Annotated in this window: 51 protein-coding genes and 1 tRNA gene; 21 read left to right on the top strand and 31 right to left on the bottom strand. The window is 63.0% G+C overall.

Annotation, left to right across the window (positions count from 1 at the left end; translation table 11 throughout):
- The first annotated feature begins 23 nt into the window (after positions 1–23).
- Both VLE48_09370 and VLE48_09365 read left to right on the top strand, forming a co-directional pair.
- Complete coding sequence (locus VLE48_09370; protein ID HSA93206.1) at positions 24–1259, top strand: beta-propeller fold lactonase family protein; 1236 nt, start codon at positions 24–26, stop codon at positions 1257–1259.
- Positions 1260–1274: 15 nt separating this feature from the next.
- On the top strand, positions 1275–1559 hold the full coding sequence (locus VLE48_09365; GenBank protein HSA93205.1) for a hypothetical protein: 285 nt from the start codon (positions 1275–1277) through the stop codon (positions 1557–1559).
- An 8-nt stretch (positions 1560–1567) separates the two neighbouring features.
- On the opposite strand, the gene VLE48_09360 is transcribed toward VLE48_09365, so the two are convergent.
- The 9 genes from VLE48_09360 to uvrA form a co-directional block, all read right to left on the bottom strand.
- Positions 1568–2749 (bottom strand): ATP-binding cassette domain-containing protein, encoded by a 1182-nt coding sequence (locus VLE48_09360; GenBank protein HSA93204.1) that lies wholly within the window; start codon positions 2747–2749, stop codon positions 1568–1570.
- Entirely contained in the window at positions 2749–3849 is a 1101-nt protein-coding gene (locus VLE48_09355; protein HSA93203.1) for an FtsX-like permease family protein, read from the bottom strand. The genes VLE48_09360 and VLE48_09355 overlap by 1 nt, the downstream gene beginning before the upstream one ends.
- Positions 3846–5111, bottom strand: a complete 1266-nt coding sequence (locus VLE48_09350) for an ABC transporter permease (GenBank protein ID HSA93202.1) — start codon at positions 5109–5111, stop codon at positions 3846–3848. Before VLE48_09350 ends, VLE48_09355 begins: the two co-directional genes overlap by 4 nt.
- A 2-nt stretch (positions 5112–5113) precedes the next feature.
- Positions 5114–6364 (bottom strand): Fe-S-containing protein, encoded by a 1251-nt coding sequence (locus VLE48_09345; protein ID HSA93201.1) that lies wholly within the window; start codon positions 6362–6364, stop codon positions 5114–5116.
- A gap of 99 nt (positions 6365–6463) precedes the next feature.
- Entirely contained in the window at positions 6464–7087 is a 624-nt protein-coding gene (locus VLE48_09340) for a hypothetical protein (GenBank protein HSA93200.1), read from the bottom strand.
- Between the two features lie 101 nt (positions 7088–7188).
- The gene (locus VLE48_09335; GenBank protein HSA93199.1) at positions 7189–7731 is read right to left on the bottom strand and encodes a hypothetical protein; all 543 of its coding nucleotides are present in this window, start codon (positions 7729–7731) and stop codon (positions 7189–7191) included.
- Positions 7728–8174, bottom strand: a complete 447-nt coding sequence (locus tag VLE48_09330; protein ID HSA93198.1) for a hypothetical protein — start codon at positions 8172–8174, stop codon at positions 7728–7730. Before VLE48_09330 ends, VLE48_09335 begins: the two co-directional genes overlap by 4 nt.
- A 5-nt stretch (positions 8175–8179) precedes the next feature.
- Complete coding sequence (locus VLE48_09325; protein ID HSA93197.1) at positions 8180–9505, bottom strand: tetratricopeptide repeat protein; 1326 nt, start codon at positions 9503–9505, stop codon at positions 8180–8182.
- 2 nt (positions 9506–9507) lie between these two features.
- A complete protein-coding gene (gene uvrA / locus VLE48_09320; protein ID HSA93196.1) occupies positions 9508–12444 on the bottom strand; it encodes an excinuclease ABC subunit UvrA in 2937 nt (978 codons plus the stop codon).
- Positions 12445–12612: 168 nt separating this feature from the next.
- On the opposite strand from uvrA, the gene ada reads away from it, so the two are divergent.
- A complete protein-coding gene (ada, locus tag VLE48_09315) occupies positions 12613–13722 on the top strand; it encodes a bifunctional DNA-binding transcriptional regulator/O6-methylguanine-DNA methyltransferase Ada (protein HSA93195.1) in 1110 nt (369 codons plus the stop codon).
- Here ada and VLE48_09310 read toward each other — a convergent pair.
- The 9 genes from VLE48_09310 to VLE48_09270 form a co-directional block, all read right to left on the bottom strand.
- On the bottom strand, positions 13719–13940 hold the full coding sequence (locus tag VLE48_09310; protein ID HSA93194.1) for a hypothetical protein: 222 nt from the start codon (positions 13938–13940) through the stop codon (positions 13719–13721). The two genes, ada and VLE48_09310, sit on opposite strands and share 4 nt — an antisense overlap.
- Positions 13937–14251, bottom strand: a complete 315-nt coding sequence (locus VLE48_09305) for a cytochrome C oxidase subunit IV family protein (protein HSA93193.1) — start codon at positions 14249–14251, stop codon at positions 13937–13939. Before VLE48_09305 ends, VLE48_09310 begins: the two co-directional genes overlap by 4 nt.
- An 18-nt stretch (positions 14252–14269) precedes the next feature.
- Positions 14270–15025 carry a cytochrome c oxidase subunit 3 gene (locus VLE48_09300; protein HSA93192.1) on the bottom strand — a complete coding sequence of 252 codons (756 nt, stop codon included), beginning with the start codon at positions 15023–15025 and terminating at the stop codon, positions 14270–14272.
- A gap of 21 nt (positions 15026–15046) precedes the next feature.
- Positions 15047–15712: a cytochrome c oxidase subunit 3 gene (locus VLE48_09295; protein ID HSA93191.1), complete on the bottom strand. Its 666-nt coding sequence runs from the start codon at positions 15710–15712 to the stop codon at positions 15047–15049.
- A complete protein-coding gene (locus tag VLE48_09290; protein HSA93190.1) occupies positions 15712–17460 on the bottom strand; it encodes a cbb3-type cytochrome c oxidase subunit I in 1749 nt (582 codons plus the stop codon). Before VLE48_09290 ends, VLE48_09295 begins: the two co-directional genes overlap by 1 nt.
- A gap of 40 nt (positions 17461–17500) precedes the next feature.
- Positions 17501–18313, bottom strand: coding sequence for a cytochrome c oxidase subunit II (coxB, locus tag VLE48_09285; GenBank protein ID HSA93189.1), 813 nt, complete (start codon positions 18311–18313; stop codon positions 17501–17503).
- 144 nt (positions 18314–18457) lie between these two features.
- Entirely contained in the window at positions 18458–19030 is a 573-nt protein-coding gene (gene pdxT / locus VLE48_09280; protein HSA93188.1) for a pyridoxal 5'-phosphate synthase glutaminase subunit PdxT, read from the bottom strand.
- A gap of 12 nt (positions 19031–19042) precedes the next feature.
- Positions 19043–19960 (bottom strand): pyridoxal 5'-phosphate synthase lyase subunit PdxS, encoded by a 918-nt coding sequence (gene pdxS / locus VLE48_09275; protein ID HSA93187.1) that lies wholly within the window; start codon positions 19958–19960, stop codon positions 19043–19045.
- A 96-nt stretch (positions 19961–20056) separates the two neighbouring features.
- Complete coding sequence (locus VLE48_09270) at positions 20057–21544, bottom strand: PLP-dependent aminotransferase family protein (GenBank protein ID HSA93186.1); 1488 nt, start codon at positions 21542–21544, stop codon at positions 20057–20059.
- Positions 21545–21677: 133 nt separating this feature from the next.
- On the opposite strand from VLE48_09270, the gene VLE48_09265 reads away from it, so the two are divergent.
- Positions 21678–23165 carry an aminotransferase class V-fold PLP-dependent enzyme gene (locus VLE48_09265; protein ID HSA93185.1) on the top strand — a complete coding sequence of 496 codons (1488 nt, stop codon included), beginning with the start codon at positions 21678–21680 and terminating at the stop codon, positions 23163–23165.
- A 7-nt stretch (positions 23166–23172) separates the two neighbouring features.
- Here the strand turns inward: VLE48_09265 and VLE48_09260 are convergent, their stop codons facing one another.
- The gene (locus tag VLE48_09260) at positions 23173–23655 is read right to left on the bottom strand and encodes a PaaI family thioesterase (protein HSA93184.1); all 483 of its coding nucleotides are present in this window, start codon (positions 23653–23655) and stop codon (positions 23173–23175) included.
- A 167-nt stretch (positions 23656–23822) separates the two neighbouring features.
- Between VLE48_09260 and VLE48_09255 the strand changes: the two genes are divergently transcribed.
- The 3 genes from VLE48_09255 to VLE48_09245 all read left to right on the top strand — a co-directional run bounded on the left by VLE48_09255 (position 23823) and on the right by VLE48_09245 (position 26430).
- Entirely contained in the window at positions 23823–24710 is an 888-nt protein-coding gene (locus VLE48_09255) for an AraC family transcriptional regulator (GenBank protein HSA93183.1), read from the top strand.
- A 126-nt stretch (positions 24711–24836) separates the two neighbouring features.
- Entirely contained in the window at positions 24837–25604 is a 768-nt protein-coding gene (locus VLE48_09250; protein ID HSA93182.1) for a hypothetical protein, read from the top strand.
- A gap of 259 nt (positions 25605–25863) precedes the next feature.
- On the top strand, positions 25864–26430 hold the full coding sequence (locus VLE48_09245) for a hypothetical protein (GenBank protein ID HSA93181.1): 567 nt from the start codon (positions 25864–25866) through the stop codon (positions 26428–26430).
- A gap of 101 nt (positions 26431–26531) precedes the next feature.
- Here VLE48_09245 and VLE48_09240 read toward each other — a convergent pair whose 3' ends face one another.
- The gene (locus VLE48_09240; protein HSA93180.1) at positions 26532–27104 is read right to left on the bottom strand and encodes a class I SAM-dependent methyltransferase; all 573 of its coding nucleotides are present in this window, start codon (positions 27102–27104) and stop codon (positions 26532–26534) included.
- Positions 27105–27297: 193 nt separating this feature from the next.
- Here VLE48_09240 and VLE48_09235 point away from each other — a divergent pair, with 193 nt between their 5' ends.
- The 3 genes from VLE48_09235 to VLE48_09225 all read left to right on the top strand — a co-directional run bounded on the left by VLE48_09235 (position 27298) and on the right by VLE48_09225 (position 30376).
- Positions 27298–28398, top strand: coding sequence for a radical SAM protein (locus tag VLE48_09235; protein HSA93179.1), 1101 nt, complete (start codon positions 27298–27300; stop codon positions 28396–28398).
- A gap of 130 nt (positions 28399–28528) precedes the next feature.
- Positions 28529–29923, top strand: coding sequence for a sigma-54 dependent transcriptional regulator (locus tag VLE48_09230; GenBank protein HSA93178.1), 1395 nt, complete (start codon positions 28529–28531; stop codon positions 29921–29923).
- Between the two features lie 201 nt (positions 29924–30124).
- Positions 30125–30376, top strand: a complete 252-nt coding sequence (locus VLE48_09225; GenBank protein HSA93177.1) for a hypothetical protein — start codon at positions 30125–30127, stop codon at positions 30374–30376.
- A 72-nt stretch (positions 30377–30448) separates the two neighbouring features.
- On the opposite strand, the gene VLE48_09220 is transcribed toward VLE48_09225, so the two are convergent.
- Genes VLE48_09220 through VLE48_09210 form a run of 3 tightly spaced genes read right to left on the bottom strand, consistent with a single transcriptional unit; the run spans position 30449 to position 35920 of the window.
- Entirely contained in the window at positions 30449–32596 is a 2148-nt protein-coding gene (locus VLE48_09220; protein ID HSA93176.1) for an HlyD family efflux transporter periplasmic adaptor subunit, read from the bottom strand.
- Entirely contained in the window at positions 32593–33492 is a 900-nt protein-coding gene (locus VLE48_09215; GenBank protein ID HSA93175.1) for an efflux RND transporter periplasmic adaptor subunit, read from the bottom strand. Before VLE48_09215 ends, VLE48_09220 begins: the two co-directional genes overlap by 4 nt.
- Positions 33493–33514: 22 nt before the next feature.
- A complete protein-coding gene (locus tag VLE48_09210) occupies positions 33515–35920 on the bottom strand; it encodes an efflux RND transporter periplasmic adaptor subunit (GenBank protein ID HSA93174.1) in 2406 nt (801 codons plus the stop codon).
- A gap of 215 nt (positions 35921–36135) precedes the next feature.
- On the opposite strand from VLE48_09210, the gene VLE48_09205 reads away from it, so the two are divergent.
- From VLE48_09205 to VLE48_09185, 5 genes are read left to right on the top strand one after another with little or no spacing between them, the layout of a single operon-like run.
- Positions 36136–36474, top strand: coding sequence for an STAS domain-containing protein (locus VLE48_09205; protein ID HSA93173.1), 339 nt, complete (start codon positions 36136–36138; stop codon positions 36472–36474).
- Positions 36440–37240, top strand: a complete 801-nt coding sequence (locus tag VLE48_09200; GenBank protein ID HSA93172.1) for an HAD family hydrolase — start codon at positions 36440–36442, stop codon at positions 37238–37240. Before VLE48_09205 ends, VLE48_09200 begins: the two co-directional genes overlap by 35 nt.
- Positions 37241–37295: 55 nt before the next feature.
- On the top strand, positions 37296–38624 hold the full coding sequence (miaB, locus tag VLE48_09195) for a tRNA (N6-isopentenyl adenosine(37)-C2)-methylthiotransferase MiaB (GenBank protein HSA93171.1): 1329 nt from the start codon (positions 37296–37298) through the stop codon (positions 38622–38624).
- A gap of 37 nt (positions 38625–38661) precedes the next feature.
- Positions 38662–39147 carry a bifunctional nuclease family protein gene (locus VLE48_09190; GenBank protein ID HSA93170.1) on the top strand — a complete coding sequence of 162 codons (486 nt, stop codon included), beginning with the start codon at positions 38662–38664 and terminating at the stop codon, positions 39145–39147.
- An 18-nt stretch (positions 39148–39165) separates the two neighbouring features.
- Positions 39166–39480: a hypothetical protein gene (locus tag VLE48_09185; protein ID HSA93169.1), complete on the top strand. Its 315-nt coding sequence runs from the start codon at positions 39166–39168 to the stop codon at positions 39478–39480.
- A 76-nt stretch (positions 39481–39556) separates the two neighbouring features.
- Here VLE48_09185 and truB read toward each other — a convergent pair whose 3' ends face one another.
- On the bottom strand, positions 39557–40447 hold the full coding sequence (truB, locus tag VLE48_09180) for a tRNA pseudouridine(55) synthase TruB (GenBank protein HSA93168.1): 891 nt from the start codon (positions 40445–40447) through the stop codon (positions 39557–39559).
- A 77-nt stretch (positions 40448–40524) separates the two neighbouring features.
- Here truB and VLE48_09175 point away from each other — a divergent pair, with 77 nt between their 5' ends.
- Positions 40525–41220, top strand: coding sequence for a rhomboid family intramembrane serine protease (locus VLE48_09175; protein HSA93167.1), 696 nt, complete (start codon positions 40525–40527; stop codon positions 41218–41220).
- Here VLE48_09175 and VLE48_09170 read toward each other — a convergent pair whose 3' ends face one another.
- The 6 genes from VLE48_09170 to VLE48_09145 are packed head-to-tail and all read right to left on the bottom strand — an operon-like array spanning position 41221 to position 45076.
- On the bottom strand, positions 41221–41763 hold the full coding sequence (locus VLE48_09170) for a hypothetical protein (protein ID HSA93166.1): 543 nt from the start codon (positions 41761–41763) through the stop codon (positions 41221–41223).
- A gap of 52 nt (positions 41764–41815) precedes the next feature.
- Positions 41816–42550, bottom strand: coding sequence for an SDR family oxidoreductase (locus VLE48_09165; protein HSA93165.1), 735 nt, complete (start codon positions 42548–42550; stop codon positions 41816–41818).
- Between the two features lie 2 nt (positions 42551–42552).
- Positions 42553–43155: a GTP cyclohydrolase I FolE gene (gene folE, locus VLE48_09160; protein HSA93164.1), complete on the bottom strand. Its 603-nt coding sequence runs from the start codon at positions 43153–43155 to the stop codon at positions 42553–42555.
- A gap of 22 nt (positions 43156–43177) precedes the next feature.
- Entirely contained in the window at positions 43178–43600 is a 423-nt protein-coding gene (locus VLE48_09155) for a 6-carboxytetrahydropterin synthase (GenBank protein ID HSA93163.1), read from the bottom strand.
- A complete protein-coding gene (locus VLE48_09150) occupies positions 43597–44007 on the bottom strand; it encodes a 6-carboxytetrahydropterin synthase (GenBank protein ID HSA93162.1) in 411 nt (136 codons plus the stop codon). Before VLE48_09150 ends, VLE48_09155 begins: the two co-directional genes overlap by 4 nt.
- Entirely contained in the window at positions 43988–45076 is a 1089-nt protein-coding gene (locus tag VLE48_09145; protein HSA93161.1) for a glycosyltransferase family 2 protein, read from the bottom strand. Before VLE48_09145 ends, VLE48_09150 begins: the two co-directional genes overlap by 20 nt.
- 34 nt (positions 45077–45110) lie before the next feature.
- On the opposite strand from VLE48_09145, the gene VLE48_09140 reads away from it, so the two are divergent.
- The gene (locus VLE48_09140) at positions 45111–45707 is read left to right on the top strand and encodes a TlpA disulfide reductase family protein (protein HSA93160.1); all 597 of its coding nucleotides are present in this window, start codon (positions 45111–45113) and stop codon (positions 45705–45707) included.
- On the opposite strand, the gene VLE48_09135 is transcribed toward VLE48_09140, so the two are convergent.
- Entirely contained in the window at positions 45667–48198 is a 2532-nt protein-coding gene (locus VLE48_09135; GenBank protein HSA93159.1) for a heavy metal translocating P-type ATPase, read from the bottom strand. The genes VLE48_09140 and VLE48_09135 overlap by 41 nt on opposite strands.
- A 149-nt stretch (positions 48199–48347) precedes the next feature.
- Here VLE48_09135 and VLE48_09130 point away from each other — a divergent pair, with 149 nt between their 5' ends.
- From VLE48_09130 to VLE48_09115, 4 genes are all read left to right on the top strand, one after another.
- Positions 48348–48575, top strand: a complete 228-nt coding sequence (locus VLE48_09130; GenBank protein HSA93158.1) for a hypothetical protein — start codon at positions 48348–48350, stop codon at positions 48573–48575.
- A gap of 51 nt (positions 48576–48626) precedes the next feature.
- On the top strand, positions 48627–49316 hold the full coding sequence (locus tag VLE48_09125; protein ID HSA93157.1) for an amino acid racemase: 690 nt from the start codon (positions 48627–48629) through the stop codon (positions 49314–49316).
- A gap of 42 nt (positions 49317–49358) precedes the next feature.
- Positions 49359–49435 (top strand) — tRNA-Arg (locus tag VLE48_09120).
- A gap of 52 nt (positions 49436–49487) precedes the next feature.
- Positions 49488–49763: a hypothetical protein gene (locus tag VLE48_09115; protein ID HSA93156.1), complete on the top strand. Its 276-nt coding sequence runs from the start codon at positions 49488–49490 to the stop codon at positions 49761–49763.
- Positions 49764–49986: the final 223 nt, after the last annotated feature.

Genomic DNA, 49986 nt, shown 5'->3' with positions numbered 1-49986 from the left:
CTCCTCGGTAAGGAAAATCAGTTATGCGGAATGGAACGGTAGCAGCATCGTTATCAGGAGAGTCAGCGCCACGTAGCTGCTCCCGGATGGACAGGGGCCGGACAACTCGACTGAAACGGCTTGCTGCCGTGACCTTGGCTTCTCTCGCTGCCGCAGGTTTCTTCGTTGGCGGCTGCAGCAGCGAACCGAAACCAAGTACAAGCCCGGATGGGTTCCTCTACGCGACCAACTTTGCAAGCGATAGCATCACAGGATACTCAGTCAATAGCGTGACCGGCGCACTATCTCAACTCCCGCAATTCCCGCTGCCAACTGGGCCCGGTTCTGAGCCCAGTTCGGTCGTGGCAGCTCCCAGCGGGAACTTCCTCTACACCTGGACCAACGATGGGTGCAGGGCTTACCGAGTGAATCGGCAATCCGGCGTGCTTACCGAGATTAGTGGATCCCCATTTCAGACCCTGGGCGCACCCGTTGTGACGGATCCTGCGGGAAAGTTCCTGCTGACAATGCGAGCAGACCGTCCGAACGACGTCTCCGTATACGCGATTGACCCAGGAACCGGCGCCATTACCGCAGCAGGTCCGCCTGTAACCGTTGGGCGCTTCCCGCACATTCCAGCTTTCACTCCAGACTCGAGCTTCCTTTACGTGAGCAGCCCCGGCCGCATTCAGATTTTCAGTTTCGATGGCACCACCGGCCAAATGGCGGAAACGGCTGCTTCACCTTTCTTTCCGGCTGAGTCTCCAGGAGCGCTGGCTGTCATCGGAGACTTTCTACTTGTTGCGGCTTTTCCAGATGCTATAGCGGCGTATTCCATCAACTCATCAACTGGTGAACTCACATTGGCAAGCGGTTCCCCCGTCTCGATTAGTAGGTTACCCGTGGGGCCGATGACGGTCCATCCAAGCGGCAAGTTCCTCTATGTTGTTGACCTCCCACACTGCTGTTCGGACGATGACTTCCGGGACTCTGGGTTCTCCGTCCTGAGCGTTAATCCCGCTACCGGCGCCCTCGAGGTAGTGCCGGGTTCCCCGTTCAAGGTGGGCACCGAGCCTTCCTTCTTATCGGGTGTCGGCGTTGCCGGCTCCATAGATCCTGCTGGCAACTTTCTCTATGCAACCAATCATGGGAATGGCGTTCTTGGTTATCGCATCGAGGCAACAACCGGTTCGCTCACTCCGCTTGCTGGTTCACCGTTCCCGGCGGGCTTATTAACTCTACGGACTGCTATCCTTTCGCAGCAAGAAGTATCCCAATGACTAAGGAGCCTCGCCATGCCGAAACCCGACGGTCCTGAAGTCGCAACTACGCCGCCCCTCACCCGCCTCGAAGAGCCCTACTTGTCGCAGCTTGCTGCGGCCGCCTATCGCCGCCAGGCCGCCGAAGCCGAGGAGCGCGCCGCCGAACTCCAGCTCCTCATCGCCCGCAAGAATCGCGAGGAGGCTGCCGCGCGCTGCCAGGAGATGGTCGCCCGCCTGCGCCAAGACCTCGGCCTCGACCTCAGCCTGCACCGCATCCACCTCGACTCCGGTGAACTCCTCCCCGCGCAGGCAGCTTGAGCGAAGAGCTAGCGCGGACAACACGTGCCGTAGGGAATAGGGCTGCCGTGCGGACAGGTGCGCGGGTGACCCAGAAAGCTGCAGATCTTGTCCGTGGCTTGCGGCGAGAGGATGTGCTCGAACTTGCAGGCCTGCTGCTCGATCTGCGCCTCGTCGTCCAGGTGCAAGGTCTCGGTGAACAAACGCTCGGCGAGGCGGTGGCGGCGGATGATATCTTCCGCACGCCGCCGGCCGCGCTCGGTGAACTGAATCACGGCGCTGCCGTGCTCCGGGACGGATTCGGCGGGATGAATCGCTTCGTGGCAGCGGTCCAAGGAGGGCCGGTGCGTGTGGGGTTCGGAGGGATGCGCGCGCTCGGCCAGCAATCCTGATTGCGCCATGCGTTCGACAGCGAGGCCGATGGGCATGGGACCGGAGAGTTGCATGCGGCCCAGCTCTGCGCGGTCCCCGTTCTCCTCCAAGATCCACATCTCCTCCAGGATCTCGTCGAACAGCTCTTCATCGGGCATGGAGTAGATCTCGTGGGTGGTGACGCGGCCGTGGTGCAGCTCCAGCCGCCGGTCGGCCATGCGCGCCACTACCGGGTCGTGAGTGACCATGACCAGGGTCCGGCCCTGGCGGTGCAGGTCGCGCAGCAGGCCCATAACGATTTCTTCGTTCACGGCGTCCAGATTCCCGGTGGGTTCGTCGGCCAGGATCACCTTGGGATCGTTGATGAGGGCGCGGGCGATGCACACGCGCTGCTGCTCGCCGCCGGAAAGCTGGGCGGGTAGATGGCGTGCACGTTCCGCCAGACCGACACGCTCCAGCGCCTCCAGAGCTTCCTGCTCATCGGTCATGCTGTGGAAGTACTGCGCCAGCATGACGTTCTCCAGCGCGGTGAGATAGGGAATCAGGTGGTACTGCTGGAAGACAAAGCCGATGGTCTCCGCCCGAAAACGGTCCAGCGCGGGACCGGAAAGATCGGCAACACTCTGGCCCTCCACCTCGACTGTGCCGCTGTCGGGGCGGTCGAGGCAGCCGATCAGGTTCACCAGGGTGGATTTCCCCGAGCCGGAAGGGCCCATGACCGCCAGCCACTCGCCCGAACCCACCGAAAACGTGACGTCGTCGAGAGCACGAACTTCGCCGGCGTTGGAGTCGCTGCGCGCGGGATAGGCGCGGCTGACATGCTTGAGCTCGATTCCCATCACTCGCCTTTCAGCATCACGGCAGGTTGCACGCGGCGCAGCAGAAATAAGGGCAGAACCACCGCCCAGAGCGCCATAGCCAGCGAGCCGGCGACAATGACCGGCAGAACGCCAAGGCGCGGCTCTACGGCGGCGTGGAAGCTGGCGCGTCCGATCCAGGCGGCCAAGCCGACACCAATCGCGTAGCCGGCCAGGGCGCCCAACAGGCCCAACAGCAGGGACTCGGCGGCGAAAATCGCGTTCACCATGGCTTGCGACGCGCCCAGCGCTTTCATCAGCGCGAAGTCCTTGCGGCGGTCGAACACGGACGCGGTCAGTGTAGCGAGCACGCACAGCGCTGCGGTGAGAATAATCAGCGCCACGCAGGCGAGCAGGGCGGCCTGGGTCTTACCCAGAACCTGCGCTTCCGCCTGCACGATGCGGCGGATGGGGCGCACGTCTGCGTCCGGGAGCGCCACCTCCAGACGAGCCGCAGCGTCGGAGACCTGCTGGGCGGATCCCAGCGCCGCCACCTCGACCACCGAAGGCGCAACGCCGGTCCAGGCGGTGAATTCCGCCAGTGAAACGTACACCCGACTGTCTTCCGCCGACCCGGTGCGCAGGGTGCCGGCCGGCTGCAAACGCAGGACCCGACCCTCGAAAGAAAGCTCGAGATTGCCGCTCGTGCCCAGGACTTCGGACGCGCGAGCTCCGAGCAGAGCCTGGTCCGCGGACGAGGGCCAGGCGGTCACCTGCCACCACGTATTCATCCGGCGCGCGCGCTCGAGATCGGTTCCGGCCACAACGATCGGAATTCCCTCCGAGGTTTTGGCGACCGCGTAGGCAAAAGGGACCACCAGGCCGTCTGCACCGAGAATAGTTTCCGCTCGTTGCAACGCGTCCGCCGGAAGGGCTGCACCGGCGCGCGGTGCGATCACGATGTTGGCCCCGTAGTTGCGGAATTCACGCCGCAGCTTGGCGTCCGCATCGGAGTAGAGATTGAGCATGGCGGTGGAAGACGCGGCAGCGACGGTAAAGGCAGCCAGGGCGGTCAAAGCGCGTTCGCGGCGTACCCAGGCGGCCCGCAGCAGCAGGCGCAGCAGCATGCGCCAGCGCGTCACAGGCCACCTCGCAGGACCACGGCGGGATGGAAACGCAACGCCCGGCGGATGGCGGCGGCGCTGCCGGCGAGCGTCACCAGTACGGCCAGCAGGAGCACGGCGGGGAAGAGCATAGGTTGCACCGCGATCTGCGACCCGAACACTGCCATGCCGATCTGCCGGGCCAGCAAAACGCCAATCAGGAAACCCGCGGTCCCTCCAAGAAGAGCTAGCAGGCAGGCCTCCGCGACGAAGATCAAGGCGACCGCGGCGCTTCTTGCACCCAGCGCCTTCATCAGTCCAACTTCGCGGCGGCGCTCCAGAAGGGCCGTTGCCATGGCGGCGGAAACGGCAAGGGCGGAGGCCAGAAGAGCGGCAAGCGCAACCAGCAGCATCAGACTTCGGATGCGCTCGAGAACCTTGCCTTCATTCTGTGCCACCTGCCGAATAGGCTCGGCATCGGACTGCGCGATCACTTCCCGAAGCTGGTAGGCGATGGAGAGGGCATAAGGCGTGCAATACCAGCGGTCGCGATCGGCGGGCGTCATGGTGGCGGGATCGCGGCGGGCAAACATGTCCTCCGGACTGGTCAGCGCGCTCACGAAGACCCGCCGCACGACCCCGGGACGGCCGGCAATCTCCTGCGCGAAGGACAGCGGAGCAACTACGCTCTCCTCCTGCTGGTCGCCAGTGGAGAGGATTCCGGTCACACGGACATCGCGCCCGTCGAGGCGAACGGTCGAGCCGGCACCAACGCCGAGCGTGGCAGCCAGGCGCTCACCGATCAGCACGTCCTGCGAATCATCTCCCGGCCAGGCACCACGCACCTTCCACCAGGGATGCGTAGTGCGCACCCCGGTGGTGAACGGGTCTTTGCCAAAGCTCAGAGTCTTTGCAAAATACGTTCCCAGCAGCTCGACTTCCCGCGCGCCGTGGACGGTTTCCACACGGACCGCGACAGGCAGAAAGGGAGCGAACCCGAGGACGTTGTTGCGCCAGAAAATGCCCTTGATCTTTGGAAGCTCCGCTTCGTTCAGGTAGGCGCCTTCGCTGGCGGGCTTGAGGTTGACGCCACCAATGTCCACGTCCAGCGTGTCCTCGTGGGGGTAGACGATGAGGTTGGCGCCGTACTGGCGCAGTTCGCGGTTGATCTTGTCGCCCACCGCGGTGGCGACGCCGATCATGGCGGTGATCACGGCAATGCCCAGAGTCACGGAGACGCCTGCCAACAGCTTCCGTCTGCGCTGCCGGCGGAACGATTCGTACAGGAGGCGGGCGAACATGGCTAGTGGTGGAAGTGGCTCGCTCCGGAGGACAGATCGGCCCGGGAGATGATGACATCCGTTTCGGTAACGCTGGCTTGCAAGGGAATCGGGTTGCAGCCGCCGGGCATGCCCATCGATTGAGGATCGATAGGAGCGGCGCAGTTCTTGCACTCGATGCCTTGCGGTCCGCGAGTGAATCCTACCGGACCGCAAATCTCGCAGGCATCCAACACCGTGGCAATCTTTCCGTCCGGCTTCTGATACAGCAGGAAGCGGACGGTGACGCCGTCGATTTCCGCGGAATAGCGGTGCAGGTCGCCGTCGTAAACCTCGGCCAGCGGAACGCGCAGCTCGCCATTCACGAATTCCATGGGTTTTGCCGGAGAAAGGGAAGTGGTGCTGCGCGCGTAAATGAATTGCGCCGTCACCAGCATGATAAAGACAAAGGCGCTGGCATAGACCGAACTCATCCACAAGCGTTCCCGGCGAGCGCTCCAGGCCGCCTTGCGCTGGGCGGCACGGGACTCGGCCGGCGCGGCTTCGGGAGCCCGACGCCGGGCTTCGAACAGCACCATCATCGCCGCCAGAGCCAGGATGGTGACGAAGAAGAACAGGTCGTTGCGCACAATGGGCCCGATCAGCGCCATGGACTCCCGCGTAGCGGGGATCACGCCGCTCTCAGAAAGCTCGTGCAGGCCGGAAACGAACAACTGCGCGGCAACGAATCCCAGGATGACGGTAGTGACGCGGAAGAATTTCGGCAGGTTGATGCGCACGCTGCCCTTGACGAACATCACGCCAAAAACCACGGCCAGTGCGACTCCCGCCAGAGTGCCCAGCAGGTTGCTGAGTTCGTCGGTATTGAGGTACATGGCACCCAGGATGAGCACGGTTTCCACGCCCTCCCGCAGCACCATGAGAAACACGAACAAAAATAGGCCGACCTGGGAACCGCGCCCGGCGAACGCGCCGACCTTGGCCTCGATGTCCTTGCGCAGGCCGCGGGCAGCGCGGGCCATGAACACGACCACCGTGATGACAAAGAATCCCGCGGCCAGCATGACCCAGCCTTCAAAGGCCTCCTGGCTGAGGCGAAGCCGGGATATCAGCACGGCGCCGACCACGCTGCCCAGGAGGGCCGCACCCAGGGCGGCGTACACAATGCGGCGCAAGTCCAGGCGGCCTACCTTGGCCAGATAGGCGAGGATGATGCCGACGATGAGCGCGGCTTCCACACCCTCGCGCAAGGTGACGATGAAGGATTGGAGCATGCGCCGGCTAGTCTATGTTGAAAATGAATTTCAATTTCAATTGCCATGATACCCGGCCGGGACCGAGACCGTCAATCGCCGGCGTCACAGGACCCTGTGTCAAAGCGAGCGGAGAAAACGCTTGGCCTGCGCCAAGTGCGGAAAACACTTTTCCTCCGCCTGGAAGGCCGGCGGATGGACACAGCGACGGCTGCCACGCAGCCGCACGGGATGGCGAAGGTGCAGCATTTCATGGAATAGCAGGTACTCGACGGCGTAGCGGGGAACGCCTGGCGAGTCGAAGACGCGGCTGACGACGATGGTATTGTGGGCCGGGTCGTAGTGGCCCAGGCTGTTGCGGGCTTGGCCCTGGCTCCAGGTGAGGCGCGGCTGGGCCAGCAAGCCGTGAAAGAAACGCCGGTTCAGATCCGCGAAGACGGCCTCGAGGTCGTAATGGCGTCCTCGGGCGCCGGCGATCCGTTTGCGGCCGCGGGCCTGCCGGGTGCGGTGCACTTGCTCGCTTACGTCCCGCCGGCCGACGTACCTGCGGTAACAGGAGGCATGCGCAGGATCCACCGGGCAGCGGTAAAGCTTGGCCAGCAAGATGTGGGCGATGGCCTGCAGCACGCGCCGGGGCGCCGATCCCAGCAGGTCGGAGATGCGCACGCGCACGCATTCTCCGCGCAAGCGGATGGTGTTATTGAGGCCGGAAAAAGGGAAGAACTCGACGTGAAAATCAGGCATCGGGAACCGGGGACAAAGCTCGTCGAATGCCTGCTCGAAAATCTCCGATAGATCCCGTCTCACGCAACTTCAGACTAGCATGCTTTCGCAGCCAGAGAGCTTCACTCTTTCTTTCTCTTCTTGGCTTCGCGCACCGCTTCTTCTTGCTGCTCCAGGGTGAGCAGGGAAGTCTCCAGGTTGGAATTCACGCTCTCGATCACATCCTCCAGAGCGTATTCGTACTCCCTGGCCTCTTTCGCCAACACGGCGTCGTTCTTGGCCGCTTCCTTCATCGCCAGCAATCCATCCTTGAACTGGTTGGTGGCCTGGATGATTTCCCGCAGCGGTTTGCGAACGTCGGCTTTGCGGGAATAGGACTCCACATTGGATTCCAGTTCGGCCACGAGGGCGCCGAAATCGCGCAGGCGTTCACCAACCTCACGGGCACGCTCCGGCGACTCTGCGGCTGCCCTGGCCGCGTGTAAAGCCTGCCAGCGCTCGCGAGTGAACTGCAGCATGAGGCGCAGGCGCTTGGGCGGGTCCTGTGCCAGCTCGCGCAGTTGGTCGACTTCGGGCTCAGTGAGTGGGTCGCGCCGCCTTTGAGCGTCCATCTGGGCCAGAAAACAAATCAGCAGCAAAGGGAGTGCCTTTTTGAAGGCGGTCATGACTTGTCTTTCTTTTTGGGAGCGAACATGGCGGTCAGCAGATCGGTGCGTATCTTTTCCAGCTTTATGACGGCTTCTTCGGTGCGCTTGCGTTCGTCAAAAGGCAGACTGCGGCTGATATCCGACAGGCGGCGGGAGGCGCGGCGCAAGGCAATCTCGGTCCGCTTCATGTGTGAGCGCGACTCGACCGCCGCAGCGCTGGCTTCCTCCGCAGCGGCCACCGCGTCATCCACTGCGGCCTGCCCTTCCTCGGTCTTGCCTTCCGTGAAGCGCGAGTCTGCGGCTTCGATCTGACGCTGCGCTACGTCAATGAAGAGATCGGCGCGGCGCCCGCCCTCGGCGGCGGCCGCCCGGCGCTTGAGTTCTTCCAGCGAGACGTCATCCGCAGCGCAGACGACGGCAACAGCAGATGCAAGCACTGCGAGATGGAACAGTCGCCCCATGGCTCTTACTTCTGCGGTTCTAGCGCCTTCAGGCGGTGACGCGCCTTCCATTCCTCATCAGGATAACTCCCGGCAGCCATCGCTAGAAAGCGCCGGTAGTACTCCGCGGCCTGCTTGTAGTCGCGCAGGCTGTCGAGTGCCGTGGCCCGCAGGAATACCGTGGCGGCAGTGTCCGGCAGGTATCGGACGCGCGCATCCAGGACCTTCAGCACCAGCGGATAGTTCTTGTTAAGGTTGGCCGTGACGGCCAAGTCTCCGTAAGCCTCGGCCAAGTCCGGCTTCAGAGTCAAGGCCCGGACCAATTCGGCCTCAGCTTCGCCATATTTCTGCTCATGCCGAAGGATGATTCCTAGCGCATGGCGAAGGGTTGCATCGTTGGGCTGCTTTTGCACCAGCGCGCGATACAGACCCTCGGCATCCGAGTACTTGCCTGCGGTGACATACAGGTCTGCCAGTTCACGCTGCATGGCCGGATCATCCGGTGCCGCCTGCAGCATTTGCTGCAGTTCGGACGCAGCTTCGTCCGCTCGCCCTTGAGCTACCAGCACGCGGCTCAACTGCAAACGTGCGTTCATGTTGCCGGGATCGAGCTTCAGATAATCGCGCAGGGCCTGCTCGGCTTCCGGCAGCCTCCGGGCACGGCTGTACATATTGACCAAACCCGCCAGAGCTTCACTGGATTTGCCATCCAATTCCAACGCCTTGCGGAACTCCTTTTCCGCGGCGTCCAGCTCACCTTGTCGCTCCAAGAGGGTGGCCGCAGCAACGAGCGGTCCCGGGTCTTGTGGTCGCAAGCTGTGGGCCTCGCGAAAGGCGGCCACGGCTTCAGCAGGCTGGTCCTTCTCCAGCGCGCGGCCCAGCGTAACCCAGGCGTCGGCCAGGGTCTCGTCGGTCCGGTCCGAAGGCTTGAGCTGGGTGGCAGCGCGCAGGAACGTGGCTGCCTCCGCATTTCCCGCGGCGGCCAGCAACACACCCAGATTCAGGTTGGACTCAAAAAGCTCGGGCTGTGCCTGGACTGCCTTGCGGTAAGCGTCGACCGCCTCTTTCGGGCGATGGGTAGCGCTGTATACCAAACCGAGGTCGAACCACGGCCGAAAGTCCTGGGGATTGGCCGCGGCCTCCTCCAGCAACAGGCGCTCGGCAGTGGTGAAATCCTGCTTATCGATGGCCGCTTCGGCCTGCAGGATGCGCTCGGAAACGTCCGCGACCTTTATCCGCTTGCGGACAGTCTTCTGGCTGGTGGATTTTTTCTGCGGTTCCGGGCGGGCGAAAGCGGCGCTGCAGAAGAGAATCAGCGTCAGCAAAGCCACGATGGTTCTATCGCCGCGCATGGTCAGGCCCGTCTCCGCCCATTTCCTAGGATGCGTTCCAGCCACCGTCCGGTGTGGGATTGCGGGTTTTTCACCAGGCTCTCGGGCGGGCCGACCGCCACGATCTCGCCGCCGCGCTCCCCGCCCTCCGGGCCCAGGTCGATTACCCAGTCGGCGGTCTTGATGACGTCGAGATTGTGCTCGATCACCAGTACCGTGCCGCCCGCCTCGATGAGGCGCCGGAAAGCCGCCAACAGCTTGCTGATATCGTCAAAGTGAAGGCCGGTCGTGGGCTCGTCAAACATGTACAAGACGTGAGGCGGCTGCTTCTCTTCCTTGTGGCGAGAGGCCCGACCGAGTTCGGCCGCGGCAGCACGGCCGGAGGAACCCAATCGCGCCGCCAGCTTCAAGCGCTGTGCTTCGCCCCCGGACAGGGTGGTGGCGGACTGGCCCAGGCGAAGATAGCTCAAACCCACCTCATCCAGGACGCGCAGGCGGTCCACAATCTTGGGCACCACGGAGAAAAACTGCATGGCTTCGCGCACCGTGAGGTTAAGGACCTCGTGGATGTTCTTGCCCCGATAGCGGATGCCCAGGATATCGGGCTTGTAGCGCGCTCCCTTGCATTCCTCGCATAGCAGCTCGACGTCCGCCAGGAACTGCATCTCGACGGTGACCGTGCCGTCGCCCTGGCAGGCCTCGCAACGACCGCCGGGAATATTGAACGAAAAGTGTCCCGCACCCAAGCCGCGCTTCTTTGCTTCCGGCAGGGAAGCGAAGAGTTCCCGGATCGAATCGAAAGCCTTGAGATAAGTCACGGGGTTCGACCGCGGCGTGCGCCCGATGGGCGATTGATCGACCAGCACGGCTTCCTGGATGTGCTGGGCACCCTCCAGGCGGTCCAGCAATCCCTGGGGCGAAAGGTTCGCGTTCGGCGTACCCTTGGCAGCGGCCAAAGCCTGATAGAGAACGTCGTGTACCAAGGTGGACTTGCCCGAGCCCGAGACGCCGGTAACGGCCACCATCATGCCCAGCGGAATCACGACATCCAGGTTCTTCAGATTGTTGGCACGCGCGCCAAAGAGCTTGATTTGGCGTGGCCCAGGCTTGCGACGTTGCGCCGGACTGGGAATGTGCAGTTCTCCCGCCAGGTACTTTCCGGTCAGCGAAGTGTTGCAGGCGACGATCTGGTCATAGGAGCCGGTGGCCACCACCCGCCCGCCGTTCTCGCCGGGTCCAGGACCGAGGTCGAGGATGCGGTCGGCATTGCGCATGACCTCGGCGTCGTGCTCGACGACCAGGATGGTGTTTCCCTGATCGCGCAGATCGTGAAGGATGCCGACCAACCTTGAAGTGTCGCGGCTGTGCAGGCCTATCGAAGGCTCATCCAGCACGTAGAGCGAACCCACGAGCCGCGAACCCAACGACGTAGCCAACTGGATGCGCTGCGCCTCACCGCCGGAAAGGGTGGAGGAGAGGCGATCGAGCGTGAGGTACTCCAGGCCGACTTCATTCAGGAACTTCAGCCGTTCCCGCACTTCCTCGAGCACGCGCTCGGCAACCGCGGCCTCTTCGGCGCGAAGCTGCAGTGCGCTGAAGAAGCGGGCCGCCTCGGCCACCGTCATGCGACACACATCGCAGATGTTCTTGTCGGCAACGCGCACCTGGCGGGCCTCCACCCGCAGTCGGGTCCCGTGACAGGCCGGGCAAACGGCGTAGCCGCGGTAGCGGCTCAGGAACACGCGGACGTGCAGCTTGTACTTCTTGCGTTCCAGATAGGCGAAGAACCCACGTACACCGGGGAACCTGGCTTCGCCATCGAGCACCAGTTGCTGGTCGTCGCGGTGCAATTCCGCCCAGGGGACGTCGAGAGGCAGATTGCGGGCGCGCGCGAAGCGCTTCATCTCATTGAAGAAGACGCGGTACTTGGGCTTGGTCCAGGGATCGATGGCGCCTTCGCCGAGGCTCTTGGACTTGTCCGGGATCACCAGGTCGAGGTCGAAGTCGATGGTGTTGCCGAAGCCCTGGCAGCGCGGGCAGGCGCCGTACGGACTATTGAAAGAGAAAAGGCGCGGCTCGGGCTCCTCGTAGCGCAGGTGGCAGCGCTTGCACTCGAACCGCTGCGCGAAGCGCAGACGCTCCGGCGGGCGGCCGTCGCTGGAGACGGCCTCGAACACCACCTCTCCGGATTCCCGGTAGCCGGTCTCGATCGCGTCCACGGTGCGGGCACGTGCGTCTGGAGATACCGCTAGGCGATCCACCAGAACGAAGACCGGGGCAGAGAAATCCACATCCAGCAACGATTCCGGGGTCGAGAACTCGAACACCTGGCCGTTCTGGTACAAGCGGTTGAATCCGCGCTGGCGCAGCTCAAACAGGCGGGTCTTGAGAAGGTCGGCGGCGGCGGTGCTGTCAACTGCCTGCTTCCTTTTCGCACGCTTCTTTGGTTGTGCGCCGGGCTCGGCCGAGGCAGGGTGTGCTGCCCGAGGGTGAAGCGGGAAAAGCACCTGCAGGCGGGTACCCTCGCCCAGGGCTAGAACCGCGTCGGCGACTTCATCCACGGTGTCGCGTCGTACTTCGGAGCCACATTCGACGCAGTACGTGCGGCCAATGCGCGCGAAGAGCAAACGCAGATAGTCGTAGATCTCGGTGGCCGTGGCCACGGTGGAACGCGGGTTGCGCGTGGTGTTTTTCTGTCGGATGGCAATGGCCGGGGCGATGCCGTCGATCAGGTCGGCGTCCGGCTTCTCGATACGTTCCAGGAACTGGCGGGCATAGGCGGAAAGCGACTCGACATAGCGCCGCTGGCCTTCGGCGTAAATGGTGTCGAAGGCGAGCGACGACTTACCCGACCCACTCACCCCAGTCACCACGGTCAGGGTATTGTGGGGGATCTCGAAATCGATGTTCTTGAGGTTGTGGACGCGGGCTCCGCGCACCACGATGCTTTCCGCTGCCATGAGTACACTGCCGCAGCCACAGGCGCTCACCGCTTGGGATGCGGAACCTTTGATTATAGCCCCGCTCTCAAAAAGCGGGCTGCCCCCCAAGAATCCGAATTTGAGCGCAAGAAGCGGATAGCGTCCGCGACGGCCTGCGGCTAAAGTCACAGCATGATGAACAGTACAATGATTGCTGAAGGTACCTCAGCCTTGGCTGCTCGCGATCCGGAACTCAACCTGTGGGAGGCCGTGCTGGCGCGCGATCCCAGCCGGGATGGCGAGTTCTACTTTGCCGTGAAGACCACCGGCGTGTATTGCCGGCCGTCGTGCGCTTCGCGCCGTCCGCGCCGGGAGAACGTCGTGTTTTTCCGCAGACCAGACGAGGCCGAAGGCGCCGGGTTCCGGGCCTGCCTGCGTTGCCGTCCGCGCTCGACCGGGAACCCTCGCCAGGCCCGGGTGCAGGAGGTCTGCCGCTACATCGAGAGCCATTTGGACGAGCCGGTAACCCTGCGCACTCTGGGTTCGGTCTTCCAGCAGAGCCCGTTCCACCTGCAGCGAAGCTTCAAGAGTGCGTTGGGCATCTCGCCGCGCGAGTATGCCGATTCCTGCCGCATGGAGCGGTTCAAGCGCCAACTCCAGGCCGGCCGGTCCGTCACCCATGCCATGTATGACGCGGGATACGGCTCCACCAGCCGGCTCTACGAGCGAACGGCATCTCAGCTTGGAATGACGCCCGATGCCTACCGGCGCGGCGCCATCGGTACGCCTATCCACTTCACCTGCGCCGACTCGCCCTTGGGGCGGATGCTGGTGGCGGCAACGCCCAAGGGTATTTGCGCGGTGCGCTTCGGCCACTCGGATGCTGAACTGGAACAAGGACTGCGTCGCGAGTATCCGTTTGCGGTGCGCAAGCGTGATGACGGCGCTCTGGCCGGTTACTGCAAGACACTGGTCGATTACCTGCGCGGCGAAAAACGCGACGCCACGCTGCCCTTGGACATCCAGGCCACCGCCTTCCAGCGGCGCGTTTGGCGTTATCTGCAGGCCATTCCACGGGGAACCACCCGTTCCTACGGTCAGGTGGCGCGCGCCCTGGGTCAGCCTTCCGCCGCCCGGGCGGTAGCCCGAGCCTGTGCCACAAATCCGGTGGCCGTGGTCATCCCCTGTCACCGCGTGACACGCGGCGACGGTGACCTGGGCGGATATCGCTGGGGCGTTCGCCGGAAGAAGACCTTGCTGGGTATGGAGAGCTCGGGACTGCCGACGTCCAGGCGACGAGCTGCGGAGCGCAATTAGGCGGGATCGTTGCGGTCGTTACGATAGCGAAATGCCACGCCCACCAGCGCCAGCAGGATTCCGACCGGCGGGATGGCCAGCACGATGATTCCGCGGCGTAACGCGATCTGGCCGCGACGATCGGCAGCCTGGGCGCCGGTCGCGCACATGGAGCATTGACTCCAGGCCGTGGAAGCGGCCAGCAGGACCAGCGTAAGAAGGGCGCAGCGCAGCTTCACTTTGCTCCCAGTTGCAGGATGCGGAACGCATCCGCGAAGAACACGCACATCAGCGACAGGCAGATCACCAGCGCCGCCATCAGCGTGACTTTCATGCGCGCGATCTCGAACTTCAAGTGCATGAAGTAGGCGATGATCAGTGCCGCTTTGACCACCGAAAGCATCAGCAACACCAGCAACATGTGCAGCGGGTCGAAGACCTGCTCGTAGGCCAGAAAGATCTCGATCGCAGTAAGAACCAGCAGGGCGCCCCACACCCAGAAGTACTGTGCTTTTCCGTGATCCTGCGTTGCGGTTGCCTCGTGTGCCATGAATCCGGTTCCTCCGCCTCACACCCTGGTGGACATCAAGTACACCAGCGGGAAGATGAACATCCAGACAAGGTCTACAAAGTGCCAGTACAGGCCGCTGACTTCGACATCGTGGGCGTCATAGTCCTTGGGTTTGAAGAAGACGACCATGCCAGCGATGACGGCGCAGGCCAGCAGCACGTGGGCGCCGTTGTGGAAGACGCTGCTGGAGGGCGTCGCCAGCCAGGTGACCAGCCACAGTCCCACCAGCACCGGGATGAACTTGCGGCCCAGGGCGATGACACCCAGGTAAATCACGCCGATGGTGACGTGCAGCATGTGCATGCCGGTGAGCGCGAAGAACGTTCCGCCGAATTGGGGGACGTCCGCCGCCCACGGGTTGCTGAACGGCCGCATGCCTTCCTTGATCAACCCGTTCCACTCGAAGGCGTGCAGCACGACGAAGGCCGAGCCGAACAACATGGTGGCCAACAGCCAATAGAAGCGCCACGTGCGGTCCCCGCGCTGGCCCGCCAGGACGGCCAGAACCATGGTGAGCGAACTGGAGAGCAGGCAAGCGGTCATGATGCTGGCGTTGGCGATGCTGTGAGCGCCGAACGGCGTAGGCCAGTTGGGGGTGGCGATGCGCCCGTAGCTGTAGGCGAACAGCAGCGCCCCGAACGTGAGCGAGTCGGAGAGCAGGAACAGCCACATGCCTACTTTTTTCGAATAGGCCCCGAACAGCGGCGGTTCATAAGCGTCGCTTATCGGGTGATGCACAGCAGCTTCAGCCATCGTGTGGTTCCTCGTGTCGTTCTATTGCGCCAAAAACAACAGAGCCAGGATGTACAGCCACAACAGATCCATGAAGTGCCAATACCAGGCGGCGATGTCCACGACGATGCGCCGCGTTTCCGGCGGCCGGTGCAGACGGGACGCCGCCGCCGCATAACCCAAGGCCAATACTCCGCCCAGCAGGTGCAACCCGTGGCTGGCCGTCAGCAGGTAGAAAAAAGAACTGCTGGGATTGGACGCGATGAAAATCCCCTGCGCCGCCAGTTGCTTCCACGCGATCCACTGGCCGGCAAGAAAACCGAGCCCCAGGATCAGCGTGATGCCGAGCCACAAACCGCCCGGCCCCTCGTCGCGGACCGCCGTCCTCCGTGCCTTCTCCGCGGTAAAGCTGCTCACCAGCAGAATGACGGTGTTCATCCAGAGGATGGGTGGGAGCGCGATGCTGCGCCAGTCGTCGCTCAGACCCTGCCGCACGATGTATGCGCTGGTGAAGGAAACGAACAGCATCAGCACTGGAGTCAGGCCGACAGCCAGTCCGATACGGTAGCGGCGCAGGCGGTCGGCAGGAGTGAACCCAGGGCCGCGGCTCCCGCCGCGGTCCCCTTGTTGCGGTGGAGACGCGGGCGGACCTCCCGCGACGCGCGGCTCGCGCTCCTCGACGGTAACGGGATGGGCCAGCGTCGCCATCAGGAATGCATCTGTACGGGTTGTTCTTCGTCCTGCATCACGAAGTCCCGGGTAGCGCCGGGGACGGCATACTCATACGGCCCATGGCGCACGACGGGAACACGACCTCCGAAGTTGTCATGCGGCGGCGGCGAGGGCACGGTCCACTCCAGCGTGGTGGCCTCCCAGGGATTGACGCTTGCCTTGGGTCCTTTGAACATGCTCCAGAACAGGTTGATCACGAAGATGATCTGCGCGCCAATGGTGATCAGTGCCGCGATGGTGATGAATTCCTGCAAGCTCATCAACGGCTCAAGGAACTTGATTTCGGTGAGTTGCGAGTACCGGCGCGGGTGTCCGGCGATTCCCAGGTAGTGCATGGGCATGAAGATGGCGTACGTCCCGATGAAGGTCAGCCAGAAGTGGGCCTGTCCCAGCCGCTCGTTCATCATGCGCCCGAACATCTTAGGGAACCAATAGTAGGTGCCCGCGAAGATGCCGAAGATGGCCGCCACGCCCATGATGAGGTGGAAGTGGGCCACCACGAAGTACGTGTCATGCAGGTTGATATCGAGCTGTGGCTGCGCCAGGAAAGGCCCGCTCAGCCCGCCGCTGACGAACAGGGAAACGAAGCCGATGGCGAACAGCATCGGGGTATAGAAGCGCACGCGTCCGCGCCAGATGGTGCCCAGCCAGTTGAAAGTCTTGATGGCGGAAGGGACGCCGATGGCCATGGTCATCACGGAAAAGGCGAAGGCCGAGTAGGGGCTCATGCCGCTCATGAACATGTGATGACCCCACACCACGAAGCCCAGGAGGCCGATGGAGAGCATGGCGTAGACCATGGCCCGATATCCGAAAATGGGCTTGCGCGAGAACGTCGAAAGGATCTGCGACGCCACACCCATGCCCGGCAGGATGGCGATGTAGACCTCCGGATGCCCGAAAAACCAGAACAGGTGCTGCCAGAGCAGCGGAGAGCCGCCCTGATGCTTCACCGGTATCCCGGTCATAACCAGGCCGCCGGGCACGAAGAAACTCGTCCCCACGTTGCGGTCGAGCAGCAGGAGGATGCCGGCGGCGGCCAGGACTCCGAATGCCAGCAAGCCCAGGATAGCGGTGATGAACCAACTCCAGCAGGTGAGCGGCAAGCGCATCAGCGACATGCCCCGCGCGCGCAGATCGAGGGTTGTGGTGATGAAGTTCAGAGCACCCATCAGCGAGGCCGCGCAAAACACCGCGATGCTGATGATCCAAAGGTCGGCACCCAAGGTCTGGCCGGGCCCTGCCGAAGGGATGGCGCTCAGGGGAGCGTATCCTGTCCATCCGTGCAGCGGCGCACCGCCTTCGACGAAGAAGGCCGCCAGCATGATCACGAAGGAAAGGAACGTGGTCCAGAACGAGAGCATGTTCAGCACCGGGAAAGCCATGTCCGGCGCGCCGATCTGGATGGGCAGGACGTAGTTGCCGAAGCCGCTCTGCGGGGCCGTGGTCAGCACGAAGAACACCATGATGGTGCCGTGCATGGTCAGCAGGGTGAGATAGGTTTCCGGCTTGATCTCGCCCACAAGCGGCAGATGCGCCGTGGGCCACACCAGGTGAATGCGCATCAACAGCGAAAGGAACATGCCCACGAACACTGCCACCAGCGCCAGGAAGTAGTACTGGATCCCGATCACCTTGTGGTCGAGGCTGAAGATGTACTTCCGGATAAAGCCCGTGGGTGCAGCATGCGCGTGGACGGCCGCCTCTGCGTGCGCTTCGCTCATCGACGTGGATCTCCTATGAAATCCCTTCCGCGGTTGAGATTCATTGTTGTTGTTTCTCGTCCTGGCGTTCCGCCATCCACTGGTTAAAGTCCTGTTCGCTGAGCACCCGCACCGCGCCCCGCATCTTGTAGTGACCCAGGCCGCAGAGCTCGGCACACGCCACCTCGTACTCACCGGTTTGTATGGGAGTGAAGTGTGTATGGATCATCAGTCCCGGCACGGCGTCCTGTTTCACCCGCATGGCGGGAATGTTGAAGTTGTGGATCACGTCCTGGGCGCGCAGGGTGACGTCCACTTCCCGGTCGACCGGAAGCACCAAGACGCCGGTAATGATGTCATCCTTGGCGGCTGGGTCGGTGTCATCCAGGCCCAGGGCGCCTTCGTTGCCGAGCGAGGCGTCGCTTTTCTGGTAGTCCACGCGCCCGAACTTGCCGTCCGGTCCGGGATAGCGGAAGTACCAGGTGAACTGCACGCCCGTGACTTCCACCTGCATGGCGCCCGGACCCGCCCCATGGATGCGGTTGGCCGCCCAGACGTTGTAGCCCATCAGGTTGAGCCCGACGAACAGCACGGCGGTGAGCGCCGTCCAGGTCCACTCCAGGCCGTTGTGGCCGTGGGTGTAGGTGGCCGGCTGAGCGCCGCTGCGCTCACGGTACTTCCAGACGAAGAGGCCCAAGCCCAGTTGGGCAGCCAGGAACACCACGCCCATCAGGACCATGGTCAGCGCCATCTGTTTGTCGATGGCGCCGCCGTGCGCGGAAGCCAAGGGCAAGGGCGACCACTGCCCGGTGTAGAAAAAGTAGGAACTGATGAGGGTGATCAGCCAGATGACGACCAACAACGCCACGCCCATTCGGCAAGACCTCGGGTAAGGTTGGTTTGGCGGATTTCCGAACCGTTCGCAGGCATCAAGCTCACCGTGAATGCGCAGGCGAACGCGAAAGAATAGCACACGGCGGAAAAGAAGCAATCGAAAACCAGCGCGAAGAAAGGCGGCTCAGTGCGAGCCGTTGCGGGCCAGGTCCAGAAACGCGGTGTGTACCCGGGGATCGGCGGAAAGTTCAGGGTGGAAAGTCGCCGCCATGGCCTTACCCTGGCGCACCAGCACCGGATCTCCGCCCGCGGTGGCCAGCACCTCAACACCCGGACCGGTAGCTTCTATCTTCGGAGCGCGGATGAACACCATCTCCAGCGGCCCACCGCCCAGTCGCGTCTCGCCGTGACGGATGGAACTCTCAAGTTGGCGGCCATATGCGTTGCGGCGCACACGGATATCGAGGCTTCCCAGACTGGCCTGCGGCGGGTCGAGGACTTCACGCGCCAGCAGAATTGCTCCCGCGCAGGTGCCCAACACCGGCTTGGCGCGGGCAAACTCGCGCAACCTCTCGAGGAATGCTCCGCGCTCCAGGAACTTGAGGAAAGTGGTCGACTCGCCGCCAGGAATCACCAGCCCGTCCACCGCATCAAGCTGGCCTGGATTCTTTACCAGCACGACTTCGGCTCCCAGCTCTTCCAGGCGCTTGCGGTGAGCGTCGAAGTCACCCTGAATGGCAAGTACGCCGATTTTCATGGGCACTTCTCGTTACCAGCCCCGTTTCTGCAACATGTCGGCCTCGGCCAGCCCGGCGACCGCCAGGCCGCGCATCGCTCCGATCAAATCCTCGCTGACTTCGAGCAGCACGGCAGGATCCTGGTAATGGGTGGTCGCCCGCACGATGGCGCGCGCCCGGCGCATGGCATCTTCCGGATCGGCGAACTCGGTGGAATTCTTCATGAAGATGCCCGAGCCCACGAACACCGCCTCCGCACCCAGGTGCATCACCAGGGCGGCGTCGGCGGGCGTGGCGATGCCGCCGGCGGAGAAGTTGGGCACCGGCAACTTGCCCTCTTTGGCCACCAGGCGCACCAACTCTACGGGCGCCTGCAGCTCCTTGGCGCGGGTGTAGAGTTCGTCTTCGCGCATCGTGGTAAGCGAGCGCATCTCTTTCATGATGGCGCGCATATGCTTGACCGCGTGTACCACATCCCCGGTGCCGGCCTCGCCCTTGGTGCGGATCATGGCTGCGCCTTCGCTGATGCGCCGCAGCGCCTCGCCCAAATTCCGTGCCCCGCAGACGAAAGGAACGCGGAAGGCGTGCTTGTCCACGTGATGCTCTTCGTCGGCCGGAGTTAGGACCTCGGATTCGTCGACGTAATCGACGCCCAGAGCTTCGAGGATCTGCGCCTCCGCAAAATGCCCGATGCGGCACTTGGCCATCACCGGGATAGTGACCGTGGCCATGATCTCGCGGATCTTCTTGGGTGCGGCCATGCGGGCCACGCCGCCCTCGGCGCGGATCTGCGCCGGCACCCGCTCCAGCGCCATCACCGCCACCGCACCCGCCTCTTCGGCGATCTTCGCTTGGTCGGCATTGGTGACGTCCATGATGACGCCACCCTTGAGCATCTCCGCCAAACCGGTCTTCAGACGCAGGCTGCCGCTTCCATTAGTCTCTGACATGTTTCCCCTCGCATCCCTGGCGCCTTGGGGCGCCCGCTTCCGGATGATTCCAATCTACATTTTACGCCGGAGGAAAAGATCGCTCCGGTCCGACCCTCATACCATGGGCAGTGTCTGGCGCTCCGGCGCGGGACGGTGAATTTCCGCCGACCCCAGGCTGCGCGCCAACCGTCGCACGCCCTCTTCGATCTTCTCCACCGGCAGGGCGGAGTAGCACAGACGAAGTTCGCGTCCGCCACAGGCATCGGGATAGAACAATTCGCCGTTGGCAAACACCACCCCGGCAGCCATGGCCGCGCGTAACAACGTCCTGCTCTCCAGATGCCGCGCCAGCCGGCACCACAGGTACATCCCGCCGCCGGGCACGGAGAAGTCGAGCGTCCGTGGCGGCAGTTCACGCCGCAGGGCACCCACCAAGGCATCCCGGCGCTTCTTGTGCTCCGCCCGCACCTTTTTCAGGTGATGGTCGAACAAACCGCTGCGTAGCATCTCCGCCACCACCAGCTGTCCCAGGCCTTCGGTGAAGTGATCGAGCGTCAGCTTGATCTCCGCCAACTGATCCACGATGCTCTCGGTGGCCACGATCCAGCCCAGCCGCAGCCCGGGCGCCAGTACCTTGGAAAACGTGCTGAGGTAGATCACGATGTTGTGTTCATCAAGCTCCCGGAGGCTGGCGGGCGGCGGACCTTCATAGCAGAGCTCGCGGTAGGCGTCATCCTCGATCACCGGCAGCCGATAGCGCGCCGCCAGTTTCAGCAGGTCGCGGCGCTCGCGCAGTCCCATCGTTCTGCCGGTCGGGTTCTGGAACGTGGGGTTGATGTAGAGCAGCTTCGGCCGGTAACGCAGGATCAGGTCCTCGAGCTCGTCAAAGTCGTTCCGAGCCACGTCCCACCCCACCAGGTTCGCGCCCGCGGAGCGGAAGCTGCGGATAGCACCCACGTAACTGGGGCGTTCCATCAGCACCGTATCGCCGTTGTCGAGCAGGCAACGGGCCAGCAGATCGAGCGCCTGCTGTGAGCCCGAAACCACCAGGACCTTGTCCGGTTTCACGTCCAGGCGGGAGGCCAGAGCCCGCCGCAAGGCCGGCTGTCCCTCGGTGGCCGCCAGTCCCAGGATGCGGGCGCCTTCGCGCTTCATCACCTGTTGCGCGATGCGCTGGTACTCGTCGAAAGGGAAACAGTCCACCGCCGGGCAGCCGGCGGCAAAAGAGATCAGCGCCGGGTTCACTGAGTCCAGCAGCAGCTCATGGAAGTCGCGGTCGCTGGTGCGCTGTACGCGCGTCGAGACCTTGCCGCGCCAGGCAAAAGGCGCTTCATCCGCCTGCGGCGGAGCGCAGACGAAGGTGCCGCGCCCCACGTGCCCACGCACCAGGCCGCGCGACTCCAGCTCGCGGTACGCTGTGGTCACCGTGGTGCGGCTCAAACGCAGCTCTTCCGCCAAGTCGCGCTCGGAGGGCAGCCGCGCTCCCGGCGCCAACGTCCCTTCCTGGATGGCCGCTTCGAGCGCAGCCAGAAGACGTCCGTAGAGCGGCCCATCGCCGTTCACCGGCTTGATGAGCTTGGAAACATTCACTGCTGTAGCCATAGCCAACCTGCGATTGGATATTCGTCGCTGGAGTGGAAAGCCACACAATCCAGCTAAACAAGGCAAATGGTATCACGCCACTTCGAGCATTGGAGCAGTCCAATATCGCAATGGACCGCTTTGAGGGAGCCCTATGAACCGACCGGATAGGAACGAACTCACGCTCGACCCGCGGGACTGGTCCCGCTTACGCGAGCTTGGGCATCGCATACTCGACGACGCCTTCGGCTACCTGGAGAGCGTGCGAGAGCGCGAAGTGTGGAAGCCCATCCCCAATCAAGTGCGCGACCAGCTTGAGCGCGACGTGCCCCTCGAACCCCGCGATCCGGAAGAGATCTATGCCGACTTTCAGCGGCTCATCCTGCCGTATCCCACCGGGAACATCCATCCCCGCTTCTGGGGTTGGGTGATCGGCAGCGGCACTCCCTTCGGCATGCTGGCTCAACTGCTGGAGGGCGCGATGAACTGCAACGTCTTCGGAGCGGACCAGGTGTCGGTGCAGGTCGAGCGGCAGGTGATTGGATGGTTCAAGGAAGCCCTTGGCTATGCGCCGGAGGCCAGCGGTATTCTTACCACCGGTGGCTCGGCCTCCAACCTGGTGGGTCTGACCGTGGCCCGCAACGCCAAGGCCGAGGTGGACATCCCCGCAGAGGGCGTGCAAGCTCTGCCTCGCCGCATGGTGCTTTACGCCTCCTCGGAAACGCACAGCTCGGTGCGCAAGGCGGCGGAGCTTCTGGGCCTTGGATCAAACGCCGTGCGCATGATTCCCGTGGACACAACTTTCCGCATCCGGACCGATCTACTGCGAGACGCAATCCGCCAGGACAGGGAAGCGGGACGCTTGCCCTTCTGCATCGTCGGCAACGCCGGAACCGTGAACACCGGCGCATTCGATCCGCTCGAAGAATTGGCGGAGATTTGCCGCCAGGAAGACCTCTGGTTTCACGTCGATGGTGCGTTGGGTGCTTTCGCAGCGCTTTCCGATCGCTTGCGCCCCATGCTTCGTGGAATGGAACGGGCCGACTCGCTTGCGCTTGACCTGCACAAATGGCTGCACGTTCAGTACGACGCGGGTTGCGTGCTCATCCGCCGCCCGCACGATCACCACGCCGCCTACACGCGGCCCGCGGCCTACCTGAACCGGGCCCCGCGAGGATTGAGCGGCGGCGCGTTGTGGTTCAACGAGTATGGCTTCGAGCTTTCGCGAGGGTTTCGCGCCCTGCGTGTATGGATGGCGCTGCAGGAGCACGGCTTTCCCCGATACGGACAGCTCGTCGAGCAGAACGTGCGCCAGGCTACATATCTAGCCGAGCTGGTCGAGGGCTCTGGTGATTTGGAGTTGCTCGCTCCGGTTCCGCTCAACGTCGTCTGCTTCCGCTATCGGGTGGCGGGCTGGGACGAACCCGCGCTCACCGCCTTGAACCAGGCCATCCTGGCTGACCTGCAGGAAAGCGGCATCGCCGTTCCTTCCTCCACCGTGCTCGACGGTCGCTTCGCGCTGCGGGTGGCCATCTGCAACCACCGCAGCCGCTTCGAAGACCTTGACCTGCTGGTGAACGAAGTCTTGCGTTTGGGCCGCAACCGGGTTGCGGAAGCCCAGCCGGTCACCACCGCTTCTTGATGCCAGCCTAGCTGGTGCGCAACCCGCCCATGTGTTTGGCAAACATCTTGTGCGGGTCGATGGCGATGAAGGTTCCGCGGCTGCGGGCCAGTACCTCACCCTTCTCGTTACGGATTTCCGCGGAATTAAGGTGACGCCGTCCGCGCACCCGGAGTTCGCGTGATTCCACGATGAGAGGCTTGCGCAGCGGCACCGGCCTCAGGAACTCCACTTTCATCTGCGCGGTCAACGCGACCACCGACCGCAGCTTGTTGACTTTCCCCATAGCTTCATCGAGCACCGTGGCAATGATGCCGCCGTGGGCGTGCCCGGGTGGCCCCTGGAAGCGTCGCGCCAGCCGGAAGCGCGAGACGAAACTGCGGCGTTCCTCGTCGTAGTAGAAGCGCAGGTGCATGCCGTCGGGGTTGTCCTTCCCGCAGGCAAAGCAGTGGTTCCGCCGGATGACCGACTGGCTGGTCGAGTGACCGGCGATGTGTTTCTTCTTGGCCATAGCTGGGGCATTGGATTCTAAAGTTACCGGACCCGCTGCGCCAAACCCGCTGCGCCGGTGAGATCAAACCGTGTTGCTAACGAGACAACGTACCCGACGTCTAGTGAACTAGAACCCATGGGTTGCCGGATAAGGATCGTTGGGGCCAGACTGGTTGGAGAAGACCCATGATCCTGGCCCGCTGGTCCGCCACAAGCCGAGCGATGAGCGGCGCCAGGGTGGACGACTCCTTCGCGATCCACCGGGACGAAATCCTGCTGTTCGCCTTCACGACGGACCGTATGGAGGTGGGTGAGCACAGGGGCCAGTTTTCCGTGAAGCTGGTTACCCGCGGTGAAGAGCGCTATCGCATTGGGAGGCGATTGGTCTGCCTTCGGCCGGGGCAGGTGCTGATTCTCAATCCGGGTCAGGTCTACGCCAGCTCGATCGAGCAGCCCGGAACGCAGTCGCTGTCGTTCTTTCTCCCTCCGGCGTCGCTCGCCGACATGGTTGGGGCCCTGACCCGAAGCGATGCCGCGCTGCTCGACGCTCCCGGATGCGGCGATCTGGCACGCGCGGTGCTGCAAGTGCCATTCCGCCCGCGAGCTGGGCTGGCCCGAGCTCTTGCCCGGCTCACCGCCGAGGCCCAGGCTCACCCCGCCCCTGCGCCCGATCGGCTCGAGGAATTGGTGATGGACGCGGCGGCGCTCGCGCTGGCGGATGCCCTCGACCTTGTGCCGCCGCAGTCCTTGGAACACTGCGTTCACCGTGCAACGCGGGAAGAGCTGGTGACCCGCGTTCTACGGGCCCGCGATCTGATCCATGACACAGGCGGACGGGTCGCGCTACCGCAAATGGCGAGCGAGGCCTGTCTCTCGCCCTTTCACTTTCTCCGGGTCTTCAGGGCCGTCTTCCAAACAACCCCGGCACGGTATGCGCGTGGCGTGCGGCTGGAGCGCGCCCTGGATCGGCGGCGGCGCGGCGCCAGCCCCGAGAGCGCCGCGCGGACGGCCGGCTACGGTTCCCGCAGCGCATTTGCACGCGCTCTTCGCCAGCACCTCGAGCGCCGCAGCTAGCCCCAGCGCTCTCGCCGAAGATTCGCAATTTCGGTATCGCGCCTGCCTCCATACTATGCACGGCTGCTGGCGTTGCGGATGAGACGGACCGCGTTGGGTCGGGATTCTTCCGCGCCAGGGGAGGCAATGATGCAGCAGCGCGCCTGGCTGACTGTCCCGCTTTTGTTGTGCGCAGTTCTTCTGTCTGGCCAGGAGAAAGCCGCGCCAGCGGCGGGCCTGCGCGGCGACCCCGCGGCGATTGCCGAAGCAGAGGCGATGGTGGCCACCATGGGAGGCCGTGAGATCTGGGCAAAGCTGAAGAGCATCCACTTCGTTCATGAATGGCGCATCTGGAACCGCGCCGATTCCTATGTTGAAAACGAGATCCTGGATCTTACGGTCCCCCGATCGTGGATAGAAAAGAAAAGCGAGATTAACTACAGCGTCCAGGGATTTAGTCCGGAGCACAAGATCTGGCGCGTCGTCAATGACGAATTCTCCTGGGGCGGCGATGACGAGTTCAGGATGTCAACGGCGCGCGCGCCTTTTCACTTCGTCCGGCTCGCAAGAGCCATCGCCATCGGTGATCCCTTCTACGAAGTGCGATTCGTGGAGGGGGATTTCAAAGGCTCACGCCGGCTCGAGTTCCGTGGACCGGATGGCGTACCCCGCGGCTGGATGCAGCTGAACATCCGGAAAGAACCTCTGGCCTGGGCGACGACTGAGTATCGCTACACGTTCGGACCCATGAAGCGCTTCGGGAATCTTCGAGTTCCGAACTGGGCGACGACCGGCAACGGTGCGGTCACCTATGAGATGCGATCCCTCACGGGCTCCCATCACGCCCCCGACCCGTCGCTGTTCGTACCGCCGCGGGAGTTTACAAAGCACAAGGAGCAGGAGAAAACGGAATAGCTCCCGATACTCCGTCAAGGACTCGAGGGCGTGATTTCGCAAACGAACCCTCGGAGGAGACCGAATCATGACGAAAACTCATCGTCCTCGTAGCCGGGTTATGGGAGTCTGGGGCCGAAGGATTGTCCCCCTCCTCGTCCTGGTTTCTGCCGTTTCTTCTCCCGCTGCTGCGGAAGGTCTTGCGGGAGAGCCCCAAGCCATTGCCTTGGCCGAGAGGATGGTGGAAAGGGTTGGCGGAAAAACTCTGTGGGCGCAGCTCGTGTCCCTGCATCTCAAACAGAGGTTCCACGTCCTGGAGTGGAAAGAGTCCATCATTCACGAGGAGTGGATTGACTTCAAGACACCGCGATTGAAGGTGTCCATCAAGAACGAACTCGGAACCCGCTTGCGCGCGTATGATGCCCGCGGCGGCTGGAGAATGATCGACGGCAAGGTCTCGCGGTTCTCGGAGGAGCATCTGGCGATGGAGCGAGGATTCTGGAAGCGGGACATGTTTCGGATGTTCCATCTCATCGCGGCTGAGGATCCCAGCATCGAGCTGCGTATGAAGGGAGAACTCCTTGAAGTGCATGAGCGAGGAGGAGGGCCGCTCTGCTGGTTCCGGCTCAGCCCGCTGGCCGAGCCGGTGTTGTGGGGCGCTGCGGTGGGCGAGAGAAAACTGGAGTTCATCTTCGGGCCCCTGGAGCAATACGGCAACATCCGGGTTCCCCGCTGGGGTGGGTTCACCGACGGCTCATGGCGGTTCGACATGCTCGACGCTCGTGCGAGCAGCCAGCCACCACAGGTTTCCTACGACCCCCCCGAAAGCGCTTCACCCCAACAGTAAGGAAGTGAGCAGGGGAGACAGCAAGGATCTGTGAGAGCCCTCGGCCCTGGGTACAGCCGTACTATTTCTTCCCGTGATCGCCGACTGCATAGGAGCACGCCTCAGGAGCGCTGCCCCGCATACTCTGCCACCGCTCGGTCCGTGATGCTTTCGCGATAGTCCAGGACTCTTAGGCCCGGAAAAGCGCGCCCGAGCTCCTGTGGCTCAAGCAGGTGTTCCGGGTTCCGGGGCCCGCGCTCGAATCGAAGTTGCTCTCGTGTGTAGGTCTTATAGAGAAGGATGCCGCTGGGCCGCAGCGCCTGTTGCAGGGCAGGGAAGAGAGCTCGCTCCAAATAGAAAAAGACCAGAATCAGGTCGAAGCGTTCATGCCCGAAGTCGTATTGCCTGAGGTCGGAACAGACCAGGTTCAGCTTCAGGCCGCGCGCTTCGGCCGCCGCTTGAACCTGGGCCAGCGCCACCTGGGACGAATCCACCAGCGTCACCTGCCAACCTTGAGCTGCTACCCAGAGGGCGTGACGCCCCAAACCGCCAGCCACGTCCAGAGCCGACCCGGGGGAAGGGAAGCGCGGCTGAACGTGCTGCTTCCATGCTCGTATCAGGAACCCGTCGGGCTCGCGGAAGGCATGGCAGCCCTCGGCATAGCGTTGGTCCCATCCCCGGCCTTCGTCACCCATGCTTGTGACAGCCCCTCCCATTCGATGGAGAGTTCGGCGTTTCGGCCCCGGTTCCTGACAATACGCTGTAAGTCCTGTATTTTGGAAGCCTTGAGCCCTGTAGGATAGGTGCCGTTCTGGTTATCCTTACAGGTTGTTGCAGGATGCTGGGGCAGCCCTGGCTGGCCCCGGTTCGCGAACTCAAGGAGGCTTGATGCCGGAGCTCGAAACGCGGAGTTACCACGCCAACAACTTTGTGCGTGCGTTCCGCCGCTGGTTCGTTCCCTACGTGCAGTCGCGGGTGTATTCCGACCAGTTTCGCCCGTTGCTTTCCTACTTGTTCACGGAGTGGAAATGCAATGTGGATTGTCACTATTGCTGGGCGTTCAACAACAAGGTCAAGGGCATGACGGAAGAGACCGCCGTGCGCTCCATCGACTGGCTCAAGTCGGTGGGTTGCCGCGTGATCGCCATCATGGGCGGCGAGCCCCTGCTGCGCCGGGACATGATCCTGAAGGTGGTGGATTACGGCACCAAGAACGGCTTTTTCGTCTACCTGCCCACCAACGGCATCCTCATGAACGAGGACTTTGTCGACCGCGTGGGCGACGCCGGCGTGGCCGCCATCAATCTGGCCGTGGACGCGCTCGAGGAGCGCCCCGGCCTGCCCAAGAACTTCAAGCGCATCGAGAAGCAGTTCAAGTACCTGGTGAAGCAGCAGCGCCAGTACAACTACATGATCGTCTTCAACACCAACATCTGCCGCAACAACATTGAAGACGTCTACAAGCTGACGGAGATCGCCCATGACAACGGCATCTCCACCGACGTGCACATCAACGAGCCGCCCTACATCGAGCAGCCCCACTTCCAGCACCTGAACGACAACGTCACCTACATTCTGCGTGACGATTGGCCGCGGGTGGACGAGCTGCTGGACTGGCTGATCGAGAAGAATGCGCAGGGCTACATCATGGTCAATTCCAAGGATCATCTGCGCAAGATGAAAGACTTCATGCGCGGCGTCACCTATCCCTGGAATTGCCGTGCCGGCTGGAATTCCTGTGTCATCCGCACCGACGGCAGCTTGTCCCCTTGTTTTCCCATGTACTCGGCCAAGACCGACTGGGGACAGATCTGGGAACACAAGTTCGACTTCCAGCAGCTGGAGGAGATGAAAAAGGTCTGTAACTCCCACTGCTTGTCGACCTGCCAGTACGTCCTGGGCTACTACTACAACAACAACAACGTGCTGCGCTGGATCATCAAGCAAGGGCTCCACGGCTGGTCCGGGCGGCCGAGCACCGATAACTAACCGCTGCACCCCCAAAGGATTTGCCCCTCCGGCCCGTCCGGAGGGGTTTTTGTTTGGTGTCTAATTTTCCCCCACCTGCGGCAAAAATTTGGTCTATACTCTCCCCCTCCCCTGTCGCGGGGGATTTCCCATGCACGCTTCCATCACTCCAGGTCCGGAACGCCGGATTGCCATCGTCACCACCGACGAATCCGCCTTGCCCGACATCGAGCAGTTCCTGACCCCAGCATTCCAAACAGCCTGCCTCAGCACCTGGGATGGGATTCTGGGATTGATGAGTCGTGCGCCATTGGATGCCATCCTTCTGGACATCGACACTATCGCCGAGTCCACGGCTCTGGGACTGGACGCACTGGCGGAACTGCGCCGCATCGGCAGGGACCTGGTACTCATCGCGCTGACACGTTCACACAGCCGCAGCGTGAGGCTGAAAGCCGGAGCGGTAGGCGCGGACGAATTTTTTGTCGCTCCGGTGGATTTCCAGGAATTGCAAATCGTGCTCGAGCGCGCTCTGGACCGCCGGAGCATGGAGATCGAGAATCGGCGGCTGCGTGAGCAGATCTCTCAAAAGTACTCCTTCTGCGAACTAATCGGGGGCAGCGAGCCCATGCGCCGCGTCTATGACGCCATCCGTCGCGTGGCCCAGACCAACACCACGGTCATGATCCGGGGCGAAAGCGGTACGGGCAAGGAGCTTGTGGCCCGGGCCATCGTCCGGAGCAGCCCGCGGGCGGAGAAGCCTTTCATCAGCGTAAATTGCGGGGCCATCCCGGAAACCCTGATCGAGGCTGAGCTGTTTGGGCATGAAAGGGGATCGTTCACCGGCGCGGTCGCCTCGCGGCCCGGCCACATCGAGGTGGCCCACGGCGGCACGCTGTTCCTGGACGAGATCGGCAGCCTTCCGTTGGCGCTGCAGAGCAAGCTGCTGCGCGTGCTGGAAGACCGCGCTGTGCAGCGCATCGGTGCCAAGACGGCGAAGAAGATTGATTTCCGGCTCATCACCGCCACCAACGACGATCTGGAAGACGGCGTCCGCAAAGGGCTCTTCCGCGAGGACCTCTACTATCGCGTTCACGTCATTCCTATCTTCCTGCCCCCGCTCCGCCAACGGCCGGGCGATATCCCCCTGCTCGTGGACCATTTCCTCCGGCTGTACTGCGCCGCCAATAACGTTCCCTTGAAGCGCGTAGAACCGGAGGTCCTTGAGGTCCTGGAGGAAAATCCCTGGCGTGGCAACGTGCGCGAGCTGGAGAATCTGATCCAGCGGCTTGTACTGATGGTGGAACGGCCGGTAATCACTGTGAAAGACCTGCCCGGCCCCATCCTCTACGAAAGCGCGGCCCGGCACGAGGACCTGCTCATTCCACAAGAAGGGATTGACTTCGTGAAAGAGATGGAGCGCATCGAGGCGGCCTATCTGGAAACCGCCCTGCGTCGCGTCAACGGCAGGAAGGTCGCTGCCGCCCAATTGCTGCGCATCGACGCGCGCAAGATGGGCTATCTCTGCCGCAAGTACAAGATTTAACGACCAAATTCTCAACCATTAAAGGGCGAATTATTGGTCTTCGTCTACTCCTTGATCGGTGCAATTCCTTGCATTCCGTTGCAAGTGACTGATTTTGCAGCTGCTTGACGAAGTGGTGACTTTGGTCACCAGCTTGCTGATTCTATTGGTCAAGTGGGGAGTTAGGACAAACCTCAAACTAGACATTCAGGGGGATTTGAAATGAAGAAGAAATCGTTGATCAAGAGCCGTTCGGCTGCCAAGAAGGCTACCATTGCCAAGCGGGGCAGCACCAAGGGGCTCACCGGCAAGAAGGGTGGCTTTCAGGGTCCCGGTGGCTTCCAAGGGCCGGGTGGCTTCCAGGGTCCCGGCGGATTCCAGGGCCCGGGTGGATTCCAAGGTCCGGGTGGCTTCCAGGGACCGGGCGGTTTCCAAGGTCCTGGTGGCTTCCAGGGTCCCGGCGGCTTGGGTTAAGTCAGCGCCAACCTCCGAGTGGTTCGAAGAGCTGCGAGATTCGTTCCTCGCAGCTCTTCTGTTTTTTCTTGCTCACCAGATTCTGCGGGAGAGAAACTCCTGAACTGGCTCCCACGCTAGACCTGCGATGCTACGCCGCCCTGTGAAGACCTTCGCCGTGCCGCTCATCTGCGGCCCCAGGAGGCCTTCGGGATTGGCAAGGTGGATATCGCAGGCATAGAAATTTGGCGTCTGGATGCCCCGATAAACGCTCTCCTGAACCAGGCCTGCCTCTGCCTTGGAGGCAACAGGCGCGATGGCTACTACGGTCCCGGAGACTGGAATGGGCGAGGCGTGCACCAAGATCTTCGCCTCCTGGCCCGGACGGGCCTTGCGAATCTCCGACTCGCGCAAATAGATGCGAGCCCGGAGGGTCGAAAGATCTGCGATCTCAGCCAGTTCTGTTCCAGCCCTAAGGTACGATCCCACGCGGTCATGCACGCGCGGCGTGAGGACGGTGCCGTCGATGGGGCTGATCAACTGCAACTTGGAGACCTCTTCGGCCCGGCTTCGGCTGAGCTCGGCCACTCGTTCCTTTTCTTCTTCCGCCGCGGCGTAGTCCGTGTAAAGCAGGCGAGCCCGGGTGGCTTGAGCCGAAGCCATTTGGTAGTCTGCCGCGGCCCGAGCCGCTTCGCTCTCCAGCGACAGGTTGCGCAAGGTTGCCACCGGCATCCCAGCCTTGACCTGCTGCCCCTCTTCGATATGAACTGCTGTCACCATCCCCGGCACGACCGCTCGCACGGGAGCACGGCTTAGGGGTTCGAGTACGAAGGGCCCTTGCACGGACTCCGGCCACAAAGGCGCAAACAGGAGGACACCCACAGCCACCGCTGTAGCCAACAGGCGCGGGCGACTGAACCAGGCCTGCACACGTTCCTTCTTATCCAGGTAGATGGTTTTCATGAGCCTCCCAAAGGCGTGGATGCGGGAACGAAACAGCCGGTACCCCACTAAGATGCCCACAAGAAAGCCCCAATCCGGAGTGAAGCTAGTGGCAATCCGGGTGACCAGCCGCGTCGCCCACAGGAGCAAGGTGTAGCTATACAGACCGGATACGAGGCAATAAATCACATATCCCAGCCGCCGGCGTCGGGGCACGAAAGGGACTTCCACCGGCAGCCGCCAGAAGTATTTCTTCACCCAGCTGGTGACGTAGGCGGTGGACTCTTCCTTCAGCATCGGCAGTTCCAGCAGTTCGGTCAGCGCGTAATAGCCGTCCAGTTTGATCAACGGATTGATATTGAGCAGGACGACCGCAACGCCGGTCACCAAAATCAGCATGTAGCACACTTCATGGATCACGCTTCCCGGCGGCGTTCCCCACCAGATCGGCGTCACGATGAAGCACAGCAGCAATTCCGACCATGCACCCCATACGATCGTGTTCAGGCGTTGCCACTTGTTGCCCAGCACGAAGATCTGCTGCGCCTCCGTATAGAAGGCTGGGGTCATGTAGATCAGGTTGAAGCCCATCTTGTACACGTTGCCGCCGTAATGCACGCACGTCAGGCCATGGGCGCTCTCGTGGATGAACAGGACAAAACAGGTTAACAGCCAGAAAGTGACATAATCCGACGCGGTGTACAGCGTGAACGTATAGAACCGCACCGTGTCCAACAAGATTTGCATTCCGTGGTCCAAGAAGATGTACAGCGTCAGAGCCATCGCCGCAAAGCTGAGGGCGGTGAACCACGGCGTGTAGATGAACTTGAGATAGGGGTAGATGGCGTGCAGGTAGTTGTTCGGGTTCCAGTAGATCAGCCGCAGGTCGGAAACATCGCCATACTTGGATTTTTTCGCTTTCTTCTGCCGTTCTTCGGCAAGCCGTTGTTGCAGGGCGATGTTGTGTTCCAGGGGCGTCTTGTACCAGAAATCCTGTCCGTCCAGCACGTCCACGAGTTCGCGCAGGAAGTCGACCGAATACCGGACCCCAAAACGCTCGGCATAAACGTCAGAAATCTCTTGCAACGTCCGGGTACCGTCGAACAGCTTGAGCATTTCCCATTCTTCGGGAGCCCAACGGTAGATATAGCCTGTTTCCTGGATGACCCCCACTACGACCGGTACGCCCCGAACCGTGTGCTCGCGGGCAAGCAGGTTGGGTCGAAGCCTGGGAAGGGGCTCGTGGGTGAACGCGGGGATGTCCGGAAGCGCTGTATTGAGCGCTTCGGTGAGGTTCACGGCGCCTCGGTGACGTGGATGTTGACCATCATACCGGGCCGGAGTTCGCCCGCAGGGCCGTTGAGCTGCGCCAATACTTCGATGGTTCCGCTGGAAGGGTCGACCACCGGGCTCATCTGGATGACGCGCGCCCCGTACTGCTCTGCTGGGACGTCGGGAGAGGTTACTGCCAATTCCTGGTTGATCTTCACCTGCCGGAGGAAGCGCTCCGGAAGATTAAACTTCACCCGCAAAGGAGCCACGGCAGTTACCCAGAAGAGGCGGTCGCCGAGAGCGACCTTCTGTCCGGCGCGCACGTAGCGTCGCGCTACCACTCCATCGAATGGCGCCGCAATGCGCGTCTTTGCCAGCTCCAACTCCAGCGACCGAAGGGTCGCCCTGGCGTTCTCCAGGTTATGCCGCTCCCGCTCCACTTCGTATTTGGAGCCTATGGACTTGTAGCGCGCGTGCTCCAAATCCTGCTTGGTCAGCAGATCGTTCTTCCACATCTCCTCGGCGCGCTGCAGGTCCGCTTCGTACACCTTGGCGAACGATTCCCAGTTCTTCAGATCGGCCTCGATGCTGCGCACCCTGGCTTCTGCGGCCTCGCGGTCCGCCAGCAACTGCTTGTCATCCAGCCGGGCCAGGACCTGGCCGGTGCGAACCGGCGTTCCAACGTCAATCAGGATCTGTGCGACCACGCCTTCCCGCTGGGCCGCCACGTCCACCTGGTTTTCTACGACCAAAGGCCCCGACGCGATGAATCTCGTCGTGGCTGCCGGGGCTGTGGTGGTGGCGATGGGCGCTGGTGCCGCCGAGGGTGCAGCTGGCTGCGCTGGGTTCGGCTGCGAGCCCGAACATCCAGCCAGGATCAGCACCGTCGCCAGCAGCGCACCTTGGGTTACTCGCTGGGCCAAATTGTCACCTCTCATCTGCCGTTCACCACCCGAACCACGACCATAGCTTCGACCAGATCCACATAGCCGAGCCCCGGAACATGACGTATCCGGCCGGGCGCCAGCCCACCCAAACTTTGCTCCTGCCCTGCATCCCCGCCCGGATTGCGCCATCCGCGTTGGGCAGAGCCACCCGCGCGTAGAAGAAGCGCTCGTCTTCGGCCGGCTCCCCCTTGGGGCTCACCACCACCACGCGGCCCCGGAAGGTTCGGGTGGGAAAGCTGAGCAATTTCACCGATGCGGTGTGGCCGGCTTCCAACAATGCCACGTCTTTCTCGGGGACTCTTACATCCACGACGGCCCGCGAGGAATCCACCAACTCGGCGAAGTCGTCCCCGGCCTCGAGGTGCCGGCCAACGAAGTTCTCCACGTGGGGCGTTGCCACGACTCCGTCGATTGGAGCGCGCAAGCGCGTCCGCTCCAGACGTTCGCGCGCTCGCTTCACCTCGGACGCCCAGTAATCAGCTTGAACCCGCTGGATGCCGGCCTCGGTGCCGTCATTCGAAGCCAGGGCACGATTCATCTCCGCAACCGCCGTGTTGAATTTGGCCTCAGCACCTGCCAGCGCGGAACGATAGTCCCAGTCCTCCAGGTCTGCCAGGATTGTGCCCCGCGTCACCGCGTCGCCCTCACGCACGTACACCTTGCGCACCACGCCCTCGACCTCCGGCTGTATGCGCGCCCGCGATGTCGGCGCGACGGTGGCGTCGCCATCCACCCGCATCGGCAGAGGCACAACCGCCAGGAAGGCGAGTACAGCGCCTGCCAGCATGAGGGACGTCTGCCGGCTCCGCTTCTCCATGGCGAAGAATTTCCGCTTCTTCTGTAGAATCGGTTCAAGGATGCCGATGAAGGGGACTTCCTTGTACATCTGAGCGTTGCGCAGGGCGACCGTCGCCTGGCCGGCAAGCACCCGGATGATCTCCAGGTGCGCAGTCGAAAGGAAATCGGGGTCGCGGCTTTCGAATGAAAGTACGCCGACACGACCGGTATCGTCCGAAAGGGGCACAGCGTAAAACCCGCGCAATCCGGTCTGTTCGAAATAGCGGGTGAACTTGGCTCGGGTCTCTTCGCGCGGGTCGTCGATCTCGTCGCCGTGCTGACGGACATGAATCTCCTCCAGGGAGGTGGACGCCCAGAGCAGCAGGTCGTTGAGAGCCGCGAGGTCAGGGTTGGAGAGGTCGACCGACTCCTCCTGCATGCCGGAGACTGCGCGTAGACGGAGCTTCCCACGCTCCTCCAGGGCCAGCGCGGCGCGCTCGAAGGGAATCACGGCTTGCGTGCCGTTGACGATGGTCTGCAGCACGCGGTCCAGGTTCAGCGTGGACGTGATCTCCTGGCTCACCTGCACCAGCAGTTCCAGAATCTCGACCTTGCGTTCCGTTTGCAACAGTTCGGCGTTGTGCAGGGCGTTCGCCGCGGTCTCACATATGGTGGTGAGCAGGAACAGGTCATCCTCATCGAAAGGTGACCCGTCGTTCTTGTTGATGGCTTCCGCCACTCCCACCACGGAGTCCTGGTGAATGATGGGTGCCGCCACAACAGAAAACGCACCCTCTCCTTCTTCCACCTGGGCATTGCGCTTCCGCAGTCGCTCGTCGTCGGCGGAGCTGATGCACACCCCTTCGCCGGAATCCGCCACGTCAGCCACAATCCCTTCGCCCGTCGCCTGCCGCGCCTCCAGTTCGTAAGCGGCATCGTCACCGGCGCGGCTCATCAGGACCAGAGCTTCGTCCTCGACCAGCCACAGGTTCACCGCCTGAACGTTCATCACTTCCTGGAATTTGGAGGCGATGACAGGGAGCAGTTGGTCCATCTCGAGTGTGGCGTTGAAGACCTTCTCGAGGTCGTACATCTGGGTGATGCGGGTGATGGACTGCAACTGGGTGTTGCGCTCGTTCTCGTACGCCACCCCAGCGGCCAGCCCCAGGGCCGCAAACTGCGCCAGTTCGGTCAAGGCGGCGACGCCAACCTCGGTAATAGGTTCATCGAAGGTGAGGACTTCGATGGCGCCTACCAGTCGCTCATCAACCAGCAGAGGGATCGAAGCCAAGGACACCACCGTACGGCGCACGTTGAGGTGCGAGTACGATTCGCGTGTCAGCGCAGAGCCCGTAAACAGTACCGATTGGTTCCGCTCCGCCATCGCGCCGAGCGTACCCGTGCCGAACTCGATGGCGGACTCCTCGTAGGCCACCTCCCCGGCAGTAGCTTTGGGAGCCCAAGCCCCGTTCTCATCCAGTATGTAGATCACTACCGCCCCGCCCGGCACGAGATTCGACACCTGCTCGGCTAGCAGGCGCGCCCGGGGAGCCACTTCGCTGGTAGCGAGCAGGGCGGTGGCCAGATCGGCGTAGGGGATGGCGTAACCGGGGCGTTGCGTTGCCATTACACTCCTGGGCCCGGACGAAAGTTCCGCGCCCGCGACCTGCTTAGTTTGGCAGCGACTTGCAAAGTGACGGAGGTTTACGTAACTTGTGCGCGCACTCTAACAAACGCTTACCGGGGTGTCAACGCGCGCGGGGCGCTGCTTTTCACGCCGCCCGATGGTAAGCTAGGTCACTGTTGTGCAGCCGCCTTCGGGTCGCAGCAGGAGGAAAACGCTTGGACATTAACGTTCGCAAGTTCACCGATGTGTTCGTAGTCCAGCTCCGCGGCGACCTGAAGATCGGTGACGCCGTGGACGGCTTCCGACAGACGCTGGAGGACCTGCTGAATGGCGGCGACACCCGCATCGTGGTGAACATTGCCCAGGTTCCCATGATCGACTCCAGCGGCATCGGCGTACTGGTGCGGACGCTCACTTCGGCCAAACAGCGCGGCGGTTCGTTGAAGCTCGTCAGCCCCTCCAAGCTCGCCATGCAGACCTTGAAGATCGTCGGCTTGCTCAATCTGTTCGAGATCTTCGATGACGAAGACGCGGCCGTCCAGTCCTACCGGTAGGAAACGCCGGGCGCGGCGCCCCAAAGAAAACCTTAAGCAGACGTCCGGAAACGGCCGCCGGAGCCGGCCGCTCATCCAGGTCGTCATCTTCGACCTGGACGACACTCTTTATGACTGTTTCGGGCAGCGCGTGCGGGCCGCCCATTACCAAGCAGCCCGCGCCATGGCCCGGGCCGGCGTTCCAGGCACGGCGCGTGCCATCCACCGCGTACGCATGCGCGCCTTCGAGCGCGACCCGCGCCTGGAGCCCATCGACCGGGAAGTGTGCCGGCATTTCGGTGTCCCTTTCCGTGCCAGGCTCCACCAGGCCGCCCGCCGGGCTTTTTTTCAGACGCCGGTGGGGCGTCTGCATTTGTTTCCTGGGGTGCGCGCCATGCTGCGCACTCTCCAACGGCGCGGCGTGCGCATCTTCATTGCCAGCTATGGTCATCCTGCCACGCAGCATGCCAAGGTGAGTTCTTTGGGCCTCGATCACGAACCGGCAGTCGAACGCATCTTCTTCGCTGATACCAACAAGGTCGTCACCAAGGAGCAGTTGTTTGATCGGCTGGTGCGGACCGTGGACACTAACCCCAGGCGATTTCTCGTGGTGGGAGACCGGCCGTCGAGCGAAATCCGGGCAGGGAACCGCCATGGAATGCACACCGTTCGCGTGCGTCACGGCGAGTTCAAGCGACTGAATCCCGAGAGCAGGGAAGAGACCGCCGACTTCGAGATCCGCCGAGTCACCGAAATTCTGAAACTGCCCTTTCGTTTCGGTGCCTGAAAGGCGCTCCGGCGCTCAATCTTGCCCGCCAGCCTTGCGCTATACTGGCCTTGCGATGGCCGCGCACGGCGAAAAAACGTTCTACCTTGAAACCTTCGGGTGCCAGATGAACGTGCACGACTCCGAGAAAGTCGTGGGCACGCTCCTCTCGCAGGGATACCGGCAGGTGGAAAGCGTGGAGCAGGCGGGCCTGGTGCTTTACAACACCTGCTCGATTCGCGACAAGGCTGAGCAGAAAGTCTTCCACCGCCTAGCGGATTTCCGCCAGCTCGCAACGCAGGGCAAGACGTTCGGGATTCTGGGCTGTGTGGCACAACAGGAAGGGGAACGGATCTTCGAGCGTGCCCCTCACGTATCGCTCATCGCCGGGTCGGCTTCCTATCGCCATCTGCCGCAGATGCTGGTGCAACTGGAGGCAGGGAACCGCCGGGTCACCGGGCTCGACGACCGCCAGACCAGCGAAACCTTCGAGACCGAGTTCACGGCGCGCTCCAACCCGTATCGCGGCTATATCACCATCATCGAAGGCTGCGACAAATTCTGCGCCTTCTGCGTCGTCCCCTATACCCGTGGCAAGGAGCGCAGCCGGACGTCAGAATCCGTGCTGGCCGAAGCGCGCCGCATGGCGGACGCGAGATACACCGAGGTCCAGTTGCTGGGGCAGAACGTCAATTCCTACCGCGATCCTTCCGGACGCATGAGCTTCGCGGAACTGCTGAGGGCGGTGGGTAATATCCCCGGCATCCGGCGCGTGCGCTTCACCACCTCACACCCGCGTGACTTTACGCGCGACATCGTGGACGCGATCGATTCCGTTCCCGCGCTTTGCGATCACGTGCACCTGCCGGTACAGAGCGGCTCGACGCGCCTCCTGCGTGCCATGCTGCGCGAGTACACTCGCGAAGACTATCTGGAGCGCATCGCATGGATGCGCGCGGCCCGGCGTCCCATCAGCATCACCACCGACGTGATCGTGGGTTTCCCCGGGGAGAGCGGGGAGGACTTCGAGGAGACGCTTACGCTGCTCGACCAGGTAGGCTTCGACGGCGTTTTTTCCTTCAAGTACTCACCTCGTCCCAACACGCCCGCGCTCTCCATGCCCAACTCGATTCCTGAGCCGGAAAAAGCGGGCCGGCTGGCGGTGCTGCAGGAGCGCCAGAAGGACATCCAGATCCGCAACTACAAAAGGCACATCGGCGAAATCATGGAAGTGATGGTTGAAGGTCACAATGCGAGCCGGGGGCAGATCGTCGGCCGCAGTTCGCAGAACAAGACCGTCAACTTCACCACCACCGCGCCCATCCGTCCTGCCCCAGGCGCATACGTCAAGGCACGGGTAACGCAGAGTTTTCCTAACAGCCTGGCGGGAGAAATGGTAGGCTAGCGACCCACGGAGGTGTGATTTTCTGCAGGGAGGAGACATGGAAGTCGAAATGAAAATCCGGGGCTTGATGATGGATCCGGTCACGAACATGCCCATCGTGATTCTCAAGGACACCTCCGGCGACGCCGTGCTCCCCATCTGGGTGGGAATCTATGAGGCCAACGCCATCGCCCTGGAGATCGAGAAGGTCACCACCCCTCGGCCCATGACCCACGACCTCATCAAGAACGTCCTGGTGGGCCTGGATACCAACGTGCGCAAGGTCGTGGTCAATGACCTCCGCGAGGACACCTTTTACGCCGTCATCTGGCTGGAGCGCGAAGGGCGCATCATCAGCATCGATTCGCGGCCTTCGGACGCGCTGGCACTGGCCCTGCGCCTGGATTGCCCCATCTACGTTGAGGACGAGGTTCTGCGGTCCTCCAAGCTGGCCAGCGCCGTCTCCGATAAGGTCTCCAGCGAAGAGCTGCGCCGCTGGCTGGAGAACCTGAACGACGAAGACCTCGGTCGCTACAAGATGTAAAGGCGCCGCCTGCCCGCTGTGCCAGACCCCGCCCAGCAGCTTCAGCGCATCTATCTAGCCGGCTTTGAGATCCAGACCTTCGAGCGCTTTCCCCAGTGTGTGGGAGTGGTTCGCGACGGCTGTATCGCTCTTCTGGAAGCTACCTCCGAAGGCCTCCGCATGGTCGGCAGCCCCGGCTGGCGCATGGGTGAAGTTCTGGGCGTCCTGGTCGAAAAGGGAGGTCACCAGGTGTTCCAAGCCAAGGGAGAGGTCGTGGATGCCACGCCGGAGCGCCTGGAGTGCCTGCGGCGCTTCCAGGAGGACCTAGTAGGCCTTCTGGAAGCCTCCCAGTAGGAACCGAACCCGCTCCCAGGGCTCACGGCATCATAGTTTACAGAATATCTGTTATCGGACGTTGTGCCAGGGTCGCCTAGCCTCCCGCTCTGCCGGCCAGCACCACCTTGGGATGGAACAGCGTGCCGGCAACCCGGCTAGCGATGGCAATCAGGTCGCTCTGCCCGGCGAAGACCTTCACCTGCTTTGCCCGCGACAGCTCGGGCAGGTTCACCGCGTTCCCGTTCCGGATTCGGGTGGCGCTCTCGGCGTTGGCGCTGACGCAGGGGAACTCGGGAAGCATCCGTCGTGGATGGACCATCAATGCCTCCACTTCCCCGGCCGCGGTCGCTTCCTCCAGTGCCTCCAACGTTCTGGCGTCTTCCAGCGCGAACTCCCCCACCGCGGTCCGCCGCAACCGGGCCAGATGACCCCCCACGCCCAGGTCGCGCCCCAAGTCATGGGCGACGGAGCGCAAGTAGGTACCTGAGGTTACCCGCGTACGGAAGGAGGCGCGGCCGCCTTCCAGGCCTGTGATCTCGAACTCACGGATCTCCACCGTTACCGGCTTCAGTTCCACGGGCTTGTGTTTCCGGGCGAGCTTGTATGCCGGGACCCCGGCTACCTTCTTGGCGGAGAACGGCGGCGGCACCTGCTCAATGGATCCTACGAACCGGCGAGCCGCCTCCCGCACCTGCTCGAGGGTTCCACGCCACTCTACGGCTGGGCCCGTCGGCGCGCCCTCAGCGTCATAGGTGTCGGTGGCGAAACCCAGGCGTATTTCGCCCTCGTAGGTCTTTTCACATCCCTGGTAGAACTGGGCCAGCCGCGTCATTCGCCCCACCAGCAGCGGCAGCACACCTGTGGCCATGGGGTCGAGCGTTCCCAAGTGCCCTACGGAGCGCTCGTCCAGGATGCGCCGCACCCGCGCCACGACGTCATGCGAGGTCAGCCCGCCCGGCTTGTCGACTACCAGCGCGCCATTCATGCGTCCGCTCTGTTATGTTGAAAGCAAATGCAGCTCACGCCCGCCCCACGCTTTCCTGCCTTCGAACGTATACCGTCATGATCCCACTGCGCGACGACGCTCCCTGCTTCCGAATTCCGTTCGTCACCTATCTGCTGCTGGCGTTGAACGTCATGGTGTTTCTGTTCGAGATCTCCCTGGAGCCCGGAACACGGATGAACTTTCTGTTCCAGTTCGGCGTGGTTCCCGCACAGGTAACCGCGCCGCTCCGTGGAGCTTTGCACGCCAGCGCCACGACTTCCCTGGTGCCCCTGGTCACCTCCATGTTCCTGCACGCCTCCTGGCTCCACCTGCTCTCCAACATGCTGGCGCTGTGGATCTTCGGCGACAATGTCGAGGACCATCTCGGCCACTTCCCTTTTCTTCTCTTCTACCTCACCAGCGGCATCGCCGCCGCCCTGCTGCACATCGGTTTCAATATTTCCTCCGACGTGCCCAGCGTCGGGGCCAGCGGCGCCCTCGCCGGCGTGATGGGAGCCTATTTCCTTCTGTTTCCCTCAGCACGCGTGCTGACCTTCTTCTTCGTCTTTTTCCTCTGGCTGCCCGCGTGGCTGGTCTTGGGATACTGGTTCGTAGCGCAGTTCCTCAGTGGCGCCGCGACCTCCATCGCCTACTCCCACCAGACCTCGGGCGGAATCGCGTTCTGGGCTCACGTCGGAGGTTTTCTGACCGGTGTGACCCTGGTCAAGATGTTCGCCCGGCGCCCGCAGCGATATCGCCACCAGGGCTGGTAGCTAGCTGCCGGCCTCCTGCCACATGCGCTGCTTCAATTGCTCCCGCAACTCCTCCGGCGTGGCGGGATTGCACGCCACCAGGAACCACAGCGGGCGGGTAGGGTCTGCGGCCAGCTTCTCCAGTGTCTTGGGATGCGTGTTGGGATGCCGGGCCACGTTCTCCTTGACCGCGTCATAGGAATGTTGCGCCAGCAGCGAAAGCACGGAGGAAGGCGTATTGGGATGCTCGGCCAGAGTGCGCAACAGCAGATAGTCGTCGGCCGGCGTGTTTTGCGCCATCTCCGCCAGTTCATCAGCTGAGGTGTTGGCGTCGCGCGCCTTCTTGAGCTTCTGGTCCCAATCCGGATTGATGCGGTTCAGCTCTGCCGTACGTGCCGCAATCAACTCGTCCAGGGCCAGCTTCTCGCGAGCCACGCGCTCGGAGATGCTGCCGAAGCGCAGGATGGAATCCAGCACCGAACTCAGATGCTGGCGCTCGCCGAATACGATCTGCGAGGTGCGCTTCTTGGGCTTGAACTCGCTGGGTTCGTCGCTGCGTCGCATAGCAGTCCACCGATTCTATCAGGGCCGTAACGCCAGGAACCGCGCTCCGATTCTACAGCGGCCCCGAAGTGGGCGCGACCACCAGTTCCTCCACCGTCGTTTCCGCCGGCTGGGCCAGCACCTCGACCAGCGCATGGGCCACGTCCTCCGCCCGAATCATCCGCTTGCGCGGGGCGGCCGGCCACAGGGTGTCCCACAATGCGGTGTTCACGGGCCCCGGCATGAGCGAGATCACGCGAACGCCTCGCCCACGCAGTTCCTCTCGTAGTGTTTCTGTGAAGCCGAGCGCGCCGAACTTGGAGGCAGTGTAGGCCGCCGATCCCGGGTACACCTTGCGTGCCGACACCGAGAGATTGTTGACAATCGTGGCTCCGCGCTTCATCAGCGGCAGCGCCTTCTGGGTCCAGATCAGCAGCGGCGTCAGGTTCGTGTCGAGCACCTGCCGCCAGGTCTCGAGCGAAAGCTTCGCGATGGGAGTGATGCGGTGGGCAATGCCGGCATTGTTAAAGAGAATGTCGACTCGTCCGAAACGCTGCCGCACCATCTTGAAGACGAAGGCCGCGGACTCCGGCTTGCTCACGTCCGCGAAGACCGTGAGCCCTCTCCCGCCGTGTCTTGCCACCCTGCGCTCGGCCGCTTGCAGCGCCCGCGGATCACGTCCCACCAGCACCACGTTGCAGCCCTCCGCGGCCAGCGCCTCGGCCACCGCCAGCCCGATGCCCCGGCTGGCGCCGGTCACCACCGCGAGCTGCTTCCGGAAACGGCGCGCTCCGGCCCGTCGCTTCACTCCTAGGCTCCGTTGTTGGTGCGGCTGCGGATGAGGGACAGAAACTCCTCGCGCGTCTCCTGCTCCTCGCGGAATGCACCCAGCATGGAAGAGGTCACCGCGGCGGAGTGCTGCTTTTCCACCCCGCGCATCATCATGCACAGGTGCCGGGCTTCAATCACCACGCCCACTCCCTGCGGCTCGATGGCTTTTTGGATGGTCTCCGCGATCTGCGTGGTCAGCCGCTCCTGCACCTGCAGCCGCCGCGCGTAGATGTCCACCAGCCGCGGGATCTTGCTCAACCCGATCACCTTGCCGTTGGGAATATAGGCCACGTGTACCTTGCCGAAAAAGGGTAGCAGGTGGTGCTCGCACAGGCTGAACATCTCGATGTCCTTCACGATCACCATCTCGTCATAGGTGACGTTGAACAGCGCTCCCCGCAGCATCTTCTCCGGGTCCTCGTTGTAGCCGCGGGTCAGGAATTCCAGGGCCTTCCCGGTACGCTCCGGCGTGCGCTCGAGACCTTCGCGCTCCGGGTCCTCGCCCAAGCGGACCAGAAGCTCGCGCACCAGCTCCGGTGTGGTTGCGCTGGTCAGGGTGACGGGTTCGGTTGTCCTCTTCATGGCACTTCCCTTCTGCGATCGCCTACCTTCTGGGCTCGGCGCCGCCCGCATACTCGAATGAATTCAGCATGGTCTCTTCCAGGCGCACCCTCTCCAGCCGCGCTTCCCTGAAGTGGGGCTGCAGCCGCCGGAAGATCTCCAGGGTCAGATTCTCGGTCGTCGGCACGTGTTCACGAAAGGGCTGCAGCGCATTCAGGTTCTGATGGTCGAACGGTTCCAGCACTTCCTTTTCTACTGCCTGGTCCAGGTCCGTCAGGTTGCAAACCATGCCGGTTTGCGCGTCGACCGGACCGCTCACCGTGACCTCCAGGGTGTAGTTGTGCCCGTGGCCGTGCGGATTGTTACACTTGCCGTACACCGCGCGATTCTCCTCGTGAGACATCGAATCCGCATGCAGCCGGTGCGCGGCCGCGAAGCGATACCGGCGGGTCAGGTACGCCTTCATGCTTCCCCGTAATAATCGGCGAACAGATCCGGACTTTCGTACACCCGCACTCGATGCAGCCGTGCCGCTCGCAGCCTCGGTTCCAGGCGCTGCCATATGTAGATCGCCAGGTTTTCCGTGGTCGGGATCCGGTCGCGAAATTCCGCCACTTCCTTGTTCAGGTGCCGGTGATCCAGCACCTCCAACACCTCGCGGTTCAGGATCTCCTTCAGTTCCTTGAGGTCGAGCACGAACCCGGTTCGCGGGCTCACTTCGCCCTTCACCGTAACTTCGAGCGTGTAGTTGTGACCATGGCCGTTCGGGTTGTTGCACTTGCCGAACAGACGCTGGTTCTCCTCCGGGCTGAGCTGGGGGTTGTGATAGAAGTGGGCGGCTGCGAATTCGGCCTTACGCGTCAGATAGACCATGTCGTTCGTGTGCGGCTTCCTTCCGAGAACCAGCTTCTTCCTCGAGAATGGAGTAGCTGCGGCCCTTCCAGGTTACACTGCGGCGTAGCTTGTAATGGATGAATGAGTTGACGAGAAGTAGCGCAAAAAGTGGCAGCCCCGCCACCGCCGACAGGTTCGCATCCCAGGAAAAGTGTGCCCTGCGGATCCGCAGCGAGAAATTCAGCCAGGTAGCTGCCATGGCGGCCAGCAGGATTCCGACCTCTTTGAAGCGCGGGGCCAGCGCAATAATCGCCAGCAGACCGCCCAGCAGCACGACGAACTCAAGGGCGCGCGCCGTTGCCAGTAACAGCGGGTTCGGAAACAACGCCGCCAGGTTCTTGGTCCAGCCGTCCCACATCGCACCAGCTGTACGGTACATGCGCGTCTGCACCGCGTCGCCGCCGAAGCGGAAGCGCAGCCGGAAGCCCGCCCGCTTGACCGCGCGCGCCAGCGCCACGTCTTCCAGCAGCGTGCCGGCGACCGCCGCATGTCCGCCTACCGCTTCGTAGGCCTCCCGCGAGATCAGCAGATACTGACCGTTCGCCGCTGCCGCCTTCGATTTCGGGTCGCTGACTTCCTTGGGCCGGTAGGTCACCGCCAGTTCCGCGAAGATCACCGGCATCAGGGCCCGCTCCCAGAATCCGTGAACTTCTTGCGCCGGCGAATAGGAAAGCAACGCCGCCCCATGCTCCTTCGCCTCCTGCAAGCTCCGGCGCAGCGAACCCGGCAGATGCACCGTGTCGGCATCGGTGAACAGCAGCCACCCACCACGGGCATGCCTGGTGCCGGTGATCAAAGCGTTGGACTTGCCGCTCCAGCCGGGAGGCAAGGGATCGGCTCCCAGCACGAAGACCCCGTGAACCCCCTGCGCGATTTCGCGCGTACGGTCCGTCGAGCCATCGTCCACCACCAAAACCTCAAGAGTCACGCCCTCCTGGCTGACCAGCGACTCCAGACACCTGCCGAGACAGGCCTCTTCATTGCGCGCCGGGACGATGACCGAGACTTCCGGTGGCGCGCTTCCGCCGCTTTCGGATTCTGCCGCCATGACAGGTAGAAACATTTATTATACGGACTGAGCGATGCGCGCTTTCCCCAACCCGTCCTGGCCCCTGACTCTGGGCCGGTTCGTCTTGCCGATGGCCGCGGTGGCCCTGCTGCTGTTTTCGGCGGCTTGCATGAAGGGACCGCGCCCGGCTTTCATCGGCGAGACCGCGCCTGATTTCACGCTGAACGATGGCACCACGGCCGTGTCGCTCAGCCAGTACCGCGGCAAGATCGTGGTGCTGAACTTCTGGGCCACCTGGTGCCCGCCCTGCGTGGACGAGATGCCATCCCTGGCGGCCATGCAACGCCGCCTCAAGGACCGTGTCGTGGTGGTGGCGGTCAGCGTGGATGTGGATGAGGACGTGTACAAGAAGTTCCTGCGCGATTACAACATTGACTTCCTGACCGTCCGCGACCCGGAGCAGAGCAGCGCCCGGCTTTACCGTCCCACCGGCTTCCCCGAGACTTTCATCATCGACGAACGGGGAGTGGTGCGGCGCAAGTTTATCGGCCCAGTTGTCTGGACCAGTCCGGAAGTCGTGAGCTACCTGGAGAAGCTCTCCTCTGCGGAAACGCGCACCGCCGAGTTGCCTACAGCTCCAGCCTCCGCAGGCGCAACGAATTCCCGATAACCGAGACCGAGCTGAAGCTCATCGCCGCAGCGGCGAAGATGGGGCTCAGCAATCCTGCCGTGCCCAGGAATGGATACAGCACGCCCGCGGCGAAGGGCACGCCTAGCGCGTTGTAGATGAACGCGAAGAACAGGTTCTGGCGGATGTTGCGCATGGTCGCTCGGCTCAGCCGTCGCGCCCGCACGATGCCACCCAGGTCGCCGCGCAGCAGGGTGATTCCGGCGCTCTCCATGGCCACGTCCGTGCCGGTGCCCATGGCGATTCCCACCTGCGCCTGCGCCAGGGCCGGGGCGTCGTTGATGCCGTCGCCCGCCATGGCGATCACGCGTCCCTCCTTTTGCAGCCTCTTCACCACCTCGGATTTCATCTGCGGCAAGACCTCGGCCTCGAATTCCGTGATGCCGAGCTGCCGCGCCACCGCCTCCGCGGTGGTGTGGCTGTCGCCGGTGAGCATCACGACGTGGACTCCCTTGTGTTGCAGAGCCTCAACCGCTGCCTTGGCTGACGCCTTCACTGGATCGGCGACAGCCACCAGCCCTGCCGGCTTCCGATCGATGCCTACCAGCATCACCGTCTGGCCTTCACCGCGGGCCGCCTCGGCGCGCTCGCCCAGTGTGGCCGCTTCAACGCCAAGCTCGGCGAACAGCTTCGCGTTCCCTACCGCCACTTCCCTACCGCTCACCTTGCCCACCACTCCCTTGCCGGTCAGGGACCGGAACTCGCGCGCCTCACCCAGATTCACCTTCCGCTCTCCGGCGCCCGCCACCAGCGCCGCCGCCAGGGGATGCTCACTGGCCCGCTCCAGGCTCGCCGCCAGCCCCAGTACCTCGCTCTCGTGGAAACCCGGTAGCGCCATCACCGACATCAGTTTCGGCTTGCCTTCGGTCAGCGTGCCCGTCTTGTCCACCACCAGCGTGTTTACCTTCTCCAGAATCTCCAGCGCTTCCGCGTTCTTGATAAGCACGCCGGCGCGCGCTCCCCGTCCCGTGCCCACCATGATGGCCATGGGCGTGGCTAGCCCCAGGGCGCACGGGCAGGCGATGATCAACACCGCGACTGCGTTCACCAGCGCATAGGCCAGCCTCGGCTCCGGTCCATACAGCGACCACACAACGAAAGTGGCAACCGCAACCGTCACCACGGCCGGCACGAAGTAGCCGGAAACCACGTCCGCCAGGCGCTGGATGGGCGCGCGGCTGCGTTGCGCCTCCGCCACCATGCGCACGATCTGCGCCAGCAGCGTTTCCGCGCCCACTCGTTCCGCCCGCATCACCAGGCCGCCCGTGCCGTTCACCGTCGCTCCCGTGAGGCGGTCGCCCGGATTTTTTTCCACTGGCAGCGATTCCCCCGTGATCATGGACTCGTCCACACTGCTCGCGCCCTCCAGCGCTACCCCATCCACAGGGACTTTCTCCCCTGGCCGCACTCGCAACCGGTCTCCCGGATGGATGCGATCCAGCGAGACATCTTCTTCACTGCCATCGGGACGGAGGCGCCGCGCCGTCTTGGGAGAAAGGTCGAGCAGCGCGCGGATGGCGCTCGAGGTCTGGCTGCGCGCCTTCAGCTCGAGCACCTGCCCCAGCAACACCAGTACGGTGATGGCCGCTGCCGCCTCGAAATACACGGCCGGCTGTCCATGATGTAGGAACGACTCCGGAATCATTCCCGGCGCCAGCGTCGCCAGCACGCTGTAACCGTAGGCCGCAACTACGCCCATGGAGATGAGCGTGAACATGTTGAGGTGGCGGTGCACGAGCGACTGCCAGCCGCGCTCCAGCAGCGGCCATCCGCACCACAGCACCACCGGCGTCGCCAGCAGGAACTGCAACCACACCAGAAGCCGTCCCGAGATGGCCTGCGATACCGGTTGCCCGGGCAGCAGCATGTCCGCCATCGTCAGCAGCAGCAACGGTGCGCCCAGCGCCACGCCCGTCCAGAAGCGGCGGGACATGTCCTCCAGTTCGGGATTCTTCTCCTCCGCCGCGGTGATCGTCTTGGGCTCGAGCGCCATGCCACAAATGGGACATGCGCCCGGCTCTGAGCGAACGACCTCCGGATGCATCGGGCAGGTGTATTCCACCCGGGGTCCCGGCGGCGCCAGCGGCTCCAGCGCCATGCCACAGAGCGGGCACGGCGTTCCCGCTTTCTCTCGCACCTCGGGATGCATCGGGCACGTGTACATCTCTTCCCTGCCCGCGGCCGGCGTGGGTTTGGCGGGCGCGATTGAGACCATCTGCCCTGCCGGCATGGCAGCGGTTGTGGGCCGCGAGAGATATTTCTGAGGATCCGCCTGAAACTTGGCCACGCAGTGCGTACTGCAAAAATAATAGGTCTTGCCGTCGTGCTCCGCCGTCCCGGCAGGCTTCGCCGGGTCTACCGTCATGCCGCATACCGGGTCGATCTCGCCTCCGCCGGCCGCGTGCTTGGGCGCAAGGATTGGGAACGCCGATCCCCCATGCGCCGCGTGGTCCTTCCCGTCGTGTTCCGCCATGAGTCGCGATCCTTTCTGGGCTAAGCGCCTTGGCCCGCGAGTCGACAGCAGTCCTCCGCGTCGTTTGGCTTCGCCCGCGTGAACGGCTTGCTCTATATTAGATTGTGGACGCGGAATTCGGACGCTAACCTGGCCGCGTCAGCGCCGCCATGACTGCTGTCGAAGTCGTCTATCGCTACGGTTTGCCTCCCACGGAGAATGATCTGCGCGCACTTTCCACAGTGCGGGAGGTCTACGGTGTGCGCCGCATCGAGTTGGACGCGACCTCGCGCACCATCCGGGTGGAGTACGACGCCTCGCGCCTCAGCGCCGCCGAGATCTCTTCTCTGCTCCGCCGCGCCGGCTTCGACCTGCAGGAACAGGTCGCTTTGATTTGATATGGTCAATCTGCATCGGCGCGCGAATGGCGCGCATCTCTAGCTACGCCCATGCCCAAGCATATCGGAATCGTGGCCTGCAGCGCCGAGGGCGCCGCGCTGTGTTATCGCACCCTCTGCACCGAGGCCCCGGCGCTCATGGGCCCGCATCAGCATCCCGAGGTCAGCCTGCATACTTTTCCCCTCGGCCGCTATATGGAATATCTCTACCGCGATGACTGGGACTCTGTCGGAGACCTGATGGCCGAATCCGCGCGCAAGCTGGCGTCTATCGGCGCCGAATTCTGTATCTGCCCGGACAACACCATCCACCAGGTCTTTGCACGCGCCACCGCGAACTCACCCGTCCCCTGGCTGCACATCGCCGAGGTCGTCGCCGAGGAAGCCGTCCGGCGCGGCTTCCGCCATCTGGGCGTGCTCGGCACCCGCTACCTGATGGAAGGCCCGGTCTATCCGGAGAAACTCGCGCCACGCAGCCTCGCGCACAGCATCCCCGGACCGGAGCAGCGCGCTCGCATCAACGCCATCATCTTCGACGAACTGGTGAACGGCCGCTTTCTGCCCGAGTCTCGCGGTTACTTGGTGGACGTGATCGGCGGACTGAAGCAACAGGGCTGCGACGCCGTCGTGCTGGGCTGCACCGAGATTCCGCTCATCATCTCCGATGCCGACTCGCCGCTGCCCACCCTCGACTCCACGCGCCTCCTGGCTCGCGCCGCGCTGCGCAAGGCTCTGGAGTGAGTTTTCCGCTCGCTGCTATAATCGTGTTCAGTTGACCCCTGCGCGCCCTTAGCTCAGTTGGATAGAGCGTCTGGCTACGAACCAGAAGGTCGGGAGTTCGAATCTCTCAGGGCGCGCCAGTTTTCCACACGTCTTGCCTTCCTGGCAGTCTGGGTACAAGCAGGAGTTCTCATGGCGATTGCTGTCGTTTACAGGCCACCCGCGATGACGGCCGAGCAATACAAGGCCAGTTGGAGCGGGAGCGGGAACCCGCCGGTGGCGGTGCCGCCAGGGCTGCTGTTTCACGCAGGGATCGGAGAGGGCGATTCATTCTTTACTGTCAGCATTTGGGAATCCCATGAAGCCTACGACGCATTTGCGCCTTTGTTCAGTCTTACGATGCGGAAATGCGGGTTCGAATTGGGACAGCCCGTCATCCTGCCCGTGCACCGTTACATCGCGCCGTAACGGTACTCCGCGACTACTATCCGCGGAACAGCAGATTCTGAAATCGTCCCCCAGGGCGCGCCAGATTTCCCAAGCGTCTATAATGCGCGACACGCATGGGGCTCTCTTCCGGCACTAAGCTCGGTCCATACGAAATCGTCGAGCCGCTGGGCGCGGGCGGAATGGGCGAGGTGTATCGCGCCCGCGATACCCGCCTGGACCGCACCGTCGCGGTGAAGGTCCT

This window comes from Terriglobales bacterium (genome assembly GCA_035454605.1).
Lineage (GTDB): Bacteria > Acidobacteriota > Terriglobia > Terriglobales > Acidobacteriaceae > DATMAB01.
Note: the sequence above shows the minus strand (reverse complement) of the source record. Positions and strands in the feature narration are given on the sequence as shown.

Bases quoted from the DNA above. Each gene is read 5' to 3' on its own strand.
- VLE48_09200 (HSA93172.1), top strand. From the start codon at position 36,440: ATGACGAAGACGCGGCCGTCCAGTCCTACCGGTAGGAAACGCCGGGCG.
- VLE48_09150 (HSA93162.1), bottom strand. From the start codon at position 44,007: ATGGTCTATCTGACGCGTAAGGCCGAATTCGCAGCCGCCCACTTCTAT.
- VLE48_09235 (HSA93179.1), top strand. From the start codon at position 27,298: ATGCCGGAGCTCGAAACGCGGAGTTACCACGCCAACAACTTTGTGCGT.
- VLE48_09305 (HSA93193.1), bottom strand. From the start codon at position 14,251: ATGGCACACGAGGCAACCGCAACGCAGGATCACGGAAAAGCACAGTAC.
- VLE48_09350 (HSA93202.1), bottom strand. From the start codon at position 5,111: ATGTTCGCCCGCCTCCTGTACGAATCGTTCCGCCGGCAGCGCAGACGG.
- VLE48_09250 (HSA93182.1), top strand. From the start codon at position 24,837: ATGATGCAGCAGCGCGCCTGGCTGACTGTCCCGCTTTTGTTGTGCGCA.
- VLE48_09130 (HSA93158.1), top strand. From the start codon at position 48,348: ATGACTGCTGTCGAAGTCGTCTATCGCTACGGTTTGCCTCCCACGGAG.
- VLE48_09265 (HSA93185.1), top strand. From the start codon at position 21,678: ATGAACCGACCGGATAGGAACGAACTCACGCTCGACCCGCGGGACTGG.
- truB (HSA93168.1), bottom strand. From the start codon at position 40,447: ATGAATGGCGCGCTGGTAGTCGACAAGCCGGGCGGGCTGACCTCGCAT.
- VLE48_09145 (HSA93161.1), bottom strand. From the start codon at position 45,076: ATGGCGGCAGAATCCGAAAGCGGCGGAAGCGCGCCACCGGAAGTCTCG.
- VLE48_09360 (HSA93204.1), bottom strand. From the start codon at position 2,749: ATGGGAATCGAGCTCAAGCATGTCAGCCGCGCCTATCCCGCGCGCAGC.
- VLE48_09260 (HSA93184.1), bottom strand. From the start codon at position 23,655: ATGGCCAAGAAGAAACACATCGCCGGTCACTCGACCAGCCAGTCGGTC.
- VLE48_09345 (HSA93201.1), bottom strand. From the start codon at position 6,364: ATGCTCCAATCCTTCATCGTCACCTTGCGCGAGGGTGTGGAAGCCGCG.
- miaB (HSA93171.1), top strand. From the start codon at position 37,296: ATGGCCGCGCACGGCGAAAAAACGTTCTACCTTGAAACCTTCGGGTGC.
- VLE48_09330 (HSA93198.1), bottom strand. From the start codon at position 8,174: ATGGGGCGACTGTTCCATCTCGCAGTGCTTGCATCTGCTGTTGCCGTC.
- VLE48_09340 (HSA93200.1), bottom strand. From the start codon at position 7,087: ATGCCTGATTTTCACGTCGAGTTCTTCCCTTTTTCCGGCCTCAATAAC.
- VLE48_09140 (HSA93160.1), top strand. From the start codon at position 45,111: ATGCGCGCTTTCCCCAACCCGTCCTGGCCCCTGACTCTGGGCCGGTTC.
- uvrA (HSA93196.1), bottom strand. From the start codon at position 12,444: ATGGCAGCGGAAAGCATCGTGGTGCGCGGAGCCCGCGTCCACAACCTC.
- VLE48_09225 (HSA93177.1), top strand. From the start codon at position 30,125: ATGAAGAAGAAATCGTTGATCAAGAGCCGTTCGGCTGCCAAGAAGGCT.
- VLE48_09335 (HSA93199.1), bottom strand. From the start codon at position 7,731: ATGACCGCCTTCAAAAAGGCACTCCCTTTGCTGCTGATTTGTTTTCTG.
- VLE48_09190 (HSA93170.1), top strand. From the start codon at position 38,662: ATGGAAGTCGAAATGAAAATCCGGGGCTTGATGATGGATCCGGTCACG.
- VLE48_09125 (HSA93157.1), top strand. From the start codon at position 48,627: ATGCCCAAGCATATCGGAATCGTGGCCTGCAGCGCCGAGGGCGCCGCG.
- folE (HSA93164.1), bottom strand. From the start codon at position 43,155: ATGAAGAGGACAACCGAACCCGTCACCCTGACCAGCGCAACCACACCG.
- VLE48_09300 (HSA93192.1), bottom strand. From the start codon at position 15,025: ATGGCTGAAGCTGCTGTGCATCACCCGATAAGCGACGCTTATGAACCG.
- pdxT (HSA93188.1), bottom strand. From the start codon at position 19,030: ATGAAAATCGGCGTACTTGCCATTCAGGGTGACTTCGACGCTCACCGC.
- VLE48_09170 (HSA93166.1), bottom strand. From the start codon at position 41,763: ATGCGACGCAGCGACGAACCCAGCGAGTTCAAGCCCAAGAAGCGCACC.
- VLE48_09255 (HSA93183.1), top strand. From the start codon at position 23,823: ATGATCCTGGCCCGCTGGTCCGCCACAAGCCGAGCGATGAGCGGCGCC.
- ada (HSA93195.1), top strand. From the start codon at position 12,613: ATGATTGCTGAAGGTACCTCAGCCTTGGCTGCTCGCGATCCGGAACTC.
- VLE48_09210 (HSA93174.1), bottom strand. From the start codon at position 35,920: ATGGCAACGCAACGCCCCGGTTACGCCATCCCCTACGCCGATCTGGCC.
- VLE48_09270 (HSA93186.1), bottom strand. From the start codon at position 21,544: ATGGCTACAGCAGTGAATGTTTCCAAGCTCATCAAGCCGGTGAACGGC.
- VLE48_09240 (HSA93180.1), bottom strand. From the start codon at position 27,104: ATGGGTGACGAAGGCCGGGGATGGGACCAACGCTATGCCGAGGGCTGC.
- VLE48_09155 (HSA93163.1), bottom strand. From the start codon at position 43,600: ATGAAGGCGTACCTGACCCGCCGGTATCGCTTCGCGGCCGCGCACCGG.
- VLE48_09115 (HSA93156.1), top strand. From the start codon at position 49,488: ATGGCGATTGCTGTCGTTTACAGGCCACCCGCGATGACGGCCGAGCAA.
- VLE48_09290 (HSA93190.1), bottom strand. From the start codon at position 17,460: ATGAGCGAAGCGCACGCAGAGGCGGCCGTCCACGCGCATGCTGCACCC.
- VLE48_09325 (HSA93197.1), bottom strand. From the start codon at position 9,505: ATGCGCGGCGATAGAACCATCGTGGCTTTGCTGACGCTGATTCTCTTC.
- VLE48_09175 (HSA93167.1), top strand. From the start codon at position 40,525: ATGATCCCACTGCGCGACGACGCTCCCTGCTTCCGAATTCCGTTCGTC.
- VLE48_09295 (HSA93191.1), bottom strand. From the start codon at position 15,712: ATGGCGACGCTGGCCCATCCCGTTACCGTCGAGGAGCGCGAGCCGCGC.
- VLE48_09365 (HSA93205.1), top strand. From the start codon at position 1,275: ATGCCGAAACCCGACGGTCCTGAAGTCGCAACTACGCCGCCCCTCACC.
- coxB (HSA93189.1), bottom strand. From the start codon at position 18,313: ATGGGCGTGGCGTTGTTGGTCGTCATCTGGCTGATCACCCTCATCAGT.
- VLE48_09230 (HSA93178.1), top strand. From the start codon at position 28,529: ATGCACGCTTCCATCACTCCAGGTCCGGAACGCCGGATTGCCATCGTC.
- VLE48_09135 (HSA93159.1), bottom strand. From the start codon at position 48,198: ATGGCGGAACACGACGGGAAGGACCACGCGGCGCATGGGGGATCGGCG.
- VLE48_09370 (HSA93206.1), top strand. From the start codon at position 24: ATGCGGAATGGAACGGTAGCAGCATCGTTATCAGGAGAGTCAGCGCCA.
- pdxS (HSA93187.1), bottom strand. From the start codon at position 19,960: ATGTCAGAGACTAATGGAAGCGGCAGCCTGCGTCTGAAGACCGGTTTG.